General features: G+C 69.0%; 51 protein-coding genes (1 of these 51 only partly in view). 30 read left to right on the top strand and 21 right to left on the bottom strand.

The genetic code is table 11. The annotated features are described in order from the left end of the window. From tssM to PWS46_RS21610, 8 genes are all read left to right on the top strand, one after another. Window positions 1–877, top strand: partial view of a type VI secretion system membrane subunit TssM gene (tssM, locus tag PWS46_RS21645; protein ID WP_434623412.1) — the end only. It extends 2,633 nt beyond the left edge of the window; only the last 877 of its 3,510 coding nucleotides appear in the window; its start codon lies off the left edge, out of view; its stop codon occupies window positions 875–877. Further along, window positions 877–1,458, top strand: a complete 582-nt coding sequence (tagF, locus tag PWS46_RS21640; RefSeq protein ID WP_434623411.1) for a type VI secretion system-associated protein TagF — start codon at window positions 877–879, stop codon at window positions 1,456–1,458. Before tssM ends, tagF begins: the two co-directional genes overlap by 1 nt. After that, the gene (locus PWS46_RS21635) at window positions 1,458–3,521 is read left to right on the top strand and encodes a type VI secretion system Vgr family protein (protein ID WP_434623528.1); all 2,064 of its coding nucleotides are present in this window, start codon (window positions 1,458–1,460) and stop codon (window positions 3,519–3,521) included. Before tagF ends, PWS46_RS21635 begins: the two co-directional genes overlap by 1 nt. 34 nt (window positions 3,522–3,555) lie before the next feature. Continuing rightward, entirely contained in the window at window positions 3,556–4,179 is a 624-nt protein-coding gene (locus tag PWS46_RS21630; RefSeq protein ID WP_434623410.1) for a DUF4123 domain-containing protein, read from the top strand. 55 nt (window positions 4,180–4,234) lie between these two features. Next, window positions 4,235–5,887 (top strand): type VI secretion system-associated FHA domain protein TagH, encoded by a 1,653-nt coding sequence (tagH, locus tag PWS46_RS21625; protein ID WP_434623409.1) that lies wholly within the window; start codon window positions 4,235–4,237, stop codon window positions 5,885–5,887. A 54-nt stretch (window positions 5,888–5,941) separates the two neighbouring features. Then, entirely contained in the window at window positions 5,942–8,215 is a 2,274-nt protein-coding gene (locus PWS46_RS21620; RefSeq protein ID WP_434623408.1) for a protein kinase domain-containing protein, read from the top strand. 8 nt (window positions 8,216–8,223) lie between these two features. Then, window positions 8,224–9,852, top strand: coding sequence for an alpha/beta fold hydrolase (locus tag PWS46_RS21615; RefSeq protein WP_434623407.1), 1,629 nt, complete (start codon window positions 8,224–8,226; stop codon window positions 9,850–9,852). Between the two features lie 147 nt (window positions 9,853–9,999). Continuing rightward, window positions 10,000–10,392: a hypothetical protein gene (locus PWS46_RS21610; RefSeq protein WP_085086012.1), complete on the top strand. Its 393-nt coding sequence runs from the start codon at window positions 10,000–10,002 to the stop codon at window positions 10,390–10,392. A 6-nt stretch (window positions 10,393–10,398) separates the two neighbouring features. On the opposite strand, the gene PWS46_RS21605 is transcribed toward PWS46_RS21610, so the two are convergent. Beyond that, window positions 10,399–11,334: a LysR family transcriptional regulator gene (locus PWS46_RS21605; protein WP_434623406.1), complete on the bottom strand. Its 936-nt coding sequence runs from the start codon at window positions 11,332–11,334 to the stop codon at window positions 10,399–10,401. Window positions 11,335–11,476: 142 nt separating this feature from the next. Between PWS46_RS21605 and wrbA the strand changes: the two genes are divergently transcribed. Then, a complete protein-coding gene (gene wrbA / locus PWS46_RS21600; protein WP_434623405.1) occupies window positions 11,477–12,079 on the top strand; it encodes an NAD(P)H:quinone oxidoreductase in 603 nt (200 codons plus the stop codon). Between the two features lie 36 nt (window positions 12,080–12,115). Then, window positions 12,116–13,078, top strand: a complete 963-nt coding sequence (locus PWS46_RS21595) for a glutathione S-transferase family protein (RefSeq protein ID WP_434623404.1) — start codon at window positions 12,116–12,118, stop codon at window positions 13,076–13,078. A 22-nt stretch (window positions 13,079–13,100) separates the two neighbouring features. On the opposite strand, the gene PWS46_RS21590 is transcribed toward PWS46_RS21595, so the two are convergent. Then, window positions 13,101–13,475, bottom strand: coding sequence for a hypothetical protein (locus PWS46_RS21590; protein WP_434623403.1), 375 nt, complete (start codon window positions 13,473–13,475; stop codon window positions 13,101–13,103). A 225-nt stretch (window positions 13,476–13,700) separates the two neighbouring features. On the opposite strand from PWS46_RS21590, the gene PWS46_RS21585 reads away from it, so the two are divergent. Further along, the gene (locus PWS46_RS21585; protein WP_434623402.1) at window positions 13,701–15,695 is read left to right on the top strand and encodes a PP2C family protein-serine/threonine phosphatase; all 1,995 of its coding nucleotides are present in this window, start codon (window positions 13,701–13,703) and stop codon (window positions 15,693–15,695) included. Window positions 15,696–15,722: 27 nt separating this feature from the next. Here PWS46_RS21585 and PWS46_RS21580 read toward each other — a convergent pair whose 3' ends face one another. Next, the gene (locus PWS46_RS21580; RefSeq protein ID WP_434623401.1) at window positions 15,723–16,832 is read right to left on the bottom strand and encodes a DNA topoisomerase IB; all 1,110 of its coding nucleotides are present in this window, start codon (window positions 16,830–16,832) and stop codon (window positions 15,723–15,725) included. 129 nt (window positions 16,833–16,961) lie between these two features. On the opposite strand from PWS46_RS21580, the gene PWS46_RS21575 reads away from it, so the two are divergent. Beyond that, window positions 16,962–17,291 carry a hypothetical protein gene (locus PWS46_RS21575; protein ID WP_434623400.1) on the top strand — a complete coding sequence of 110 codons (330 nt, stop codon included), beginning with the start codon at window positions 16,962–16,964 and terminating at the stop codon, window positions 17,289–17,291. Between the two features lie 29 nt (window positions 17,292–17,320). Here PWS46_RS21575 and hemF read toward each other — a convergent pair whose 3' ends face one another. Next, window positions 17,321–18,196 carry an oxygen-dependent coproporphyrinogen oxidase gene (hemF, locus tag PWS46_RS21570; RefSeq protein ID WP_434623399.1) on the bottom strand — a complete coding sequence of 292 codons (876 nt, stop codon included), beginning with the start codon at window positions 18,194–18,196 and terminating at the stop codon, window positions 17,321–17,323. Beyond that, complete coding sequence (locus PWS46_RS21565; RefSeq protein ID WP_434623527.1) at window positions 18,193–18,675, bottom strand: tRNA (cytidine(34)-2'-O)-methyltransferase; 483 nt, start codon at window positions 18,673–18,675, stop codon at window positions 18,193–18,195. The genes hemF and PWS46_RS21565 overlap by 4 nt, the downstream gene beginning before the upstream one ends. A gap of 272 nt (window positions 18,676–18,947) precedes the next feature. Here PWS46_RS21565 and petA point away from each other — a divergent pair, with 272 nt between their 5' ends. From petA to PWS46_RS21545, 4 genes are all read left to right on the top strand, one after another. Further along, complete coding sequence (petA, locus tag PWS46_RS21560) at window positions 18,948–19,517, top strand: ubiquinol-cytochrome c reductase iron-sulfur subunit (protein WP_434623398.1); 570 nt, start codon at window positions 18,948–18,950, stop codon at window positions 19,515–19,517. A 28-nt stretch (window positions 19,518–19,545) separates the two neighbouring features. Further along, window positions 19,546–20,814, top strand: coding sequence for a cytochrome b (locus PWS46_RS21555; protein WP_434623397.1), 1,269 nt, complete (start codon window positions 19,546–19,548; stop codon window positions 20,812–20,814). Then, window positions 20,814–21,575: a cytochrome c1 gene (locus tag PWS46_RS21550; RefSeq protein WP_434623396.1), complete on the top strand. Its 762-nt coding sequence runs from the start codon at window positions 20,814–20,816 to the stop codon at window positions 21,573–21,575. Before PWS46_RS21555 ends, PWS46_RS21550 begins: the two co-directional genes overlap by 1 nt. A 112-nt stretch (window positions 21,576–21,687) precedes the next feature. Then, window positions 21,688–22,239: a DUF924 family protein gene (locus tag PWS46_RS21545; RefSeq protein WP_434623395.1), complete on the top strand. Its 552-nt coding sequence runs from the start codon at window positions 21,688–21,690 to the stop codon at window positions 22,237–22,239. A 7-nt stretch (window positions 22,240–22,246) separates the two neighbouring features. On the opposite strand, the gene PWS46_RS21540 is transcribed toward PWS46_RS21545, so the two are convergent. Further along, window positions 22,247–23,125: a response regulator gene (locus PWS46_RS21540; protein WP_434623394.1), complete on the bottom strand. Its 879-nt coding sequence runs from the start codon at window positions 23,123–23,125 to the stop codon at window positions 22,247–22,249. Between the two features lie 202 nt (window positions 23,126–23,327). Between PWS46_RS21540 and PWS46_RS21535 the strand changes: the two genes are divergently transcribed. Further along, on the top strand, window positions 23,328–24,758 hold the full coding sequence (locus PWS46_RS21535; RefSeq protein ID WP_434623393.1) for a diguanylate cyclase: 1,431 nt from the start codon (window positions 23,328–23,330) through the stop codon (window positions 24,756–24,758). Here the strand turns inward: PWS46_RS21535 and PWS46_RS21530 are convergent. Next, the gene (locus PWS46_RS21530; protein ID WP_434623392.1) at window positions 24,730–26,190 is read right to left on the bottom strand and encodes a helix-turn-helix domain-containing protein; all 1,461 of its coding nucleotides are present in this window, start codon (window positions 26,188–26,190) and stop codon (window positions 24,730–24,732) included. The two genes, PWS46_RS21535 and PWS46_RS21530, sit on opposite strands and share 29 nt — an antisense overlap. Before the next feature lie 231 nt (window positions 26,191–26,421). On the opposite strand from PWS46_RS21530, the gene PWS46_RS21525 reads away from it, so the two are divergent. The 13 genes from PWS46_RS21525 to xdhC all read left to right on the top strand — a co-directional run bounded on the left by PWS46_RS21525 (window position 26,422) and on the right by xdhC (window position 43,269). After that, the gene (locus PWS46_RS21525; RefSeq protein ID WP_085086043.1) at window positions 26,422–27,954 is read left to right on the top strand and encodes an acyl-CoA carboxylase subunit beta; all 1,533 of its coding nucleotides are present in this window, start codon (window positions 26,422–26,424) and stop codon (window positions 27,952–27,954) included. 11 nt (window positions 27,955–27,965) lie between these two features. After that, window positions 27,966–29,966, top strand: coding sequence for an acetyl-CoA carboxylase biotin carboxylase subunit (locus PWS46_RS21520; protein WP_434623391.1), 2,001 nt, complete (start codon window positions 27,966–27,968; stop codon window positions 29,964–29,966). Window positions 29,967–30,111: 145 nt separating this feature from the next. After that, entirely contained in the window at window positions 30,112–32,265 is a 2,154-nt protein-coding gene (gene scpA, locus PWS46_RS21515; protein ID WP_434623390.1) for a methylmalonyl-CoA mutase, read from the top strand. A 65-nt stretch (window positions 32,266–32,330) separates the two neighbouring features. Then, a complete protein-coding gene (locus tag PWS46_RS21510) occupies window positions 32,331–32,444 on the top strand; it encodes a type II toxin-antitoxin system CcdA family antitoxin (RefSeq protein WP_434623389.1) in 114 nt (37 codons plus the stop codon). 201 nt (window positions 32,445–32,645) lie between these two features. Further along, window positions 32,646–33,338: a DUF2161 domain-containing phosphodiesterase gene (locus PWS46_RS21505; RefSeq protein ID WP_434623388.1), complete on the top strand. Its 693-nt coding sequence runs from the start codon at window positions 32,646–32,648 to the stop codon at window positions 33,336–33,338. An 84-nt stretch (window positions 33,339–33,422) separates the two neighbouring features. After that, a complete protein-coding gene (locus PWS46_RS21500) occupies window positions 33,423–34,049 on the top strand; it encodes a MarC family protein (protein WP_434623387.1) in 627 nt (208 codons plus the stop codon). 193 nt (window positions 34,050–34,242) lie between these two features. After that, a complete protein-coding gene (locus PWS46_RS21495; RefSeq protein ID WP_434623386.1) occupies window positions 34,243–35,640 on the top strand; it encodes a cytochrome ubiquinol oxidase subunit I in 1,398 nt (465 codons plus the stop codon). A gap of 5 nt (window positions 35,641–35,645) precedes the next feature. Then, on the top strand, window positions 35,646–36,665 hold the full coding sequence (gene cydB, locus PWS46_RS21490; protein ID WP_434623385.1) for a cytochrome d ubiquinol oxidase subunit II: 1,020 nt from the start codon (window positions 35,646–35,648) through the stop codon (window positions 36,663–36,665). 57 nt (window positions 36,666–36,722) lie between these two features. Beyond that, window positions 36,723–37,394 carry a hypothetical protein gene (locus PWS46_RS21485; protein ID WP_434623384.1) on the top strand — a complete coding sequence of 224 codons (672 nt, stop codon included), beginning with the start codon at window positions 36,723–36,725 and terminating at the stop codon, window positions 37,392–37,394. 108 nt (window positions 37,395–37,502) lie between these two features. Continuing rightward, a complete protein-coding gene (locus tag PWS46_RS21480) occupies window positions 37,503–38,180 on the top strand; it encodes a hypothetical protein (RefSeq protein WP_434623383.1) in 678 nt (225 codons plus the stop codon). Between the two features lie 217 nt (window positions 38,181–38,397). Continuing rightward, the gene (xdhA, locus tag PWS46_RS21475) at window positions 38,398–39,870 is read left to right on the top strand and encodes a xanthine dehydrogenase small subunit (protein ID WP_434623382.1); all 1,473 of its coding nucleotides are present in this window, start codon (window positions 38,398–38,400) and stop codon (window positions 39,868–39,870) included. Beyond that, window positions 39,863–42,373 (top strand): xanthine dehydrogenase molybdopterin binding subunit, encoded by a 2,511-nt coding sequence (gene xdhB / locus PWS46_RS21470; protein ID WP_434623381.1) that lies wholly within the window; start codon window positions 39,863–39,865, stop codon window positions 42,371–42,373. The genes xdhA and xdhB overlap by 8 nt, the downstream gene beginning before the upstream one ends. Beyond that, window positions 42,370–43,269 (top strand): xanthine dehydrogenase accessory protein XdhC, encoded by a 900-nt coding sequence (xdhC, locus tag PWS46_RS21465; protein WP_434623380.1) that lies wholly within the window; start codon window positions 42,370–42,372, stop codon window positions 43,267–43,269. The genes xdhB and xdhC overlap by 4 nt, the downstream gene beginning before the upstream one ends. 49 nt (window positions 43,270–43,318) lie before the next feature. Here the strand turns inward: xdhC and PWS46_RS21460 are convergent, their stop codons facing one another. The 14 genes from PWS46_RS21460 to PWS46_RS21395 all read right to left on the bottom strand — a co-directional run bounded on the left by PWS46_RS21460 (window position 43,319) and on the right by PWS46_RS21395 (window position 56,527). After that, complete coding sequence (locus PWS46_RS21460) at window positions 43,319–44,158, bottom strand: F0F1 ATP synthase subunit gamma (RefSeq protein WP_434623379.1); 840 nt, start codon at window positions 44,156–44,158, stop codon at window positions 43,319–43,321. After that, on the bottom strand, window positions 44,155–45,696 hold the full coding sequence (locus PWS46_RS21455; protein WP_434623378.1) for a F0F1 ATP synthase subunit alpha: 1,542 nt from the start codon (window positions 45,694–45,696) through the stop codon (window positions 44,155–44,157). Before PWS46_RS21455 ends, PWS46_RS21460 begins: the two co-directional genes overlap by 4 nt. After that, window positions 45,659–46,432, bottom strand: a complete 774-nt coding sequence (locus PWS46_RS21450; protein ID WP_434623377.1) for a F0F1 ATP synthase subunit delta — start codon at window positions 46,430–46,432, stop codon at window positions 45,659–45,661. Before PWS46_RS21450 ends, PWS46_RS21455 begins: the two co-directional genes overlap by 38 nt. A 23-nt stretch (window positions 46,433–46,455) precedes the next feature. Continuing rightward, a complete protein-coding gene (locus PWS46_RS21445) occupies window positions 46,456–46,695 on the bottom strand; it encodes a F0F1 ATP synthase subunit C (RefSeq protein WP_012977203.1) in 240 nt (79 codons plus the stop codon). Between the two features lie 5 nt (window positions 46,696–46,700). Continuing rightward, window positions 46,701–47,375: a F0F1 ATP synthase subunit A gene (locus PWS46_RS21440; RefSeq protein ID WP_434623376.1), complete on the bottom strand. Its 675-nt coding sequence runs from the start codon at window positions 47,373–47,375 to the stop codon at window positions 46,701–46,703. Then, on the bottom strand, window positions 47,372–47,662 hold the full coding sequence (locus tag PWS46_RS21435) for an N-ATPase subunit AtpR (protein ID WP_434623375.1): 291 nt from the start codon (window positions 47,660–47,662) through the stop codon (window positions 47,372–47,374). The genes PWS46_RS21440 and PWS46_RS21435 overlap by 4 nt, the downstream gene beginning before the upstream one ends. A gap of 1 nt (window position 47,663) precedes the next feature. Beyond that, window positions 47,664–47,942, bottom strand: coding sequence for an AtpZ/AtpI family protein (locus PWS46_RS21430; RefSeq protein WP_434623374.1), 279 nt, complete (start codon window positions 47,940–47,942; stop codon window positions 47,664–47,666). Continuing rightward, window positions 47,939–48,388 (bottom strand): F0F1 ATP synthase subunit epsilon, encoded by a 450-nt coding sequence (locus PWS46_RS21425; RefSeq protein ID WP_434623373.1) that lies wholly within the window; start codon window positions 48,386–48,388, stop codon window positions 47,939–47,941. Before PWS46_RS21425 ends, PWS46_RS21430 begins: the two co-directional genes overlap by 4 nt. A 65-nt stretch (window positions 48,389–48,453) precedes the next feature. Continuing rightward, entirely contained in the window at window positions 48,454–49,917 is a 1,464-nt protein-coding gene (gene atpD / locus PWS46_RS21420; protein ID WP_434623372.1) for a F0F1 ATP synthase subunit beta, read from the bottom strand. Window positions 49,918–50,184: 267 nt separating this feature from the next. Beyond that, window positions 50,185–51,066: an OmpA/MotB family protein gene (locus tag PWS46_RS21415; protein WP_434623371.1), complete on the bottom strand. Its 882-nt coding sequence runs from the start codon at window positions 51,064–51,066 to the stop codon at window positions 50,185–50,187. Then, complete coding sequence (locus PWS46_RS21410) at window positions 51,053–51,892, bottom strand: motility protein A (RefSeq protein WP_434623370.1); 840 nt, start codon at window positions 51,890–51,892, stop codon at window positions 51,053–51,055. The genes PWS46_RS21415 and PWS46_RS21410 overlap by 14 nt, the downstream gene beginning before the upstream one ends. A 95-nt stretch (window positions 51,893–51,987) precedes the next feature. Next, window positions 51,988–53,235: a hypothetical protein gene (locus tag PWS46_RS21405; protein WP_434623369.1), complete on the bottom strand. Its 1,248-nt coding sequence runs from the start codon at window positions 53,233–53,235 to the stop codon at window positions 51,988–51,990. A gap of 98 nt (window positions 53,236–53,333) precedes the next feature. After that, window positions 53,334–54,830 (bottom strand): L-piperidine-6-carboxylate dehydrogenase, encoded by a 1,497-nt coding sequence (gene amaB, locus PWS46_RS21400; RefSeq protein WP_434623368.1) that lies wholly within the window; start codon window positions 54,828–54,830, stop codon window positions 53,334–53,336. Between the two features lie 38 nt (window positions 54,831–54,868). Further along, entirely contained in the window at window positions 54,869–56,527 is a 1,659-nt protein-coding gene (locus PWS46_RS21395; RefSeq protein WP_434623367.1) for a thiamine pyrophosphate-binding protein, read from the bottom strand. Between the last annotated feature and the right edge of the window lie 4 nt (window positions 56,528–56,531).

The following is a 56,531-nucleotide window of genomic DNA, read 5'->3' as shown; positions in this document are numbered from 1 at the left end:
GCGGCTGTCGCTCGGCTCCGGCGGCGGGCAGAAGCTGTTCGATCTGGCGGCCAACGGCGGCGGCGAGGTGTTCCAGAAGCTGGCCACCGACGTCGGCTATTTCCCGCAGCCGGTCCGCCGCTGGACCGAGGAGCTGGTGGAGCAGGGCACGGCGCGGACGCTGAGCGGCGCCCGCGCGCAGATCAACGCCGAATGGCAGAGCACGGTCGTGCCCTGGTGCCGCCGCGCGCTCGACAACCGCTATCCCTTCGTGAAGGGCGCCTCGGCCGATGTCGGCATGGACGATTTCGCCCGGATGTTCGCGCCCGGCGGGCTGATCGACGCCTTCTTCACCAACCGGCTGCGGCCGTTCGTCGACACGACGAAGGAGCCCTGGCGCTGGCAGCCGTCGGCCGCCGACCTCGGCATTCCGGCCGCGGTGCTGCCGTCCTTCCAGCATGCGGCGGCGATCCGCGACGCCTTCTTCCCCGATGGCGGCCGCGCGCCGTCGCTGCGCTTCGAACTGCGCCCGACCTATCTCGGCCCGGGGGTGGAGCAGGTCGACCTGGACATCGACGGCCAGCGCCTGACCTTCGCCCGCAACGCCACGCTGGCGCAGGGGCTGCAATGGCCGAAGCCGGGCGGGGCGGGCGACCTGCGCGTGACCTTCACCGGCCAGCCGACCGAACCGCCGGAGATGACCCAGCGCAGCGGCAGCTGGGCCTGGTTCCGCACGCTGGACGCCAACCGCGGCCGCAAGGGGGCGGTGCCCGACCGCATCCCGCTGAGCTTCGGCGCCGCCGGCAAGTCGGCCGGGTTCGACGTGCGCATGACCAGCGCCGTCAATCCCTTCTCGATCCGCGACCTCAAGGACTTCCGATGCCCGGACAGTCTTTGATGGGCCAGTCTTTGATGGCCGGCTGTTTCGGCAAGCTGCCGGCGCGCGGCGACTTCCTGCTGCGCGGTCTGCCGCGGAGCTTTGCCGACCCCTGGCACGAATGGCTGCTCGACGGGTTGCAGGCCAGCCGGGCGGCGCTGGGCGAGGGGTGGATGGACCGCTACCTCAACGCGCCGATCTGGCGTTTCGTGTTGGAGGCCGGCGTGTGCGGGCCGCAGGCGGCGGCCGGCGTGATGATGTCCAGCGTCGACAAGGCCGGGCGGCATTTCCCGCTGACCCTGGTGGCGCTGCTCGCGCCCGGCCAATCCGCCGACGGCGCCGAAGCCGACGGCCCATGGTTCGAGGCGGCGGAGGAACTGGCGCTGTCCGCCCTGACCCACACGCTGGATGTCGAGGCCTTCGTCGGCTCGGTCGGCGCCCTGTCGGTGCCGCAACCCTCCGGCGCCTCATCGTCCGCCGGCGCCCGCTGGTGGACGCTGGGCGGCGAGGGTGTGGCGGAGCAGGGCTTCACCGGCGCCGGCCTGCCGCCCGCGGCCCGCTTCGCCGATTTCCTGACCGGCCGGGCCGGGGAGGGCGCGTGATGCAGTTCGTCCAGGATGACCGCCTGCTGTCGCTGGAAACCCCGGCCGGTCCCGACGTGCTGCTGGTGGAGCGGGTCCAGGGGCGGGAGTCTCTGTCCTGTCCCTTCCTGTACCGCATCGATGCGCTTGGGCCCATCGAACCGCTGGCGCCGGACGTCATCGTCGGCAACAGCGTCAACATCGGCTTCCGCCAGCTGGACGGCGAACGGCATTACGTCAACGGCATCGCGCGGTCGCTCGGCGTCGGCGTGCCGGTTGGGCGCGACCAGCGCTATTACACGATCGAGGTGGTGCCCTGGCTGTCGCTGCTGTCCTACACCAGCGATTGCCGCATCTTCCACAGCCTGGGCAGCGGCGGCCCGATGGCGGTGCCGAAGATCGTCGAGACGATCTTCCATGAATTCGGCTTTTCCAACTTCGAGTTCCGTAGCCTGACCGGCAGCTACCAGCCGCGCGAATATTGCGTCCAGTACAACGAGACCTATTTCGACTTCGTCAGCCGGCTTCTGGAAGAAGAGGGTATCTATTATTACTTCGCGCATGAGCGCTATCGCCACAAGCTGATCCTGTCGGACAGCGCTGCCGGCTACGCCAAGCTGTCGCCTGCCACGCTGCGCTTCAATCCCAGCGGCCAATATGCCGACCAGATCGAGCGGTGGGAGCGGGTCTATTCCATCGCGTCCGGGCGCTGGGCCACCAAGGACTATGATTTCCAGGCGCCGCGCACGCCGCTCGACAGCGACGAGGCGTCGGTCGCCAAGGTGCCGGTGTCCACCAAATACGAGCTGTTCGAATATCCCGGCCGCTTCGCCACGCGCGATGCCGGCTCGACGCTCGCGCGACGCCGGATGGAGACCGAGGAGCGCGGGCTGGAGGGGGTGCGCGGCGTTGGCGCCTGCCGCACCCTGCATCCCGGCATGACCTTCGCCCTGACCGACCACCCGACGGCGTCCGAGAACAACCAGCCGGTCGTGGTGTCCGAACTGGAGTTCGACGCCTGCAACGAAGGCTTCCTGCCCGGCGACAAGCGCAAGGCCTCCTACGGCAACAGCTTCTATGCCCTGCCGGCGAAATCGGTGGTGCGGCCGGTACGGTCGACGCCGAAGCCGTCGGTGCGCGGCATCCAGACCGCCTTCGTCGTCGGGCCGGCGGGGGAGGAGATCTACACCGACAAGTTCGGCCGCATCATGGTGCAGTTCCATTGGGACCGCCGCGGCCGGTCGGACGAGAAAAGCAGCTGCTGGATCCGGGTGGCGCAGAGCTGGGCCGGGCACCAGTGGGGCATGCAGACGGTGCCGCGCGTCGGCATGGAGGTGCTGGTCGATTTCGTCGATGGCGATCCCGACCGGCCGATGGTGATCGGCGTGGTCAACAACGCCGATGCGCTGCCGACCTATGCCCTGCCCGAGCACAAGACGCGGTCGGGCATCAAGACGCGCAGTTCGCCCGGCGGGCGCGGCTTCAACGAGATCCGGTTCGAGGACAAGGCGGGCAAGGAGCAGGTCTTCCTCCACGCCCAGCGCGACTACGACCTGCGCATCGGCCATGACAGCCGCACCTCGGTGGCCTCGGGCCAGCATGTGAACGTCGCCGGGGGCCTGTGGGAATGGGTGGGCAAGAACCACCACGCCACGGTGGACGGCGACCATGTGGAATCCATCGGCGGCGGCGTGTCGCGCAGCATCGGCGTCGATCTGCACGACAAGGTCGGCACCAACTATGCCGTCCATGCCGGGACCAACCTGTGCCTGGAGGCCGGGGCCTCGCTGACCCTCAAGGTCGGCGGCAGCTTCATCACGCTGAACGCCGCCGGCATCTCGATGAACGGCACCATGGTGCTGATCAACAGCGGTGGTGCCGCCAACGGGCTGAGCGCGGCGCCGGCGAAGCCCGACAAGCCGTCGCCCGCCGACAAGGACAAGGGCGGGTCGATCAAGGCGCCGCCCAAGGCGAAGCTGCCGCGCGCGGCGCAAAGTCACAGCCCGAAGGCCGCGGCGCAGGCCATGGTGATGCGCAACGCCGCCGCGTCCAACACGCCGTTTTGCGAGATCTGCCAGAAATGATGCCAGAAACGACCCACCGGACATGATTCAGGCGATGACAGGCCCATCCCCCCGCCGCACCCCGCAGGAGGTGGTCGCCCGGCTCGCGCATCATCTGTGGCCGCAGGGCGCGGCTGTGGACGGGCCGGATGGCGAACGGCGCGCGCTCTACATGATCGTCGACGCCGCGCGCGACCCCGGCCTCTACCCCGGCCTGCTGGCGCGGGAGGAGGAGGCGGAGATGCGCGCCCTCTACCAGGGCGAGACCGCGAGCGAGATGGCCGAGGTGGCCCCCTATCTGGTCCGGCTGGATCGCGGCGGCGCCGTCGCCGACTGGCTGGTGGGGGAGGGCTGGGGCCGTGGCTGGGGCATCCTGGTGCAGGCCGGCGGCGACATCGACATGGTGCGGCGGCATTTCCGCAAGCTGACCATCGTCAACGACGCGAAGGGGGCGGCCTACCTGTTCCGCTTCTACGATCCGGCGGTGCTGCGCAGCTTCCTGCCGATCAGCGACGCCGTCCAGCGCGACGCATTGTTCGGGCCCGGCATCCGGTTCATGATGGAGGACGCGGGCGCCCAGGCGCTGGTCCTGTTCGAACTGGTGGACGGCGATCTGCGCCGCGCCGAAGTGCCCCTCGGTGCGCCCGCGGGGACCGGCGGCGCCCCCCCCGTCCGCTGATGCCCGAACCAAGGGAGACCACAGCGGTCGAGTTGCCAGCGGAGGAGATGGTGGAATGCTGAGGCTGAGGATCGTGTCGGACCATCGCGCGTCGCTGGGCGGCAATGCCGAGAAGACGCTGCATGGCGGCAGCCTCACCGTCGGGCGGGGGGTGGAGAACGGCTGGATCCTGCCCGATCCCGACCTGCTGCTGTCGCGCCAGCATTGCGTGTTCGAAGCGGCCGGGTCCGGCTTCCGGGTGACCGACACCAGCACCAACGGCGTCTTCCTCAACGGATCGGAGGAGCCGATCGGCCGCAATGCGTCGGCGGTGCTGTCGTCGGGCGACCGCATCCGCATCGGCCGCTTCATCATCGAGGCGATGGTGGAATCGCTGAGCGCCCCCAGCTTCACCGAAATCACCGGGGCCTTCTCGCTTGGCGCCAGAAGCGGGGAGACCGACCCGTTCGCTCCGGCACCGGCGTGGGACGCTCCCGCCCGGCATGCCCCGGCCCGGAATGCCGCTGAGCAGGACCCGTTCGACGAACTGTTCGACGATCCGAATGCGCGCCCCTTCGAAGACCGGCCGCTGCGTTCGGAAGCCGAGCCGTTCGATGCCTGGACCTCCTCCAGCAGCGGGGCGGCGGCGCGGGAACGGGCGGACGACTGGCATTTCGGCACCGTCGACGACCATTCCGATCCGCTGAACCAGGCGTTGTCGGTCGGCGTCTCCTTCCCGGCTCCGGTCTCGGCGCCATTCTCTAACGAGCCGCAACGGTCGTCCGGCGGCGGCATCCCCGACGATTGGGACGACGAGCCCTTCGGCGCGCCGCAGCAGGCGGCCCCCGCCATTCCGGACCCGTCGTTTTTCCCGCCGCCGAAAGCGGCCCAGCCGCTGCCGGACGACTGGAACATCGACGAGACGCTGCCCGATCAGGCTGCGCCGGACCTGCCGTCCAAATCCGCCGCCCCGGTTCTCCCGCCGGAACAGGACCCGCTGCCGGCCCCGCTGCCGGACGCGGATCCGCTGGAGGACGATACCGACCTCGCCCCCCGTCCGGTCGCGGCAATCCCGGTTCCGGCACCAAGGCCGAAGCCGGCCCCGACCCCGGCCCCAGCCCCCGATGCCGGTGCGGCGGTCGCCGCCTTCTACGAGGGGTTCGGCGCACCGCTGCCGCCGGACGGGCTGCCGGATGCCACCGCGATGATGCGAAGCCTGGGCGAGGCGTTGCGCGCCAGCCTGGGGGCGCTGCATGCCAGCTTGCGGGCCCGGTCGCGCTTCAAGGACGAGTTCCATCTGGAGCAGACCAGCTTCCGCCCCGCCGGCGAGAACCCGCTGAAGCGGTGCGAGACCCTGGACGAGGCGGTGTCGGTGCTGGCCAACCCGCGCCTGCGCGGCTTCCTGCCGATGGGCGATGCGGTGCGCGAAGCGGCAAGCGACGTGCAGGTCCATCACCTTGCCTATGCCGCGGCGCTGCAGACCGCGTTGAAGCAGGTGGTCGCCAAATTCGATCCCGGCGCGCTCAGCCAGCGGCTGGAGACGCGGCTGCTCGACAGCCTCGTTCCGGCCGCGCGCAAGGCCCGCTACTGGGACCAGTACGAGGTCCTTTACAAGGATCTGGTGGTCGAACTGGAGGAGGATTTCGACCGCGTCGTCGGCGATGCCATCGCCCGCGAATACGATCGCTTCATCCGCCGCGACGGCACCGGCGGCGACAAGCCGGACTGAACCCGCCCGACTCCCGCCGCCGCATCAACCCCCTGACCGGACCACGCCCTTTCCATGGCCCAGACCCCCGACGACAGCCACGAGCCCACCGCCATCCTGCCCGCCGACGGCGCGGGGGCGGATACGGGCACGCAGACAGGAGCGGATCCCCAGGCCACCCGTCTGACGGCGCCGCCATCCACCCCGGTGGCCACCCCGGTGCCGTCCTCCACCGCTTCCGGGGTGGAGCCCTCAGGCGTCCGGGCCGCTCCGGAACCGATCGGGCCGGGCACGCTGCTGAGCCACACCTATCGGGTGGAAGGGCTGATCGCCCGCGGCGGCATGGGGGAGGTGCACCGCGCCCGCCATGTCGACATGGACACCTGGCATGCGGTGAAGGTGATCCGGCCGGAACTGGCGCAGGACGCCAAGATGGTCGAACTGCTGCGGCGCGAGGCGGCGGCGCTGCGGGAGATCCGGCACGAGGCGGTGGTGTCCTACGACGGCGTCTTCCGCGATGAATTCGGCCGGCTTCTTCTGTCGATGGAGTTTCTCGACGGTCCGTCGCTGCACGAGGTGCTGCAGGCCGGTCCGCTGGATACGGCTTCGGTCGCCGTGCTGCTCGACCGCATCGCCTCCGGTCTGGCGGCGGCGCACCAGCGCGGCATCATCCACCGCGACATGTCGACCGACAACGTCATCCTGCCCGGCCGCGACATCGCCAACGCCAAGATCATCGATTTCGGCATCGCCAAGCAGACCGCAGCCGGGGCGGGGACCGTCATCGGCGACGGCTTCGCCGGCAAATACGGCTTCGCCTCGCCCGAGCAGTTCGGGCTGTTCGGCGGGCAGGTCGGGCCGCAGTCCGACATCTACAGCGCCGGTCTGGTGCTGGCCGCGGCGGCGCTGGGGCATCCGCTCGACATGGGCCGCACGCCGCAGGCGATGATCGAGCGGCGCATGTCGGTCCCCGACCTGTCGGCGCTGGACGAGCCGTTGCGCGGCGTTCTCTGTTCGATGCTTGAGCCGGATCCGCAGAACCGGGCCGGGACGATGGCGGAGCTGGTCGGCGCCCTGACCCGCCGCGCCGCCGACATCACGCCCTTCGAACACACCTCCCTTCCGGCCTCGACGCCGGAAAAGGAGACGAAGACGGTGGTGACACCGACGGTGGCGGTCAACGCCCCCAAGGAAACCAAGGCGGAAGCGAAGAAGGCGCCGGTCGGCCTGATCGCCGGCGGGGTCGGCGGTCTGGTGGCGGCCGGTGTCGCCGGATTCCTGCTGTTCGGGCAATCGCAGCCGCCCACGCCCGTGAATCAGGCTGCCGCCCCGACCGGGCCGGTTCCGACCATCCCGGCTCCGCCGGTCACCACTGCGTCGGTTCCGCCGCCCTCGACGGGCATGACGACGGCGCCGCTCGGCACCGCCACCCCAGCCCCGGTGCCCCAACCCGCACCTCCGCCCGCGGCCAAGGAGGCGGTGAAGCTGGATTCCGTGCCGCCCGAACCCGTCCAGCCGAAGGCCGAGCCGGCCGCTCCGCCGCTGCCGGTCACCCCGGCGGTCCAGACCGTCACGCCTCCGACCCCGACGCAACCTCAGCCGCAGCCCCAGCCGCAGCCGAAGGTCGAGCAGGCGGCCCTTCCCGTCGCTCCCCCAGTCCCGCGCCTGACGCCGGCCGAGGCGCGCAAGGCGGTGGAGACGACCGCCGGCGGCTTCGCCTGCGCCGGTGTCAGGACGGCCGAGGCCGGGAACGGGTTGCGGGTCGGCGGCTATGTCGGCACCGAGGAGGATGCCCGGATCCTGAAGGCGGCGATCACTGCCCTGCCGGCCGGCATCGACGTCGATGCGCAGGTCGCGGTGCGGCCCTGGCCGCTGTGCGAGGCGCTGGGCGTCGCCGGACTGCCGGCGCGGGCCGAGGGGCAAGGGACCGCTGCGCTGGGGCTGGGTTTCAACCGGCCGTCGATGGTCTATCGCAAGGGGGACAAGCTGGAGGTCACGGTGACCGCCGGGACCTCGGGCTACCTGACCGTCGATTACATCGACATGGAAGGCAACGCGATCCACATGGTGCCGATGCGGCTGCGCCGCGACGACCGGCTGGAGGCCGGCCGGCCGGTGACTCTGGGCGTCGCGAAGTCGGCGAGCGAGCGCGTCTATACCATCGCCCCGCCCTATGGCCCGGCGATGATCCTGGCGCTGGTGACCCGCGAACCGCTGTTCCCCGCCGACCGCGAGGAGGTGGAACCGGCCGGCCCCTATCTGGCGAGCCTGCGCGGTGCGCTGGCGAAGGCGGAGGCCAAGGGCGGCGTGGTCGCCCAGTCGGCCTTCTTCGCCACCGTCGCCGAATAGCGCGGCCGATGGGAAGCGGCGGTCGGCGTCTCGCCCTCATCGGCGGTCTTCTGGCGCTCTGCGCGGTCGTCGGCGGGCTGCTCGGACTCGGCATCGACCGGCTTGCCGGCCCATCCCCGTCTCCCGCCCCGGTCGTGGCGGTGGAGCCGCCGCTCGCCATCCCCGTTCCCGTCCCGGCGCCTCTTCCCGCGGCGGTCGCTCCGGTCCAGCCGGTTCTCCCGGCGCTGGCGGAGGCCCGCTGCCCGGACGGTCCGCTGCCGGCAGGGCCGGCGCCGCGCTGCCGGTCATTCCGCGTGCCGTCCGACTGGCAAAGGCCGGACAGCCTGCCGCTCGACCTGTTCGTGACGATTCTGCCGGCGCTGAACGGCGCGCCGGCCGCCGATCCCGTGGTGCTGCTCAGCGGCGGGCCGGGGCAGGGCGGCAGCGACGATCTGCGCGGTACCGCCGCGATCCTGGCGCCGATGCGGGCCGGCCGCGATGTCATCCTGGTCGATCAGCGCGGCACTGGGCAGTCGAAGCCCTCGTTGCGCTGTCCGGGGCTGGACCCGCTGCGCTACTGGTTCGGCGGCGTGACGGCGGAGGATGCTACCGGTTGCCTGGAGCCCTTGCGTCGCGCCGGCTACCGGCTGGAGGATTTCGACAGCGGCCAGAGCGCGGCCGACCTGCCGGCCCTGCGCCGCGCCCTGGGGGTGGAGCGCTGGAACGTGGTCGCGACCTCATACGGCGGGGTGCTGGCGCAGGCGCTGTTGCGGATCGACGGGGCGGCGGTGCGCAGCCTCGTGCTGAACTCCCCGGCCACAGCGGACGCGACGTGGCTCGATCTCGACCGGCTGACCGCCATCCGGCAGGCCCACCGCCGCATGATGGAGGATTGCGCCGCCCAGCCCGACTGCGCCCGCGCCTTCCCCCGGCTGGGGCAGGCGGTCGAACGGCTGGCGGCGGCGCTGGATCGGCGACCGCTGGAGCTGCGGCTGCGCCATCCCGTCACCGGGCGGGAGACCGACCTGCGGTTGGACTGGCCGATGCTGGCGGGCGTTCTGGCGCTGCGGCTGGGCAGCGGCGACGGGATGGTGGCGGTGCCGGCCCTGCTCGACCGTCTCGACCGCATCGTCGGCGCCGGGGCGGCGGGGCGGGTGGACGACCCGGCCATCCTGTCCCTGGTGATGCCGCCGCCGATCTGGACCGTGCTGGACAGTCTGGCCTATGGCCTGAACCTGACCGTCGGCTGCCGCGAGAACCGTCCGCACATCGACGCCGCCGCCGCCCGCCGCGCCGCCGCCGACCTGCGCCCCTATGTGGTGGCCGAGGCGGTGGAGACCGATTACGACGCCGCCTGTCCGGCGCTGGGGCTGCGGCCGGTGGATGCGTCCTTCTACCGGCCGGCCACGTCCGATGTGCCGGCGCTGATCCTGACCGGCGCCTACGACACCTTCACCGCCCCGGCGCGGGCCGAGGCGATGGGGCGGAGCCTGCCGCGGGCGACGCTGCTGTCCTTCCGCGGTCTCGGCCATGACGTGCTGGGCGCCAGCCAGTGCGGCCGCAACGCCGCCGCCCGCTTCGTCGAGACGCTGGCCGTGGGCGATGCCGGCGCCTGCGTCGAACGGCTGCTGCCGCCGACCTTCGCCACCCGGCCCTAAACATCCAAGCGGCGTCTTAACGATTCCACCGCCGGCCGATCTGGCGTCCATTGCCAGACGCCGGCGCAAACACTATGATTCGTTCGGTGTAAACCGGGTGTCCGCAGGGACGGGACCCGTACCGCTTGAGACGATCGGAAGACCCGTATGGACGCTCACGACCTTTCGCTGGACGACAACCGCACGATCCAGGCCATCGGCATCCTCGCCGACGTGCTGGACGGGGTGGAGGGGCCGGGCGGTCTCGACACGGTGCTGGTGTCCAAGGCGCTGCGTCAGGTGATCGCCACCAAATCGCAGCCGGCCTTCGAATTCGCCTCCCGCGCCTTCAACACGCTGGAGCCGTCGGTTCGCCGCCAGGTGGCGGAAACCGCGGACGAGGCGGCGCATCATGCGGTCGAGTTGCGCGGCCGGGTCGGCGGCTTCCTGTCCACCGCCCCGAAGAAACCGGTTCCGCAAGGCCCGGTGGTCGGCCAGCAGCCGAACTTCATCACCGCGCTGAACCTGCGCTCCCGCCGCCGGCCGAACCAGCCGTCCTAAGCCGCCTCAGCCCTCCTCCTGAGGCAGCGTGTCGAGAAGTGCGCAGTCCCAATAGGGGCGCGGCCCGAAGCGCTGGACCAGGAAATCCACGAAGACCCGCACCTTCGGCGACAGGTGGCGGTTCTGCGGATAGACCGCGTTGACGCTGACCTCCGTCGGAACATGGCGATGCAGCACGCTGACCAGTTCGCCGCGCGTCAATGCCTGTCCGCAGAGGAAGGTCGGCGACATGATGAAGCCGACTCCGGCTGACGCTGCTTCGCGCAGCAGGTCGCCGTTGTTGCTGCGGATCGGCCCTGAAACGCGGACGCTGCGCGTTTCCCCGTCGACGATGAAGGGCCAGAGGTCGGGGGTCGGGACGTTGGTGTAGATCAGGCAATTGTGGTTGGCCAGATCGTCCGGCGTTTCCGGCACGCCATGCTTCTGCAGATAGGCCGGGCTGGCGCACAGCGCCATCCGCGCCGGGGCCAGCCGCCGGGCGATCAGCGAACTGTCGCGCAGCTTGCCGATGCGCACCGCCAGATCATAGCCCTCGTCGATCAGGTCGACCGTGCGGTCGTTCAGGTCCATGTCGATCTCGATGGCCGGATAGCGCTCCAGGAACTCCGCCACCGCCGGGGCCAGATGCAGGATGCCGAAGCTGACCGGCGCGTTCAGCCGCAGCCGGCCGCGCGGAGCGGCATGCAGGTCGGCGACTGCCTGCTCCGCCTCCTCCAGATCGGCGAGGATGCGGGTACAGCGCTCGTAATAGGCCTGCCCCACCTCGGTCAGGCTGAGCTTGCGGGTGGTGCGGTTCAGCAGCCGGGCGCCGAGCCGGTTCTCCAACTCGCCGATGCGGCGGGAGACCACCGACTTCGACAAATTGAGCCGGTCGGCGGCGGCAGTGAAGCTCTTGGTGTCCACCACCTTGATGAAGGCGAGCATGTCGTCGAGGCGATCCATGGCATTGTTCTACACCCGGAAACAATGAGGTGCCAAGATCCGGGATTACCGGAAACGCCATTGCGCCCTATCTCTGATGTCACCGCCGGGCCGGCACCGGCCGCGGCGACCCGATTGCGCAACAAAACAGGGAGTGACGGCGATGGCGAAGGTTCTGGTCCTCTATTACAGCAGCTGGGGTCACGTGTCGGAGATGGCGCAGGCGGTGGCCGACGGCGCCCGCTCCGTCGCCGGGACAGAGGTGGCGGTGAAGCGCGTGCCGGAACTGGTGCCGGAAGCCGTCCGCCAGTCCGCCCACTACAAGGACGAGAGCGACATCCCCGTCGCCACGGTGGACGAATTGGCGCAGTACGACGCCATCATCATCGGCACGCCGACCCGCTACGGCAACATGGCCTCGCAGATGAAGAATTTCCTCGACCAGACCGGCGGACTGTGGGCCAAGGGCGCCCTGGTCGGCAAGGTCGGCGCGGCCTTCACCTCGACCGCCACCCAGCATGGCGGGCAAGAGAGCACCATCCTCAGCACCCACACCGTGCTGCTGCATCTGGGGCTGGTGATCGTCGGGCTGCCCTATTCCTTCCAGGGCCAGATGGGCGTTTCGGAAGTGATGGGCAACTCGCCCTACGGTGCCAGCACCATCGCCGGCGGCGACGGCTCCCGCCGGCCGAGCGCGGTCGAACTGGATGGCGCCCGCTATCAGGGCCGCCATGTCGCCGAGATCGCGACCAAGCTGCACGGTTGATGAACCGTCTCAGACGCTGAAGAAGAGGAGGGAGCCGTGGGCCTGCTGATCGACGGACAGTGGCACGACCAGTGGTACGACACCAAAAAGACCGGCGGCGCGTTCGTCCGGACGGAGGCGCAGTTCCGCGACCGGGTGTCGGCCGACGGCTCTACTCCATTTCCGGCGGAGGCCGGGCGCTATCACCTGATGGTGTCGCTGGCCTGCCCCTGGGCGCACCGCACCCTGATCTTCCGCAAGCTGAAGCGGCTGGATGACGTCATCGGCGTCAGTGTGGTCGATCCGCTGATGCTGTCGGAGGGCTGGACCTTCGCCGAACCGGAGCCGGTCACCGGCGCCCGCCGCCTGTACGAGGTCTATCTGAAGGCCAATCCCGGCTACAGCGGCCGGGTGACGGTTCCGGTTTTGTGGGACAGGAAGACCGGCAGCATCGTGAACAACGAGTCGGCGGAGATCATCCGCATGCTCAACCGCGAGTTCGACGCCTTCACCGACGTGCGCACCGACTTCTGCCCGCCGAATCTCGTCGAGGAGATCGACCGCGTCAACGCCTTCGTCTACGACGCCATCAACAACGGTGTCTACAAGGCCGGTTTCGCCACCTCCCAGGACAAGTACGAGGCCGCCTTCGACACGCTGTTCGCCGCGCTGGACGACCTCGACGCCAAGCTGGCGACCCGGCGCTGGCTGGCCGGCAACCGTCTGACCGAGGCGGATTGGCGGCTGTTCACCACGCTGGTGCGTTTCGATGCCGTCTATGTCGGGCATTTCAAGTGCAACAAGCGGCGGATCGCCGACTATCCGCACCTGTCGGGCTATCTGCGCGACCTCTATCAGGTGCCGGGCGTGGCGGAGACGGTGAACTTCGACCACATCAAGCGCCACTACTATGGCAGCCACGCCACCATCAACCCGACCGGCATCGTGCCGAAGGGGCCGGAACTGGACCTCGACGCGCCCCACGGCCGTGGCGATCTGGGGCCCGATCCGATGTCGTGATCCGCTTTTCCGGATGGGGCCGTCAGGGCTTGTGGCAGCGGGCCATGTCTTCCGGGTTGCCCATCGCTTCGCACTGGAAGCCGTTGGAGAATTTGAAGCGCAGCGGGCCGGTCTTGCGGACGCTGACCACCGGCTTCTTGCCCGCATCCTGAAATTCCACCCAGGCGGAGCTGTCGAAGCGAGTCTGCAGCCCGTTGCTCAACTGCACGCGGCCCTGACGGTCCTTGATGATCTGGACTCCGGTATTGAACAGCAGGTTGGGGCCGTCGGCCTTCGCCGACAGGCCGTTGGTGCAGTTCACCCCCTCCGGCTTGACCGCGACGCATTCGAAAGGATGCGGCTGGCCGGCGGTGAGGACCATGGCATAGACGGCGATTTCCAGGACATTCATCGGCATGGGCGTGCACCAGCGGGAAGGCGGCGGGTCCCATCCGTCTTACCGACCATCTGGTTACGAAAGAGATAATGTCGCGCCTGCGGTCGAATCTTGCGCCTGAACACGGGACGGAGCCCCCATCCGAATCCCTGGGCCGACCGGCGCCTGGACTTGCGCGCCCGGGACCGGTAGAAGCGGTGGCAAAGGCCAAGTGCTTCTTCAGCCACAGGGGGCGGGCGCAATCCCATGACGTTCCAACAGCGTTTGATCCTGCTGGTCACCGGTCTGGTGCTGCTGGCGATTGCGGCCGTCACCACGACGATGGCCCTGACGACGCGCGCCGCCCTGACCGAGCGGATCGAGGCGGAGGCGCGGCTGACCGCCGGCCTGCTCGCGCGCGGGGCCGCCCAATCCCGCGACATCCCGCAGGAGGTCGACGCCCTGCTGTCCGAGAGGTTGCTGTCGGAAGCAACGCTGACCGCCCATCTGGTGGCGATGGCGGAAGCGGCGAAGCAGTCGCCGCGCGCCATCAATGACCGGCTGAAGCAGATCGCGGAAGCCGGCGGCCCGGACGAGATGTGGATCACCGACAACCGCGGCCGGGCCTATCTGCACAATCTCGCCGGTCCCGACCCGGTCTTCGGCCAGGATGCCAAGGGCGGGCCGCGCCACGGCGCCTATGCCGGCCTGCTGAACCGCTCCCCCGCGTCGGTGGTGTCGGAACCGGCGATGGAGAACGGACGGCTGATGAAGTTCGCCGGCGTGACCGGCGTCGACAAGCCGCGCATCGTCCAGGTCGGCGCCGACGTGCGGCGCCTTGCCGACATCGTGCGCAACTCCGGCACCGACGGCCTGATCGACGGGCTGCTCGCCACCCGCACGGTGGAGGGGGCATGGCTTCTCGACCGCGACGGGCGGGTGCTGGCCCGCGGGGCGGTGATGGGCGACGGGGCTGGCGGCCCGCTGTCGCAGGACGATACCGCGGCGGCGAAGGCGGTGGTGCCGGGCGGCGATGTGGCGATCCGCGTGTCGGGCAACAGCATGCTGGCACTGGCGCCGATCCGCTATGCCGGCCCCACGTCCGCCGCCGGTTCGCCCGCGGGCGTGCCGACGGTCGCGGTGGTTCGGGTTCCCTATACGGAACCGGGGGCGATGCTGAGCCGCCAGTTGAAGATCGGCGGTCTGGTCGGCGTCCTCGTGCTGGCGCTGGGCGTCTATGCCAGCCTGCGCTTCGCCCGCGACCAGATGGCGCCGGTGGAGCGGCTGAGCGAGGCGGTCAAGGCGGTGGAGGCCGGCCGTTTCAACCCCTTCACCCTGAACGAGGCCGCCGACCGCGACGACGAGTTCGGCCGGCTGTCGCGCGTCTTCCGCCGCATGGCGATGCAGGCGAACGCCCGCGAGGAAACGCTCGACGCCCAGCTGGTCATGCGTGAGGCGGAGCTGGAGACCAAGACGGAAAAGCTGGCCGCCGCCGAACAGTTGATCGAGGAGGAACAGCGCGCCGCCCGCGACGTGCAGTCCAACCTGTTGCCCCGCCAGCTGCCGGTCGGCCGCGACAGCCAGTTCTACGGCATGCTGCTGGCCGGCCACACCGTCAGCGGCGACTTCTATGACGTGATCGAACTGGACGAGCGGCACAGCATGCTGGTCACCGCCGGGGTGTCGGGCGGCGGCGTGCCGGCGGCCTTCCTGATGCTGATGGTGCGCGGCGCCATCCGCGAGGCCGCCCGCCCCGGCATCGGCCCGGCGGCGATCCTGACTCATGCGAACGAACGGCTGTGCGGCGAAAGCCCCTTCAACGGCTTCGCCACCGCCTTCGTCGCCGTCTATGACCGGGTCGCCGGCACGCTGGTCCATGCCGCCGCCGGCCATCGCGGCGCCTGCCGCATCACCGCCGACGGCGGTGTGGAGTTCCTGACCGCCACCGGCGGCCCGGCGCTCGGCGTCCGCCAGGGCGTGCCTTATGCGGAAGCGGCGGCGGTGCTGAACCAGGACGAGACGCTGTTCCTGTGCACCGAGGGCGTGCTGCGTTCCGTCGACGGCCAGCGCGAGCCTTTCGGTGAGGAGCGGCTCGCCGCCGCCCTGGCCCACAGCCGCGGCATGTCGGCCCGCGACCGCACCGAACTGGTTTTGCGCAGCGTGCAATCCCATGTGGGGGCGGACGGCCTGATCGCCGGCGATCTGGTGTGCCTGGTCATGCGCCGCCTGCTGCCGGTGACGGAGGTCGCGGAGGCGGTTTGATGGTGCAGGCTATGAATGCCGCCGCCCCTACCGCTTCTCCCGCGCCCGCGCCGCCGTCTCCCGCTCCAGCCTTTCGCGCAGGAAGGCCAGCACCGCGGCCTCCTCACCACTCAGCCCCGCCAGCTCGTCGCGCAGTTCCGCCTCCACCTCGCGCTTCAGCGACTCCAGCAGGGCGCCTTCCAGATAGGCGTCCAGCACCTCGGGGTGGACGTAGCTCTTGCGGCAGACGCTGGGGGTGTTGCCCAGCCGGGTGGCGACCTGCTCGATGGCGCGGGTGACGTTGCGCTTGGCGGCGCTGGCGTTGTCGAAGCTCTCGAACTCGCGCAACGCCATCGCGGCCAACACGGTGCCGGCCCAGGTGCGGAAGTCCTTGGCGGTGAAATCGGCGCCGGTGGCCTCGCGCAGATAGGCGTTGACGTCGCCGGAGGTCACCGCGTGGCGCTGGCCGTCGCGGTCGAGATACTGGAACAGCTCGTCGCCCGGCACGTCGCGGCAGGCGGCGACGACGCGCGCCAGCCGGCGGTCGCGCAGCGCGACGTTCCATTCCTTGCCCGACTTGCCCTTGAAGGAGAAGCGGACCTCCGCCCCGTCGATCTCGGTGTGGCCGTCGCGCAGGGTGGTCAGGCCATAGCTCTTGTTCTCGCGGGCATAGCTCTCGTTGCCGACGCGGATCAGCGTGGTCTCCAGCAGCCGGACCACGGCGGCCAGCACCTTCTCCCGCGGCAGACCGCGGCGGCCGAGGTCGGCGTTCACCCGCTCGCGCAGAGGCGGCAGGGCGCGGCAGAAATCCAGCATGCGGCCGAACTTGGTGCCCTCGCGCAGCTCGGTCCAGCGGCGGTGGTAGCGGTACTGCTTGCGCCCCTTGGCGTCGCGGCCGGTCGCCTGAAGATGGCCGTCGGGATCGGGGCAGATCCAGACGTCGCGGTAGGCTGGCGGGATCGCCAGCTTGCGGATGCGCGCCAGCGTGTCCTCCTCCGTCACCTGCGCCCCGTCGGGCCGGAGAAAGCGGAAGCCCTTGCCGCAGCGCCGACGCCGGATGCCGGGCATCTCGTCGGAGCTGTAGGTCAGCCCGGCGCAGGCGGCTTCCTGCTCGGGCGAGGATGTGTCCGCGTCGGACGGGGGGATGGTGCTGTCCATAGCGCCTTCAACGGCCGGCGCGGTATTTGGTTGCCGCCACCCCCTTTGGAGAGGGTTTCTTCGCAGTTGCAAAAATCCTATCCTGGCGCAGCCAGACCCCGGCCAGAAAAACGAACGGAGCGCTTGAGCATGGACCGCAAGCCGGACGAGACGACGCTGACCGCCCATCTGCCGAACCTGGAAATCCAGATCCGCCACCGCGAGGCTGGTGAGGATGGGGCGGAGGTGATCGCCATCCAGTTTCGCGCCACCCCGTCCTTCGACGCGGTCGCAAAGCTGCTCGCCCCCAGTCTGATGGCCCCGCTGCTGCTGGCCGGCCCTGTCGGCGGGAAGCCGGGCGCCGACCCGATGGCGGCGGCGGCGGGCATGGCCGAGCTGTGGATGGCGCCGATGCGGCTGTGGGGCGAGATGGTGCGGCAGGCCTGGGCGCCCTGGCTGCAGATGGGCCAACGCCGTTAGGTCCGGGTCGCCCGGTCCGGGCCGTCAGGTCACGGCCACTTGACCTCGGGCGGCAGGCTCATCAGGATCGCCTCGGTGTTGCCGCCGGTCTTCAGGCCGAAGGTGGTGCCGCGGTCGTAGAGCAGGTTGAACTCCACATACCGGCCGCGGCGGACCAGCTGGTTCTCGCGCTGCTCGGCGGTCCAGGGCCGGTTCATGTGGCGGCGGACCAGGGCCGCGTAGGTGTCGAGGAAGGCGGTGCCGACATCGCGGGTGAAGGCGAAGTCGGCCTCCCAGTCGCCCGACTCGAGATTGTCGAAGAAGATGCCGCCGACGCCGCGCGCCTCGTCCCGGTGGGGCAGGTAGAAATAGCGGTCGCACCACTCCTTGTAGCGCGGGTAATAGTCCGGGTCGTGGCGGTCGCAGGCGGCGCGCAGGCCGGCATGGAAGTCGGCGGTGTCCCGGTCGTCCGGAATCATCGGCGTCAGGTCGGCGCCGCCGCCGAACCAGCCCTTGGTCGTCACGATGTGTCGGGTGTTCATGTGCGTCGCCGGCACCAGCGGCGAGCGCATGTGCGCCACCAGACTGATTCCCGCCGCCCAGAACTCGCCGGTTTCGGCCGCGCCGGGGATGTTGGCGCGGAATTCCGGGCTGAAGGTGCCGTGGACGGTCGAGATGTTGACCCCGACCTTCTCGAACACCCGGCCCTTCATCACCGACATGGTGCCGCCGCCGCCTTCGCCTCCTCCATGGTCGGGGCGGGCCCAGCTCTTGCGCTCGAACCGGCCGGCGGGCAGGTCGGCGTGGGTGCCGGTCAGCTCGTCCTCCAGCGTTTCGAAGGCGGCGCAGATGCGGTCGCGCAGCTCCTGGAACCAGGCGGCGGCGCGGGCCTTGCGGTCTTCGATGATGCTGGGGTCGGCTGTCATGGCGTGTCCGGCTGTGCGGGTGAAGGCTGCAGACCTGCTGCGGCGGTCTGCCGCAAGGCCTCACCCAACACCATCGCCGCGCTGACCGCAACGTTCAAGGAGCGGGCGGGCGGCACCATCGGAATCACCAGACGGGCGTCGGCGGCGTCATGCACCTCGTCCGGCACGCCGGCGCTCTCGCGGCCGACCAGGATGCGGTCGCCGGGGGCGAAGCGGAAGTCGGTGTAGGGGATCGCCGCCCGCGTGGTCAGCAGCACCAGCCGCCCGGCTTGCGGCGCCGCACGGTACGCGGACCACGAGCTGTGCCGGACCCAGTCGAGATGGTCGAGATAATCCATCCCGGCGCGTCGCAACCGGCGGTCATCCAGCACGAAGCCGCAGGGCTCGATCAGGTCGAGCGCCACACCGAGCCCCGCTGCGAGTCGCATCAGGGTGCCCGCGTTCTGCGGAATGTCGGGTTCGAACAGCACAAGGCGCAACGCGGGCCTTGCTTCGAAGTGTTTGTTTTGCATACAAATGTTCTTGCCCTTCGCACACGCGACAAATTGTCCCCCGGCCAAGGACTTTTCAAGATGTCGACGCGACGGTATACCGCAGGTCTGAAGCTGGAGATACCCACTCCGGACGGACGCGGCATGCCTGAGGGTTTTCCTTCCGGCGGGCGGGCTAACCGCGTCTTGCAGTATTACGGTCCATCGGTCGTCCGGCGCGGGCAAAGGGCGTCGGGCATGCCTTGAGGAGAAACAGGCTTATGGCTCAGACCACGCATCCGCCCGGGACGGGTGGCCACGCGGCCTCCGGCGGCGAGGGGGGTTCCCGCCGCGATTTTCTGTATCTTGCCACCGGTGCGGTCGGCGTCGTCGGCGCGGCTTCGGCCGCCTGGCCCTTCATCGACAGCCTGAACCCGGCGGCCGACACCCTGGCGCTCGCCTCCATCGACGTCGATCTGGCCCCCGTGGCCGTCGGCCAGGCGATCACGGTCACCTGGCGCGGAAAGCCTGTCTTTGTCCGCCACCGCACCGCCGAAGAGATCGAGTCCGCCAAGGACGTCAATCTGAACGACCTGCGCGACCCGGTTGCCGATTCCGCCCGTGTGAAGAAGCCGGAATGGCTGATCGTCATCGGCATCTGCACGCATCTGGGCTGTGTGCCGCTCGGACAGAAGGTCACCGATCCGCGCGGCGACTATGGCGGGTGGTTCTGCCCCTGCCACGGCTCGCACTACGACACCGCTGGGCGCATCCGCAAGGGCCCGGCCCCCGCCAACCTTGTCCTTCCGACGTACGCCTTCACCGGCGATACCAAGATCCGGCTCGGTTAAGCGGCCCAACGGTTCTGGAGACCCCGAGATGGCTCAGGTTCAAGCCACCAAGTTCAAGAATCCGGTCGTGAACTGGATCGACAGCCGCCTGCCGATCTTCACGATGCTGGATCACGAGTACAACCATTACCCGATGCCGCGGAACGTCAACTATCTGTGGGCGTTCGGTGCGATTGCCGGCATCATGCTGGTCATCATGATCGCCACGGGCCTGTTCCTGGCGATGCAGTACTCGTCGCACACCTCGCTGGCCTTCAATTCGGTCGAGCGCATCATGCGCGACGTGAATTACGGCTGGCTGCTTCGCTATGTCCACGCCAACGGCGCGTCGATGTTCTTCATCGCCGTCTACATCCACATGTTCCGCGGCATGTATTACGGCTCCTACAAGGCGCCGCGCGAGATCCTGTGGATCCTGGGCGTCATCATCTTCCTCGTCATGATGGGCACCGCCTTCATGGGCTACGTGCTGCCCTGGGGCCAGATGAGCTTCTGGGGCGCCACCGTCATCACGAACCTGTTCTCGGCCTTCCCGATCGTCGGCGATCCGATCGTCACGCTGCTGTGGGGCGGTTTCTCGGTCGACAACCCGACGCTGAACCGCTTCTTCGCGCTGCATTTCCTGCTGCCCTTCGTCCTGCTGGGTCTGGTGATCCTGCACACGGCGGCGCTGCACGTCTGCGGTTCGAACAACCCGCTCGGCATCGAGCCGAAGGGCCCGCAGGACACCGTGCCGTTCAACCCCTACGTGACGCTCAAGGACGGCTTCGCCGTGGTGATCTTCCTGATCATCTACGCGGTGTTCGTGTTCTTCATGCCGAACTACATGGGCCATCCGGACAACTACATTCCGGCCAACCCGCTGGTGACCCCGGCGCACATCGTGCCGGAATGGTACTTCCTGCCCTTCTACGCCATGCTGCGCGCGATCCCGGACAAGCTGGGCGGCGTGCTGGCGATGTTCGGTTCGATCGCGCTGCTGGCCTTCCTGCCGTGGCTCGACCGTTCCAAGGTCCGCAGCTGCAAGTTCCGCCCGGTCTACCGCCAGTTCTTCTGGATCCTGGCGATCGACGCCCTGATCCTGGGCTATGCCGGTTCGCAGCCGGCCGAAGGCTCCTGGCTGCTGATCGCGCGCATCGGCACCGCCTACTACTTCTTCCACTTCCTGATCCTGCTGCCGTTGCTGGGCAAGCTGGAGCGTACGCCCCCGCTTCCCACCAGCATCTCCGAGTCCGTTCTGAAGGGCGGGGGTGGCATCGCCGCCGGCGCCCATGCCAAGCCGATGGAGAAGGCCTGATGCGCGCGTTGAAGACTGCAATCCTCTCGGCGGCGCTGGCACTCGGCATCGCCGGGGCCGCGCAGGCCTCCGAGGGCGTGCACATCCCCAAGCAGAGCTGGCCGCATTCCGGCATCTTCGGCACCATCGACAAGGCGGCGGCGCAGCGCGGCTTCCAGATCTACAAGGAAGTCTGCTCGGCCTGCCACTCGATGCATCTGGTGCCGATCCGCACGCTGGCCGGCATCGGCTTCAAGGAAGACGAGCTGAAGGCGCTCGCCGCCGGCTATGAGGTGCAGGCCGGCCCGAACGACGCCGGCGAGATGTTCATGCGTCCGGCCACCCCGGCCGACCATTTCCCGTCGCCGTTCCCCAACGACCAGGCCGCCCGCGTGGCGAACAACGGCGCGCTGCCGCCGGACCTGTCGCTGATGGCGAAGGCCCGCGTCGGTGGCGAGGATTACATCTACGCCTTCCTGACCGGCTTCGAGGAGCCGCCGCCCGGCGTCCATATCATGGACGGCATGAACTACAACAAGGTGTTCCCGGGCCATCAGGTCGGCATGCCGAACATCCTGCAGCCCGACGGCGTCACCTACGCCGACGGCACCAAGGCCACGGTGGAGCAGGAGGCGCACGACGTGGCGACCTTCCTGACCTTCGTCGCCGAACCGCACCTGGATGCCCGCAAGCAGATGGGCGTCAAGGTCATCCTGTTCCTGCTGGTGCTGGCCGGCCTGATGTATGCCGCCAAGCGCAAGCTGTGGAGCACGCTGCACTGAGCCCGACGGTTCGGTGAGGCGATTTGAGACCTGGACAGGGCGCCCCGTTGGGCGCCCTGTTCCATTTGGGGGTACAGGTCTTCGGGCGACAGACGCGGGGGTGGAGAAGACAATGGTGGACAGTCTGATCGACGAGATCGTCGATTTCTGGTTCGACGAGGCGATGAAGCCCTACTGGTTCCGCAAATCGGCCAGCTTCGACCGTGCGGTCGCCGATACGCTTGGGCCGCACTACGAGGCGGCGGCGCGCGGCGCGTACGATCATTGGATGGAGGATGTCGACGGCTGCATCGCGCTGTGCGTGCTGCTGGATCAGGTGCCGCGCAACATGTTCCGCGACGCCCCGCGCGCATTCGCCACCGACGACAAGGCGCGGGCGGTCAGCGACCATGCAGTCGCCAACGGCTTCGATCTGGAATGCACGACCGACGAGCGGATTTTCCTCTACCTGCCCTTCGAGCATCACGAGGACATGGGCAGCCAGGACCGCTCCGTCGCCCTGTTCACCGAGCGGGTCGGCGACGAGACGACGGTGCGCTATGCCCGGCGGCACCGCGAGATCATCCAGCGGTTCGGCCGCTTCCCCCACCGCAATGCGATTCTCGGCCGTCCAAGCACGCCGGAAGAGGAGGCCTTCCTGAAGGAACCGGGCTCGTCCTTTTAAAGTCTCCTCAGACCGGCTGCGGCGCCAGCCACCGTTCCAGGGCGCCCAGCAGATCGGCACGCCGGACCGGTTTGGTCAGATAGTCGTTCATCCCGGCGGACAGGCAGCGGATGCGGTCTTCCGGCTGGGCGTTGGCGGTGACCGCGATGATCGGAATGCGGCCCCGTTCGTCGCCCAGCCGGCGGATGGTGGTGGTCGCCGTCACTCCGTCCATGTCGGGCATGGCGACGTCCATCAGCACCGCCTCTGGCGGAACCGGCGCCTGGGCGACGGCCTCCACCGCTTCCGCGCCGCCATTGGCGGTTTCGACCGAGAATCCGGCCTTCGCGAGCAGCCCGGCGACCACCATCCGGTTGGTGGCGCTGTCGTCCACCACCAGCAGCCGGCCGCCGCGCGCGCGCGCCCAACTCATCAACCGTTCGGCGTCGGTGGTGCGGGAGGGCAGGGCGACCGGCATGTCCAGCACCGCCCGCCGCATCCCGTCGGCATGGTGTTCCACCGTCATCTGGGCGCCCAGCGCCGCCAGCAGGCGGCGGGCGAGTTCCTGGCAGAAGCCGGTCTCGCCATGGCTGTCGAAGCGTCCGCTCAGCTCTGTCCGCAGGGTCACACGCTCCTCCCCCGCAGGCAGGGCCGACAGGCGGATGTCCAGCCGGCCGGGGCCGGAGCTGGCGATGGCGCTGGCAGCCAGCGCATTGCACAGCGCACCCGCTGTTTCCGCATCGCCCACCAGCCGCGGCGGCATGCCGTTCAGCACGCTCACGTCCAGAGTGACGCCGCGTCCCTGGGCCAGGGCCGCAGTCGATACCGACAGCATGCGGGCCAATGCCTCGGGAGCGAAGGCTGTCCCCCGCCGGTTGGGGGCGTGATGCAGATTGTCACCGTCCATGACCCGCCATTGGCAAAATGCGAAGCAGCTTGCAGCGATCGGGTCGGAAAACGACCGAGGTCAGCGCTCCGGCCGATCTTGCGATCAATTCTCAGCAAGTTGCGGGCCAGCGGCGCATCATTTCTCAAGCTCTGCTCCACGAAGCGCGTTATCCTGCCGCGATATACCTGGGTAGGCAGGCCGACGCCGGAGAAATGGCTCTATGGCAGAATCGATGTCCGGGCGACCATTGGGCCGGCTGCGGCACCTTCTCGCGGCACTTGCGGTTCCGGTACAACTGCTGGCCGGTGCGGCGGCACATGCCGGTGAGGCGATCCCCTATTGCACCGATCCGGATTGGCCGCCCTACGAATCGATCACCGCCGACGGAAAGCACCAGGGAATCGCCGCAGACCTGCTGGCCCTGGTTTCGGAGCGCTCCGGGGTGGACCTGCGTGTCCTGCCGACCCGTGATTGGGAGGAAAGCATCGCGGCGGCGCGCGATGGGCGTTGCCGCTTCCTCAGCTTTCTGAACCGGACGCCGACGCGCGAGGAGTGGCTGGCCTTCACGGAACCGCTGTTCGTCGATCCCAATGTGCTGGTGACGCGGGAGGATCACGACTATGTCGCCGAACTCGCCGGCGTCAGCGGCGAGACGATGGTGCTTCCCAAGGGTACGTCGATCGAAGAGAGGGTGCGGCGCGATTTCCCCAACCTGCGCATCGTCCTGGTCGACAGCGAGGCCGACGCATTTGCCATGGTGTCCCGTGGCAAGGCCGACATGACGCTGCGATCGCTGACGGTCGCCGTCTATACCATCAAGACGGCCGGCTGGTTCAACCTGAAGGTTGCGGGCCATCTGCCGGGCTATGAGAATCTGCTGCGGATCGGCGTGCGCCGGGACGAGCCGGACCTGCTGGCGGCCCTCGACCGCGGGGTCCGGACGATCTCGGCCGCTGAGCGGACCGCCATTGCCAACCGCCATGTCGCCATTCAGGTCCAGTCGCCGCTCGACCGCTGGACATTGGCGAAACTGCTGGTGATTCCGGCGGTGGTCGTTCTGACGAGCCTGTTCTGGATCGTCAAGCTGATGCGGGTGAACGAGCGGCTGCGGGTGCAGTCGCGCACCGACGTATTGACCGGCCTTGCCAACCGCAGCCACTTGAACGAAATCTGCCGTTCGGAAATGGAGCGGGCCGTGCGCTACGGCAGGCCGATGTCGATCATCCTCATCGATCTGGACCATTTCAAGCAGGTCAACGACCGCTACGGCCATGTCTTCGGCGATCAGGTTCTGGTCGAATTCGCGGGACTGGCCCGCGACACGCTGAGGTCGACCGATACGGTCGGCCGGTGGGGTGGCGAGGAATTCCTGATTCTCTGCCCTGAGACCAGCCTGGACGCAGCCTTTGTGCTTGCGGAGCGGTTGCGGCGAACCATGCGCGCGTACTGCTTTCCCAATGGCCACCGGCAGACCGGCAGTTTCGGCGTCGCGGGTTTTAGGGACGGCGACAGCATCGACCGCCTGCTGATCCGGGCCGACAATGCGCTTTACCGGGCCAAGGACGAAGGTCGCGACCGTGTCGTTCTCGAAGATGGCGATGCGGCCCTGGGCGGTGCGGAGATCAGCCGGACCGTGTGTCCGGCGGATTGAACAGGTAGGGCACGAAGCTGCGGTGATGCTCGTTCACCCGCAATTCGCTGCCGATCGGCGGGAAGGCGCGCTGCTGGCAGTCGGTGCGCTCGCACAGGCGGCAGTTCACGCCGATCGGCACCGCCGCCTTCATGTCGGCGATGTCGATGCCCGCCGCATAGACCAGTTCGGGCGCGTGGCTGGCCTCGCAGCCCAGCCCGACGGCGAACTGTCGGGACGGCTTCAGATAGGCGCCGCCGCGCTTGGTCACCGTGCGGGCGATGCTGATATAGGCGGTGCGGTCGGGCATCTGGGCGAACTGCACCAGGATCTTGCCGGGCTGGGCGAAGGCCTCGTGCACGTTCCACAGCGGGCAGGCGCCGCCGAAGCGGGCGAAATGGAAGCGTGTGGCGGAATGCCGCTTGGTGATGTTGCCTGCCATGTCGACCCGGACGAAATAGAAGGGCAGGCCGCGCGCCCCCGGCCGCTGCAGGGTGGACAGCCGGTGGCAGACCTGCTCGAAACTGGCGGAGAAGCGGCTTTGCAGTTGCTCCACATCGTGGCGCAATGCGCGGGCTTGCGCGGCGAAGGCCCTGTAGGGCAGAACCAGCGCGCCGGCGAAGTAATTGGCGAGCCCGACCCGGCAGATCGACCGCGCGTCCTCGCTGGAGAATTTCGCCTGATCCACCAGCTCGTCGATCTGCTCGCCGAATTCCAGCAGGGCGATCTGGTTCGCCATGTGGAAGGCGCGGCTGGAACTGGTCAGCAGGGCCGACAGCCGCAGCGTCCCGGTGGTGGCGTCATAGCTGCGCATCGCGGTTTCGCCCGCCTCGTCGGCGACGATCTTCACCCGCACGTCGTGGCGGCGCTTCAGATAGGCCGCAAGTTCGTTCAGCAGCGAGCCGGAATGGATCTTCTCAGCATCCCACAGCCGTTCCGCCGCCTCGTCCAGCGGGCCGATGTAATTGTTGCAGTAGTGGAAATAGTCCCTCACCTCTTCGTACGGAAATTGTGGTCCGGCGAAGCTGTCGCCCTCCTGGCTGCTGGGTTCGCGGTTGGACAGGCTGTCTGCCAGCGACTGCACCCGCTCATGAAGCTTCTGATAGGCCTGATGCAGGCTGAGCACCCGGCGGGCCAGTTCCGGACTGGAGCCGACGACGCTGCGCAATTCGCCCGCGGTCAGCGGCGCGCCGGCGAACAGCGGGTCGGCCAGCGCCTCGCGCAGGTCGGAGACCAGCCGGCTGTCCTCATCCTCCAGGAAGGCGGACAACTCCAGCTCGAAGGTGGCGGCGATCCGCATCAGCACCGGCAGGGTCAGCGGGCGCTGGTTGTTCTCCAACTGGTTGAGATAGCTGGGCGAAAGCTCCAGAGTCTTGGCCAGGGAGGCCTGGGTCAGGCCGCGCTGTTCGCGCAGGCGGCGCAGCTTGTAGCCAAGGAATAGCTTCTTTTGCATGCGTATAAATTCCCGCCCTGGCGACGGCCTTGGAAACCGGCCGTTCTTCGCAATCTTAGCAACGGCAAAGCCGCATTTGCAAAGGGCTTCGCAACTTCGCACGTTTTTGCGAAGAGGCTGTTTGAAGCGCTGCGAAGTTTGTGAATAATCCGCGGCGTTCCGGTGAATGATTGCGTCGCTTGCCGCCGGAGCGGGGACCGTCACTGCGACGCCAAGGATTGGAAACGCCCGATGCAAGACATTCTGGCCAAGTTGGAGTCCAAGCGCGCCGCGGCGCGGCTGGGCGGCGGTGAGAAGCGCATCGCCGGCCAGCACGCCAAAGGCAAGCTGACCGCGCGCGAGCGGATCGACCTGTTCCTCGACGAAGGATCGTTCGAGGAGTTCGACATGTTCGTCGAACATCGCTGCATCGACTTCGGCATGGAAAACCAGAAGGTTCCGGGCGACGGCGTGGTGACCGGCCACGGCACCGTCAACGGCCGCCTCGTCTTCGTCTTCAGCCAGGACTTCACGGTCTTCGGCGGCGCGCTGTCGGAAGCGCATGCCGAGAAGATCTGCAAGATCATGGACCAAGCGCTGAAGGTCGGCGCGCCGGTCATCGGCCTGAACGATTCGGGCGGCGCCCGCATTCAGGAAGGCGTCGCCTCGCTGGGCGGCTATGCCGAGGTGTTCCAGCGCAACGTCGATGCCTCGGGCGTCATCCCGCAGATTTCCCTCATCATGGGGCCGTGCGCCGGCGGTGCGGTGTACTCGCCGGCTATGACCGACTTCATCTTCATGGTGAAGGACAGCTCCTACATGTTCGTCACCGGCCCCGACGTGGTGAAGACCGTTACCCACGAGGTCGTGACTGCGGAAGAGCTGGGCGGCGCCGTCACCCACTCCACCAAGTCTGGCGTGGCCGATCTGGCTTTCGAGAACGATGTCGAGGCGCTGCTGCAGCTGCGCCGCTTCGTCGATTTCCTGCCGTCGTCAAACCGCGAGAAGGCACCGGTCCGTCCCTGCGCCGATCCGTTGGACCGCGAGGACTTCTCGCTCGACACGCTGGTGCCGGAGAACCCGAACAAGCCCTACGACATGAAGGAGCTGATCCTCAAGATCGTGGACGAGGGCGATTTCTTCGAGCTGCAGCCGGAATACGCCAAGAACATCATCATCGGCTTTGCCCGCATGAACGGCTCCACGGTCGGCATCGTCGCCAACCAGCCGATGGTGCTCGCCGGCTGCCTCGACATCGACAGCTCCAAGAAGGCCGCCCGCTTCGTGCGCTTCTGCGACGCCTTCGAAATCCCGATCCTGACCCTGGTCGACGTCCCCGGCTTCATGCCCGGCACGTCGCAGGAATATGGCGGCATCATCAAGCACGGCGCCAAGCTGCTGTACGCGTACGCCGAGGCCACGGTGCCGAAGGTGACCGTCATCACCCGCAAGGCGTACGGCGGCGCATACGACGTGATGTCGTCCAAGCATCTGCGCGGCGACGTCAACTATGCGTGGCCGTCGGCCGAAATCGCGGTGATGGGCGCCAAGGGCGCGGTGGAGATCATCTTCCGCAGCGACATCGGCGACGCCGAGAAGATCGAGGCGCGTACGGAAGAGTACAAGCAGAAGTTCGCCAATCCCTTCGTCGCCGCGTCGCGCGGTTACATCGACGACGTCATCATGCCGCACGGAACCCGCCGCCGCATCACGAAGGCGCTGTCCATGCTGAAGAACAAGCAGCTCCAGAACCCCTGGCGCAAGCACGACAACATTCCGCTGTGAGGGCCGGCAGCATGTTCGAGAAGATCCTCATCGCCAATCGTGGCGAGATCGCCTGCCGCGTCATTCGCACGGCACGCCGCATGGGCATCAAGACCGTCGCGGTCTATTCCGACGCCGACAAGAACGCCCTGCATGTCGAGATGGCCGACGAGGCCGTCCATATCGGCGCCGCCCCGTCGGCCCAGAGCTATCTGCTGGTCGACCGCATCGTCGAGGCCTGCAAGAAGACCGGCGCCCAGGCCGTTCATCCCGGCTACGGCTTCCTGTCGGAGAAGCGAGAGTTCCAGGAGGCGCTGGCGGCTGCCGGCATCGCCTTCATCGGTCCGGACGCCCACGCCATCCAGGCGATGGGCGACAAGATCGAGTCCAAGAAGCTGGCCAAGGAAGCCGGCGTGTCGACCGTCCCCGGCTATCTCGGCGTCATCGCCGATGACAGCGAGGCGGTGACCATCGCCCGCGACATCGGCTATCCGGTGATGATCAAGGCGTCGGCCGGCGGCGGCGGCAAGGGCATGCGCGTGGCCTGGAACGACGAGGAGGCGCGCGAAGGCTTCCGCTCGGCCCAGAACGAGGCGCGCTCCAGCTTCGCCGACGACCGCGTCTTCGTCGAAAAGTACATCCAGCAGCCGCGCCACATCGAAATCCAGGTTCTGGCCGACGGGCAGGGCACCTGCCTGTATCTCGGCGAGCGTGAATGCTCGATCCAGCGCCGCCACCAGAAGGTGATCGAGGAGGCGCCGTCGCCGTTCCTCGACGCCGCCACCCGCAAGGCGATGGGCGAGCAGGCGGTGGCTCTGGCCAACGCGGTGCAGTACAAGTCGGCCGGCACGGTGGAGTTCATCGTCGACGCCGAGCGCAACTTCTACTTCCTGGAGATGAACACCCGCCTTCAGGTGGAGCATCCGGTCACCGAGTTGATCACCGGCCTCGACCTTGTCGAGCAAATGATCCGCGTCGCCTATGGTGAGAAGCTGACGATCACCCAGGACGACGTGAAGCTGACCGGCTGGGCGGTCGAGGCGCGTGTCTATGCCGAGGATCCCTTCCGCAACTTCCTGCCTTCCACCGGCCGCCTGACCCATTACCAGCCGCCGGCCGCCGATCCGCATGTCCGCGTCGACACCGGCGTGTTCGAGGGCGGCGAGATCTCGATGTACTACGATCCGATGATCGCCAAGCTCTGCACCTGGGGATCGACGCGCGACGCGGCGATCGCCGGCATGCGCGAGGCGCTGGACCAGTATTACATCCGCGGCGTCAGCCACAACATCCCGTTCCTGGCCTCGCTGATGGCGAACCAGCGCTTCGTCGATGGGCGGCTGACCACCAACTTCATCGCCGAGGAATATCCGAACGGCTTCCACGCCTCCGACCTGCCGCCGGAAGACCCGGCCGTGCTGATCGCGGTGGCGGCGGTGATCCACCGCAGCCTGAACGACCGCGATATCCAGATCTCCGGCAAGATGCCCGGCAGCAAGGTGACGGTGCGCGACGACTGGGTGGTGGTGCTGGACGGCACCCAGCATCCGGTCCATCTGCACCCGGCCGACGGCAGCCCGCAGCGGATCGGCTATACCGTCGACATCGACGGCAAGCACCACACGGTGTGGAGCGACTGGCAGATCGGCGAGCCGCTGTTCCGCGGCACGGTGAACGGCCAGCACGTCTGCGTCCAGGTCGACCGCGTCGGCGTCGGCTATCGCCTGCACCACAGCGGGTCGCAGGCCATCGTCAAGGTTCTGACCCCGAAGGCGGCCAAGCTGGACGCGCTGATGCCGGTCAAGGCGCCGCCGGACATGTCGAAGTTCCTGCTGTCGCCGATGCCGGGCCTGCTGGTGTCGCTGGCGGTGTCGGAAGGCCAGGAGGTCAAGGCCGGCGAGGTGCTGGCCGTGGTCGAGGCCATGAAGATGGAAAACATTCTGCGCGCCGCGCAGGACGGGACGGTCGCGAAAATCCACGCAGCCCCGGGCAGCAGCCTGGCGGTCGATCAGAAGATCGTGGAATTCGCGTAACCGTATAATAAGAAGAACAGTACCGAGAGGAAGCGTACCTCCTTGCCCCTCTTCCAACGGTCCATGTGACCGTTGGAAGAGGGTGCATCGGGAGGAAACGCACTGATACCCTACCAGCGCCATAAGAAGCCATCAGGAGGCGTCGATGACCGAGTTCCCGAAGAAGACCCTTGCCGATTGGGACAAGCTGGCCGCCAAGGATCTCGGCGCCGACGGCGACCTTTCCAAGCTGGTTTGGAAGACCCCGGAAGGTCTGGACGTCAAGGCGCTCTACACCGCCGCGGACCTCGAAGGGATGGAGCTGGACACGCTGCCCGGCTTCCCGCCCTTCACCCGCGGCCCGCGCGCCACGATGTACGCGGTTAAGCCCTGGACCATCCGGCAATATGCCGGCTTCTCCACGGCGGAGGAGTCGAACGCCTTCTACAAGGCCAACCTCAAGGCCGGCCAGATGGGCCTGTCGGTGGCCTTCGACCTCGCCACCCACCGCGGCTATGACAGCGACCATCCCCGCGTCGTCGGCGACGTCGGCAAGGCCGGCGTGGCCATCGACAGCGTCGAGGACATGAAGGTGCTCTTCGCCGACATCCCGCTCGACAAGATGTCGGTGTCGATGACAATGAACGGCGCGGTGCTGCCGATCCTGGCCGGCTACATCGTCGCGGCGGAGGAGCAGGGCGTTTCCCAGGACAAGCTGAGCGGGACCATCCAGAACGACATCCTCAAGGAGTTCATGGTCCGCAACACCTACATCTACCCGCCCGAACCCTCGATGCGGATCATCGCCGACATCATCGAGTACACCTCCCAGCACATGCCGAAGTTCAACTCGATCTCGATCTCCGGCTACCACATGCAGGAGGCAGGCGCCACGGCGGTGCAGGAGCTGGCCTTCACCATCGCCGATGGCCTCGAATATGTGCGGGCGGCGATGTCCAAGGGGCTGCCGGTCGACAAGTTCGCGCCGCGACTGTCCTTCTTCTTCTCCATCGGCATGAATTTCTTCATGGAGATCGCCAAGCTGCGCGCCGCGCGCCTGCTGTGGTCCTCGCTGATGCAGGAGAAGTTCCAGCCGAAGGATGCCCGCTCGCTGGCGCTGCGCACCCACTGCCAGACCTCCGGCGTCTCGCTGACCGAGCAGGACCCCTACAACAACGTCATTCGCACCACCATCGAGGCGATGGCCGCGGTGCTGGGCGGCACCCAGTCGCTGCACACCAACGCCTTCGACGAGGCGCTGGGCCTGCCGACGAAGTTCTCGGCCCGCATCGCCCGCAACACCCAGCTGATCATCGCCGAGGAAGCCGGCGTCACCAAGGTGGTCGATCCGCTCGGCGGCTCCTACTACATCGAGCATCTGACCCACAGCCTCGCCAACGCCGCGCTTGAACTGATCGGCCGCGTCGAGGAGATGGGCGGCATGACCAAGGCGGTCGAGAGCGGCATGCCCAAGCTGCTGATCGAGGAGGCCGCCGCCCGCCGTCAGGCCGCCATCGACCGTGGCGAGGAGGTGATCGTCGGCGTCAACAAGTACCGTCCGGAGAACCCCGAGGGGGTGGACGTGCTGGACATCGACAACACCGCCGTCCGCGAGGCGCAGATCGCCCGGCTGAAGCAGATCCGCGCCAGCCGCGACGAGGCCAAGTGCCAGGAGGCGTTGGCAGCATTGACCAAGGCCGCCGCCGAGAAGACCGGCAACCTGCTGGCCCTGTCGGTCGAGGCCACCCGCGCCCGCGCCACCGTCGGCGAGATCTCCGACGCGCTGGAGAAGGCCTTCACCCGCCATGTCGCCGTCATCCGCTCGGTGTCGGGCGTCTACGGCTCCGCCTATGAGGGCGACGAGGGCTTCAAGCGCATTCAGGAGGAGGTGGCGTCCTTCGCCGCCGACGAAGGCCGCCGGCCGCGCATCCTGGTGGTGAAGATGGGCCAGGACGGCCACGACCGCGGCGCCAAGGTGATCGCCACCAGCTTCGCCGACATCGGCTTCGACGTCGACATCGGCCCGCTGTTCCAGACCCCCGACGAGGCGGCGCGGCAGGCGGTGGAGAACGACGTCCACGTCATCGGCGTGTCGTCCCAGGCCGCCGGCCACAAGACGCTGGTGCCGCAACTGATCGAGGAATTGCGCAAACAGGGCGCCGGCGACATCCTGGTGGTGTGCGGCGGCGTGATCCCGCCGCAGGACTACGACTTCCTCTACAAGGCGGGCGCCGCGGCGATCTACGGTCCGGGCACCAACATCCCGAAGGCGGCGTCCGACATCCTGGGCATCCTGCGCAAGCAGAAGGCGGCGGCGTGATGTCGTCCGAAGATCGGTATGGCTCTTCGGCTTCGGAGACTTGCGCATCCCGCAAGCGAGCGCGTATGACCGAAGCCGAGAAGCAACGCTGGGCTGAGGAAAACCGTGAAGCCTTCAAGGCTTACGATGAGTGGGTCGATAAGTACGGCCTTTTCGGTGACGGTAAGCGCCTGTTCTAATCTCCCTCTCCCCCCCGGGGAGAGGGTCGGGGTGAGGGGGATCCGCTGCCAGGATCCTTCTAGCATCGCGCAGCCCCTCACCCGGCTGCTGCGCAGCCACCCTCTCCCGCAAGCGGGCGAGGGTCCGCCCCCCTCACCCGACCGGCGGTGCCGGCCGACCTCTCCCCGGGGGGGAGAGGCGGATTCGCAGGGCTGCGACTTTTGACCGTCACCGCCGAAACCGAGCTCTACGCACCCGTGAAGGCGTTCCTCGAAGCCCAGGGCTATGACGTGAAGGCGGAGATCCATGGCTGCGATCTCGTCGCCACGCGCGGCGCCGAGCCGCCGGTGATCGTCGAATTGAAGAAGCGCTTCACGCTCGACCTCGTGCTGCAGGGGGTGGACCGGCTGGCGATCAGCGACAGCGTCTATCTGGCCGTGCCGCAACCGGGACGCAAGGCCACCGGGCCGTCTCCGCTGGACAGTGACGTGAAGAAGCTCTGCCGTCGGCTGGGTCTCGGGCTGCTGATGGTCGATCCGGGGCTGGCGGAGAGCCACCACGTCACCGTGCTGCTCGACCCCGTCCCCTATACCCCGCGCAAGGACAAGAAGCGCGCCAACCGCCTGCTGGGCGAGCACGCCCGCCGGGTCGGCGATCCCAACCGGGGCGGCTCCACCCGCGTCGCCATCGTCACCGCCTATCGCCAGGACGCTCTGCGCATCGCCCGCATGCTGCGCGACGGGCCGCTGACCGTCGCAGCCCTGCGCAAGGCGGGAGCGCCGAAGGATGTCGGGGCGATGCTCCTGCGCAATGTCTATGGCTGGTTCGAGCGTGTCGGGCGCGGCACCTATGCGCTGACCCCGGCCGGCGTGCAGGGGGTGGAGGCGTTCGCCCACGCACTGGCCGAGAATTGAAATCCGGCCGAGGGGTGACACCCCGCGCCGCCAAGCCTATGATTGGTTCACCCAATCCACAGTTCCATCAGGCTGGAGCCCGCTTTGTCGGACTACATCAGCAATCTCGTCGTCTTTTTCGTCGTCGTCGATCCGCCGGGGCTGGTGCCGCTGTTCATCGCGCTGACCCGCGGCTTCGACGACCGTCACAAACGCATCATCGCGCTGCGCGGCAATGCCATCGCCTTCGTGGTGCTGGTCTTCTTCGCCTATTTCGGCAAGGTCGTGCTGCAGACCCTGTCGATCGAGATGCCGGCCTTCCGCATCGCCGGCGGGGCGCTGCTGTTCTGGATCGCCTTCGAGATGCTGTTCGCCAAGCGCTCCGAGCGCAAGGAACGCGACACCGGCGAGGCGATGACCGACGAGGACGCGCACGACATCGCCGTCTTCCCGCTGGCGGTGCCGTTGATCGCCGGGCCGGGCGCCATCACCTCCATCCTGCTGCTGATGGACCGTGTCGGCACCACCGTGGGCGGCCAGATCAGCGTCCTGGGCGCGGCGGCGACGGTGATCGGCGGGGTGACGCTGATCCTGCTGGGCGCCGACCGGGTCGGCCGGCTGCTGGGCCGGACGGTGATCCACACGGTCAGCCGAGTTCTGGGCATCGTACTTGCCGCATTGGCCGCGCAGACGGTGATTTCCGGCATCACCGCGGTTTATCCACCCCACTGACCAAACCGTCCAAAGGGGCAGTGCGCGCCGCAAAGCGCATCCTTGCTACCGCTTTACGCGGTCCGGCTTAAGCCCGAAAGACTAGTCCCCTTTCCGGTCCAATCACGCACCCTACATGGGGTCTTGCCACAGCCGCGCCGGGTTCCGCCCGGCGTAAGGCTTTCCACGCGCCCAAACAAAAGAGGCGGCGGCCATGGACCTCGATCCATTGATCCTGTCGCGAATCCAGTTCGCGTTCACGATCTCCTTCCACATCCTGTTCCCCAGCTTCACCGTGGGACTTGCCTGCTGGATCGCGCTGTTGGAGGCGCTGTGGGTGGGCACCGGCAAGGGCATCTATCGCAGCCTGTCGGAGTTCTGGACGCGGATCTTCGCGCTGTCCTTCGGCCTGGGCGTGGTGTCGGGCATCGTCATGTCCTATCAGTTCGGCACCAACTGGAGCCGCTGGTCCGACACCGTGGGCAACGTGCTGGGCCCGCTGATCCAGTACGAGGTGGTGACCGCCTTCTTCCTGGAGGCCGCCTTCCTCGGCATCCTGCTGTTCGGGCGCGACCGCGTGCCGCGCGGCATCCATCTGATGGCGGCCTGTCTGGTGGCGCTGGGCACGCTGCTGTCGTCCTTCTGGATTCTGTCTGCCAACAGCTGGATGCACACCCCTGCGGGGTTCGAGATCCGGGACGGCCGTTACTTCGTCACCGACTGGTGGCAGGTGGTGTTCAACCCGTCCTTCCCCTATCGCCTCGCCCATATGGTGACGGCGATGTTCCTGACCACCAGCTTCGTCGTCGCCGGGATCAGTGCCTTCTACCTGCTGAAGCGCCGGCATCTCGACCATGCGAAGCTTGGGCTCGGCATGGCGCTGGCCCTCATCACCGTTCTGGCGCCCCTGCAGATCTTCCTCGGCGACGAGCATGGGCTGAACACGCTGAAATACCAGCCGGCCAAGATCGCCGCGATGGAAGGCAATTGGGAGGGTGGCCCGCGCGCGCCACTGGTGCTGTTCGCCATTCCCGACGTGGAGAAGGAGACCAATCATCTGGAGGTCGGCATTCCCGCCCTGTCCAGCCTGATCCTGACCCACGACTTCAACGGCACGGTTCCCGGTCTGAAGCAATTCCCGGCCGACGAGCGGCCCGATCCGCGCATCATCTTCTGGACCTTCCGCCTGATGGTCGGCATCGGCCTGCTGATGCTGGCGGTGGCGGCGGTTCATCTGGTGCTGCGCTTCCGCGGCCGGCTGTTCACCACCGACTGGTTCCTGCGCGTGCTGGTCGGCTGCATGCCCATCGGCTTCGTCGCCATCCTGGCCGGCTGGTTCACCACCGAGATCGGGCGCCAGCCCTGGGCCGTCTACGGCCATCTCCGCACGGCCGACGCCGTCACGCCCTCGCTGACGACGGAGGCGGCGCTGATCTCGCTGCTGTCCTTCGTCGTCGCCTACACGCTCATCTACGGCGCCGGCACCTATTACCTGATCCGCCTGCTGCGCACCGGCCCGACGCACATCCACGACGCCCCCCAGCCTCCGGAGGCGCAGAGCCCGAAACGGCCGCTGTCGGCCGCCGACCAGTCCATCGAAGCCGCGGAGTAAGCCCCATGCAGGAAATAGCGGAAGGAAGCCTGCTGACCCTGATCTGGGTCGGGATCGTCGGCTTCGCGGTGTTCATGTATGTGCTGATGGACGGCTTCGACCTCGGCATCGGCATCCTCTATCCCTTCGCCCCGACGGAGGAGGACCGCGACACCATGATGAACACGGTGGCGCCGGTCTGGGACTTCAACGAGACCTGGCTGGTGCTGGGCGGAGCGGGGCTGTTCGCGGCCTTTCCCATCGCCTATGCCGTGGTTCTGCCGGCGATGTATCTGCCGCTGCTGGTCATGCTGATCGCGCTGATCTTCCGCGGCGTCGCCTTCGAGTTCCGCTTCAAGGCGCGGGCGGGGCGCCATTGGTGGAACCGCTCCTTCTTTCTCGGTTCGCTGCTGGCGACCTTCGCCCAGGGCGTCGTGCTGGGGGCCTTCATCCAGGGGATTCCGGTCTACGGGCGGCAGTTCGTCGGCGGCATGCTGCACTGGCTGTCGCCCTTCAGCCTGTTCTGCGGGGTGGCGCTGGTTGTGGGCTATGCGCTCTTGGGGGCGACATGGCTGATCTGGCGGACCATCGGGCCGTTGCAGGACTGGTGCTTCCGCATGGCGCGGATGCTGATGCTGGTGGTGCTGGCCGGCGTGGCGGTGGTCAGCCTGTGGACACCCTTCCTGCTGCCGCAGATCGCCGAGCGCTGGTTCTCCATGCCCAACCTGATCCTCCTGTCGCCGGTGCCCATCGTCACGGCGGTGCTGGCCGTCGCCCTGTGGCGGGCCATCGACAGAAGCCGGGACGTGGCGCCCTTCGTGCTGTCGATGGCGCTGTTCGCGCTGTCCTATCTCGGCCTCGCCATCAGCCTGTGGCCGAACCTGATCCCGCCGGGCGTCACCGTGTGGGAGGCGGCGGCCCCGCCGGAGACGCAGGTGTTCCTGCTGGTCGGCATGGCCTTCCTGATCCCGGCGATCCTCGGCTACACCGCCTATTCCTACTGGATCTTCCGCGGAAAGGTGACGGGCGCCTTCGGTTACCATTGAGCGGACGGGGCGCCCCGGCCTAAAAGGGGCTCCGTCGTCAGGGAGGAGGGCTCGGCCATGGACATCGACATCAGCTTTGCGGAGGCCATGCTGCGCCGCGGCGCCGGCCTGCTGGAAGCGGAAGCGGAGGCCGCGGGCACCGATCCCTTCGCCGTGCTGGCCCGGCTGCTGGCCGCCGCCGCGGCAACCGACGCCCCGCTGGTGGTGCTGAGCGAAGGCGGCAGCCACCCCGCTTTGTTCGACGAGGCCAACCGCCGCGCCGTGGAGCCGCTGACCGCCCGCCTCGCCGGCCTCGCCGCCACCCGGCAGGGCGAGCGCGCTACGATGTACGAGTTCGACGGCACCGGCCCGCTGACCGGCAACCGCATCGTCGCCGCCCTGCTGCGGCCGGAGGACCGGCCCGACCTGCTGCATGTCTACATCGCCGTCGGCCGCCTGCGTGGGGGCGAGGCGCAGATCACCGTGCCGCCGGCCCTGCTGCGTTTCGACGCCGCGGCGCTGGGGCAGACGCTGGGGTTGCTGGGCGACGCCGTATCGCGCAGCGCGAACGCCGCCACCGCGGCGCTGGCCCACGCCGCCGCCATCCTGCCGATGGAGGGCCATGAGGAAGGCGGCATGCCGGCGGCCCTGCTGGACCTCTATTGGCATGCGCTGACGCTGGCGTCGGTGCGCACCGCCGGCGGCGCCGGCGAGGGGCTGGCCGGGATGACGCCGGAGGGGAATGCGTAGGGGCGGCGAGGGCGGTCCCCGCTCCCGCTTTTGCACAAAATCCACCAACCAAGGAACAAAATCCCATAACCTCTCCGCAAATGTCCTTTCACCTTGCGGAGCGACGCCATGGCCCTCGACAGCCGTACCCTTCAGAACGACCATTTCCCCCTCTGGGCCGAAGAGCCGCCGGTGCCCTCCGAAGGCTCGCTGGTCCCCGGATCGCAGTTTCATGAGGAGCAATGGGTCATGGCTGCCGGCATGCTGGCGCGCGGCAGCAGCTTCCTCTATGTCGCCCGCGCCATGGGCTGCAGCCGCACCACCCTGTGGCGGGCCTATTACGGCTCCAAGGATTTCCGTCACAGGGTTTGGTGGGAGCGGCAGGCCCTGAGCCGCGAGGCCGACCTGCGCCTCTCCTCGCTGCGCAGTCTGGTCGTCGAGCAGATCGAGCGGCTGGTCTCCTCCGGCGATCCGTCGACCGTGCGCTGGCTGGCCGACCGGCTCGGTATCCTCGACGGGCTTGCCGCCCAACCGGCTCAACAGCCGCAAACCCGGCAGCCGTCGGAAGACCCATCCGCCGACCCGTCCGCCGACATCGCCCCCGAACTCGACGACGACAGCATCCCCGGCGCCTTCCGGGAACGCACCGCGCCCGATCCCCGCGCCGTTGCCGCGATCCTCGCCCGCCCGGAAGCGGCGGGGCCGAAGGGGGTCTATCCCTGGACCCTCAACCCCGACGACCCCTATCCCACCCTCGGTTCGGCGCTGGAACGTCAGGGCGGAAAGGCTGCCTTCCGCCGTCTGTGAGGTGGGCGGACCGTCAGACAGGATGGAACATCCGCCGCAAACTGTTTCACGCTGTTCCACCTCCCCGCCGGACGCGATTCATCACAGCTCAGGAGGTCCGCGCCCCGCCGCTCTTTTGCAAATCGTTTGAAACTCTTTCCCCTGCTGCCGATCTGGTGACAGAGTCGACGTCGGTGAAATACTGCGTCACATCGTCACCAGTTCATCGGGAGCAGCCATGCGCCAGCGCCTCCGCTTCTACCTCGGCGACGAGCTTCGGGAGATCGACGCGGTCGATCCCACCCTGACGGTGCTCGACTGGCTGCGGCTGTCGGAACGGCGTGTCGGCACCAAGGAAGGCTGTGCCGAGGGCGATTGCGGCGCCTGCACCGTGGTGGTCGGCCGGCTCGACGGCGAAACCCTGCGCTACGAGGCGGTGAACGCCTGCATCCGCTTCCTCGCCACGCTGGACGGCTGCCGGCTGTTGACGGTGGAGCATCTGAAGGGGCCGGACGGTACGCTGCATCCGGTGCAGCAGGCGATGGTCGATTGCCACGGCTCGCAGTGCGGCTTCTGCACGCCCGGCTTCGTCATGTCGCTGCTGGCGCTCTATCTGAACGAGGAGCGGCCCGATGGCCAGCGGATCGACGACGCGCTTGCCGGCAACCTGTGCCGCTGCACCGGCTACGAGCCGATCGTCCGCGCCGCCCACGCCATGTACGGCATCGGCGACCGCGCCACCGACCGCTTCGCCGACCGCGTGGCGATGGCGGAGAAGCTGAAGGCCTTGCGCGACGAGGAAATCCTCAGCGTCGGGGCCGGCGGGCGGCGGTTCCTGGCGCCGGCCACCGTGCCGCAACTGGCGCAGCTTCTGCTCGACAACCCGGGCGCCACCATCGTGGCCGGCGCCACCGATGTCGGGCTGTGGGTGACCAAGTTCCAGCGCGTGCTGGCGACCGTGATTTACACCGGCCGGGTCCGCTCCTTGCGGCGGATCGAGGATCGCGGCGACGCGCTGGTGATCGGCGCCGGCGTCACCTACAGCGACGCGGCGGACCGGATCGCCGCGCTCTATCCCGATTTCGGCGAGCTGATCCGCCGCATCGGGGCGGAGCAGGTGCGCAACATGGGCAGCATCGGCGGCAACATCGCCAACGGCTCCCCCATCGGCGACACGCCGCCGGCCCTGATCGCCTGTGGCGCCACCCTGCGGCTGCGGCGCGGCGACGACACCCGCGAACTGCCGCTGGAGGATTTCTTCATCGAATACGGCAAGCAGGACCGCCGCGAGGGCGAGTTCGTCGAGGCGGTGATCCTGCCCAAGCCGGCGGTGGGGGAGCGGTTCCGTGCCTACAAGATCGCCAAGCGCTTCGACCAGGACATCTCCGCCGTCTGCGGCGCCTTCCGCCTGACGCTGGACGGCGAGGGGCGGGTGGCCGACATCCGCATCGCCTTCGGCGGCATGGCCGGCACGCCGAAACGGGCGGCCGGGGCGGAAGCGGTGCTGCTGGGCCGCCATTGGACCGAGGACAGCGTTCGCCAGGCCATGGAGGCGCTGGCGGACGATTACGCGCCGCTGTCGGACTGGCGGGCCAGCGCGGCCTATCGCTCCACCGTGGCCGCGAATTTGCTGATGAAGCTGTATGTCGAGACCAGCGACCCGGCGGCGGAGACCCGTCTGGTCGGCGACCGGAGGCTAGCCCATGCCTGATTCAATGGCGCCTGACGTCACGACCCCCATCGCACCCGTCAGCACCCCGGAGCGCATCCAGGGTGCCGTCCACGACCCGCGCCGGCACGAGAGCGCGCACAAGCATGTCAGCGGCGAGGCGGTCTATCTCGACGACATCGCCGAGCCGGCCGGGCTGCTGCACGTTTATCTGGGCCTCAGCAGCCGGGCGCATGCGAGCATCCGCTCCATCGACCTGTCTCCGGTCAGGCAGGCGCCGGGCGTGGTGGCGGTCTTCACCGCCGAGGACGTGCCGGGGGTGAACGACATCGGCTGCATGGGCAAGCATGACGAGCCGCTCTTCGCCTCCACTCTGGTCGAGCATGTCGGCCAGCCGATCTTCGCCGTCGCCGCCGAAACCCGCGATCAGGCCCGCCGCGCCGCGAAACTGGCGGTGATCGAGTATGAGGATTTGCCTGCCGTCCTGACCATCGCCGACGCCCGCGACGGCGAGCGGACGCTGGTCACCGCGCCGATGACGCTGCGGGTCGGCGACGCCGACACGGCGCTGGCTGAAGCTGCAAACCGGGTGGAGGGCAGGCTCGCCATCGGCGGGCAGGAGCATTTCTATCTGGAAAGCCAGATCGCCATGGCGGTGCCGGGCGAGGACCAGGAGGTGCTGATCCATGTCTCCACCCAGCACCCGACGGAAGTGCAGCACATCGTCGCCCATGTGCTGGACCTGCCCAGCGCCGCGGTGACGGTGGAGGTGCGGCGGATGGGCGGCGGCTTCGGCGGCAAGGAGACGCAGTCGAACCTGTTCGCCGCCTGCACCGCGCTGGTCGCCAAGCGCACCGGCCGCGCCGCCAAGCTGCGCCCCGACCGCGACGACGATTTCCAGATCACCGGCAAGCGCCATGACTTCGAGATCGATTACCGCGTCGGCTTTGACGGCAGCGGGCTGATCCGGGGCGTCGACATGCTGTTCGCGGCCAAGGCCGGCTATGCCGCCGACCTGTCGGGGCCGGTGACCGACCGCGCGCTTTTCCATGCCGACAACGGCTATTTCTATCCGGCGGCGCGGCTGGAATCGCTGCCGCTGAAGACCAACACGGTGTCCAACACCGCCTTCCGCGGCTTCGGCGGCCCGCAGGGCATGGTCGCGGCCGAACGGCTGATCGACGAGATCGCCTTCGCCCTGGGCAAGGACCCGCTGGAGATCCGCAAGCGGAACTTCTACGGCACCGACCCCGAGAAGGACGACCGCAACCTGACTCCCTACCATCAGACCGTCACCGACAACATCCTGCCCGAACTGGTGGCGCAGCTGGAGGAAAGCAGCGGATATTGGCAGCGGCGGGAGGAAATCCGCGCCTTCAACGCCGGCAGCCGCATTCTGCGCAAGGGGCTGGCGCTGACGCCGGTGAAGTTCGGCATCTCCTTCACCGCCAGCCATTACAATCAGGCCGGCGCCCTGGTCCATGTCTACACCGACGGCAGCATCCAGCTGAACCATGGCGGGATCGAGATGGGGCAGGGGCTCTACACCAAGGTCGCCCAGGTGGTGGCGGAGGAGTTCCAGGTCGACATCGCCACCATCCGCCCGACCGCCACCAACACCGGCAAGGTGCCCAACACCTCGGCCACCGCGGCGTCGTCCGGCTCCGACCTGAACGGCAAGGCGGCGCAGGCGGCGGCCCGCACCATCAGGGAGCGGCTGGTCGCCTTCGCCGCGTCCCATTGGGGCGTGGCGCCCGACGCGGTGCGGTTCCAGCGCAACCGGGTGCTGGTCGGCGACCGCGACATGAGCTTCGCCGATCTGGTGCGCGCGGCCTATATGGCGCGGGTGCAGCTGTCGGCCACGGGTTTCTACAAGACGCCGAAGATCCATTGGGACCGCGCGGCCGGGCGCGGCACGCCCTTCTATTACTTCGCCTATGGCGCCGCCTGCGCCGAGGTGACGGTGGACACGCTGACGGGCGAGTATGTCGTCGACCGGGTGGACATCCTGCATGATTGCGGCCGCTCGCTGAATCCGGCCATCGACCGGGGGCAGATCGAGGGCGGATTCGTCCAGGGCATGGGCTGGCTGACCATGGAGGAGCTGTGGTGGGACGCGCAGGGCCGCCTGCGCACCCACGCGCCCAGCACCTACAAGATCCCGGCCTGCTCCGACCGTCCGCGCATCTTCAACGTCGCGCTGCTGGAGAATGCGCCGAACCGCGAGGACACCATCTTCCGCTCCAAGGCGGTGGGTGAGCCGCCCTTCATGCTGGGCATGTCGGTGCTCCACGCTCTGTCCGACGCGGTGGCGAGCGTGGCTGGGCATCGATTCTGCCCGAGGCTGGATGCGCCGGCCACGCCGGAGCGGGTGCTGGGCTGCATCGCGGCCTTGCGGGAGCGGGCGGCGGCTTCCCCCCACCCCAACCCTCCCCCGCTGGGCGGGGGAGGGGGACAGGACCTTTGCGGGAGTGCGGCGGAGTTCCCTCCCCCGCCCAGCGGGGGAGGGTCAGGGAGGGGGCAAGCAGACCCCTCCCGACAATGACATCCCTCTCCAGCACACTCTCCACTTGGTTGTCCCAGGGCGCCCCCGCCATCCTCGTCACCGTCGGCGAGGCGCGCGGCTCCACCCCGCGCGAGGTGGGCGCCGGCATGCTGGTCGGGCGGGAGGTATGCGCCGGCACTGTCGGTGGCGGTCGACTGGAATGGACCGCCATCGCCGCCGCGCGGCGCATGCTGGAGGACGGCAGTGAGGCCGAGACGCTGGACCTTCCGCTGGGGCCGGCGACCGGGCAGTGCTGCGGTGGCCATGTCGTGCTGCGGCTGGAGTGGGCCGGTGCCGGGACGCTCGCCGCCTTGCAGGAGCGGGAGCGCCGGGCGATGGAGGCGCGTCCGACCCTGCTGCTGTTCGGAGCCGGCCATGTCGGGCGCGCCATGGCGGCGGCCTTCTCCCCGCTGCCGCTGCGCCTGCTGTGGATCGACGGCCGGGCGCAGGAGTTTCCCGAAACGATCCCGGCGGGGGTGGAGCGCATCCTGACCGACAGCCCGCTCGACCCGCTGGCGAACGCGCCGGCCGGGGCCGGCTATCTGGTGCTGACCCACAGCCACGCGCTGGATTTCGAAATCGCCGAGGCGGCCCTGCGCCGGGGCGATGCCGCCTATGTCGGCATGATCGGCTCGGCGACCAAGCGGGCGAAGTTCGAGCGCTGGTTCCGGGCGCGCGGGCGGGACGTGGAGGCGCTCGACGGGCTGACCTGTCCCATCGGCGCCGATCTCGTCGGCGACAAGCGTCCCGAGGTGATCGCGGCCCTCGTCGCGGCGGAACTGCTGGTGGCCTTCGCGAAGCTCTCCCAAATCTCCCTCTCCCCCCGGGGAGAGGGTCGGGGTGAGGGGGATGCATGGCGAGGATCCTTTCGGCTGCGCCGAACCCCCTCATCCTAACCTTCTCCCCAGGGGGGAGAAGGGACTTTGGCGGGAAAGGGCACCCCTCTCACCCCATCGCCTCGGCCCCCGACACCAGCTCGATCAGTTCATTCGTGACCTGTTCCTGGCGAAGATGGCGCGCCGTGGCGGTCAGCTCGTCGAGCGTGGTTTCGATGTTGTGGCGGGCAGTCATCATGGTGGTCAGGCGGGCGGCATTCTCCGCGGCGAAGCTTTCCATCGCGGCATCGGCCAGCAGGGCGAAGACATACTCGTCCACCAGCCGGGCGATCAACTCGCGCGGCGGCATGTTGATCAGCGGCGGCACCGGCCGGGCACCGTCGCGCGGCAGGCCGAGCGGCAGCAGCGGGCGGCGCACCACTTCCGGCGGCGCGCCGGCGTTGGTGCGGCCATAGAGCAGTTCCACCCGGCCCAGCCGTCCGTCCGCCGCGGCGCGATAGAGTGCGTCGGCGATGCGCCGGGCGGTCGCGGTGACGGCGTCGGTGTTGGTCGCCATCGCCGCGCTCCAGGCCGGCGGCCGGCCGCGCTCGTCCAGCAGGGCCGCGCCGCGCTGTCCCACCACCCACAACGCACAGCCGGGCGGGGCGGTCAGCGCCATCTCGACCAGCCGTTCGGCGAAGGCGCCGACGAAACCGTGTTCCGGGGTGAACAGCACCCAGGCGGTATGGCCGCGCCCGTTCACCGGCCACTGCGCCGGGGCGTCGTCCAGAAGTGTGGCGGCCTGGGCCAGCGCCCCGGCGATCACCTCGGCATAGGCACGGGTACCGGACAGCGTACCGAGCGCCTGCTGCAGCCGCATGGCGGCGAGTGAGCGCATGACGTCGGTCACCGCCCCCAGATCCTGCACGCTGGCCTTCCGCGCCTCAACCTCCGTCAGCCGCTCGGTCATGGCGTAACTCCGGGCGTCTCTCCGCCAAGGCCCGCTGCCGCCTGGGCGATCAGGTCGCGCAATGCCGTCTTGGTCGCGTCGTCAAGCTTTTCGCCGATCTTCGGCGGGCGGGCATCGGCCAGGGTGGCGAGTGCCGCCTGGAAGCGCGGAATCGCCTCCAGCGGGAGGCCGTCCAGCGTGCCGTCGGCCAGCGCCAGCAACTGCGCCGCCTGGACCGCCAGCGGCCGGGGCGACAGATGGCGCTGTGCCAGCAGGGCCCGCATGCGCTGGCCATGCGCCACCGCCTTGCGCGTCCGCTCGTCCACCAGTCCGCCGAAGCGGGTGAAGACCTCCAGTTCCAGGAACTGGGCGTAATCGAGCCGCAACGGTTCGGCCAGCGTGCGCAGCACCGGCGGCTGCGCCTTGCCGCCGACGCGCGACACGCTGCGGCCGATATCCACCGCCGGCTTCTGCCCCTCGTAGAACAGCTTGGCGTCGAGGCAGACCTGCCCGTCGGTGATGGAGATCAGGTTGGTCGGGATGTAGGCCGACAGGTTGCCGCTCTGGGTCTCGGCGATGGGCAAGGCGGTCAGCGACCCGCCGCCCTTGGCCGCGGTCAGCTTGGCCGCCCGTTCCAGCAGGCGGCTGTGCAGATAGAAGACGTCGCCCGGATAGGCCTCCCGTCCCGGCGGGCGGCGCAGCAGGAGGGAGATTTGGCGGTGGACCGCCGCATGCTTGGTCAGGTCGTCGACGATGACCAGGGCATGCCGGCCGCTGTCGCGGAAATATTCGGCCATGGTGAAGCCGGCATAGGGCGCCAGCCATTGCAGGCCGGGGGCGGAATCGGCGGCGGCGATGACGAACAGGGTGCGCGCCGCCGCGCCGCCCTGGCGCACCGCCTCGATCGCCGCCCGCACGCCCGACGCCTTCTGGCCGATGGCGACATAGACGCAATACACGTCGCCGTCCGTCTGGTTGAGGATGGCGTCCACCGCGATGGCGGTCTTGCCGGTGGCGCGGTCGCCGATCAGCAGCTCGCGCTGGCCGCGGCCGAGCGGGAACATGGCGTCAATGACCACGGTGCCGGTCAGCAGCGGTTCGGACACCGCCGCGCGCTCGGCGATGGTGGGGGCGGGACGCTCCACCGGTTCCCACCCTTCGGCCTCCACCGGCGGGCCGTCGTCGAGTGGGTTGCCGAGCGGGTCGACCACCCGGCCCATCAGCTTGTCGCCGACCGGGACGCGCAGCACGGTCCCAGTGCCGTGGACGGTGCCGCCGGCCGTCACCTGCGTGGCATCGCCCAGCAAAACGCAGCCGATCTGCTCGTCCAGATCCATGGCGAGCCCGACGCCGCCGCCGGGGAACAGCAAAAGCTCGTCCACCCGGACGTCGGGCAGGCCGGAGACATGGGCGATGCCGTCGCCGACCGATTCCACCCGCCCGACCGATTCCAGCCGCGCAGCCGTATCCAGCCCGTCCAGCCGGCGCAGCGCGCCCGGCATCCAGGCGTCTAGCGCGTCCTCAAGCGAGGGCGTCGGCATCGCTTCTTGCGGAGTCATGACGGGTCATCTCCTCCTTCGCCTCGGCCAGCGTCTGTTTCCAGCTGCGGCGGACGACGCTGTGGGCAAAGTGCAGTTCCACTCCGGCGATCAGCGACGGGTCCTCGACCGGTTCCAGCGCGACCGGCCGGCCGAGCGCCGCCGCCAGCCGGTCGCGCGCGTGGGCGGTGTCGTCTTCGGACAGTGGACCGGCGGCGGCAAGGCGCACCGGCACCGGATCGCTCCCGTCGGCGAGCGTTTGGCGCTGGGGACCGCTCAGGGACTCCACCGCAGCGCAGGCCTCGTCCAGCAGTGGACGGGTCAGGGTGCCGGACGGGGCGTCGCGCAGAAGCCGGGTCGCCAGTTGCGTTCCGAGATCGGCGGCATGGCGCTGCAGCGCATCCAGCGCCTGCGCCCGTTCGTCGGCCAGTCGGCTGCGGGCCTCCTCCAGCGCGTGGTCGGCCTCGGCCCGCGCCTTGTCCAGCAAGGCGGCGCGTTCGGCCTCGGCTTCGGCGCGGGCGGCGGCGATCAGGCGGTCGCGTTCGGCGGGCAGGGCGGTGCGCTGCGCCTCCAGGGTTTGACGCGCCGTTTCGGCGGCCTGGCGCGCGGCCTCGGCCTCGGTGCGGACGCGCTCGGTTGCGGCCTGCCGCTCGGCGATCACCGCCAGGATCGGGCGGTAGAGGAAGCGGCGCAGCAGCCAGACCAGGATCAAAAAATTGACCGCCTGGAGCAGAAGCGTCCAACCGTCGATGTGCATGACGGACCTCGGGGTTGCGGCGCTCAGGCGAACGGGTTGGCGAACAGCAGAAGCAGCGCCACGACGAGGCAGTAGATCGCCATGGTCTCGATCATCGCCAGACCGACGAACAGGGTGCGCGACAGGGTGTTGGCGGCTTCCGGCTGGCGGGCGATGGCCTCCATCGCGGCGGCGACGGCGCGGCCTTCGGCCAGCGCCGGGCCGATGGCGCCGACCGACACGGCCAGTGCGGCGCCCAGGATGCTGATGGCATGGACGTCCATGATTCCTACCCTTTCTCGATTGTTCCGACGGCGCCGCCGATGAAGACCGCGGCAAGAATGGTGAAGATGTACGCCTGGACGAGACCCAGCAGCAGTTCCAGCGCCATCAGCGGCACCGGTACGAACAGGCCCGCCAGCGACAGCACGATGGCGATGACGAACTCCCCGCTCATCACGTTTCCGAACAGGCGGATCGACAGCGAGAAGGCGCGCGTCAGTTCCGACAGGATGTTCAGCGGCAGCAGCAGCGGGGTGGGGTGGGCGAAGCCCTTCAGATAGGCCCACAGGCCGCGGCGGCGGATGCCCAGCGCCTGCGAGGACAGCAGCACGACCAGCGCCAGCGCCATCGCCGTCTCCAGGAAGGCGGTCGGCGCCTTCATCCCCGGCACCAGCCCCGACAGGTTGGCGACCGCCAGATAGAGGAACAGCGTGCCCAGCAGCGGCAGGAAGGGGGTGGCATCGGTCTGCATCGTCTCGGCGATCTGCCGGCGCAGCGTCTCCACCACCAGTTCCAGCACGGTCTGGACCGGGCCGGGCCGCTCCACCCGCAGCCGCCGGGTCGCCAGCGCGGAGCCCAGCGTCATCACCACCATCAGTCCCCAGGTGGCGACGACGGGCAGCGTGATCGGGACCGGACCCAGCAGGAAGACCACCGGCGTCGTCAGCGGTGATTCGGTCATGGCGTCCCCTCCTGCGACCGCCTTTCCCGACGGACCACGATGCTGCGGGCCAGTTGGAAGCCGGCAAGCATCGCCAGCAGCGCCTCCGCCCCGCCCCAAACGGCGGCGATGGTGAATCCGGCAGTGGCGCCGGCCAGCCGCAGCAGATAGAGCGGCACCGCCCGGCGCACCCCGCCCAGCGCGTAGAGCCGCGCCGTCGCCGCCAGACCGCGGAAGAACAGGACGCCGAGTGCCAGACCGGCCAGAGCCCCGGCAATGATGGGGAGGAGATAAGGCGCGGTCGTCATGTCAGCGTTCCTGTTCGATGCGGTTCCAGGCGAGCCATCCGCCGAGCACCACGCCCGCGAACAGCAGCGCCGCCGTCCAGAAGATGCCGCCGCCGAAGCGCTCGTCGAGCCAGCGTCCGGCGAACAGGCCGGCCAGCGTCGGCACGATCACCAGCCAGCCCAGCGCCCCGATCAGGGCGAGATTGCGACCCATCGGCCGTTCGCCCTCGCGCAGCCAATGCTCCCGCCGTTCGCGTTGGCGGCGGACGCTGCCGGGAAGCGGATCCTGCTCATCGGTCATGGTGCTTCCTCCCCGCCGTCGGGGGTGGGGGCGAAGGGACCCGTCGGACGGCGATCCGGGCGCAGATAAGCCAGGATGTGGCGGATCGCGGCCAGATGCATGCGGCGGGCGCCGGACCGCGCCTCCCCCTCCTCCTCCACATTGCGGCGGAAGCGGGCCAGGACGTCGCGTTCCAGCGCGCGGAGGTCGTCGCCCGGCACCGCCTCGCGCGTCGCCACCGCGATCCGCGCACCGTCGCGGATGGTCAGCACCCCGCCGCGCACGGCGCAATGTCCCTCCCGCCCATCGGCACCGCGCCAGCTTATGACGGAAATCGCCAAGGCGGTCAGCAGGTCGGCATGGCCGGGCCAGATGCCGAAGGCGCCGCTGGCATCCTCCGCCCGCAGATGGCGGAGACCGGTGAGCTGGGCTGCGACGGAGGTCGGCGTGGTGATGATGAGCGACAACTCTCGCGTCCGCTTGAATCCCCTCTCCCCCCGGGGGGGAGAGGGGGATATCCCCGGATTCTCGTTCATCCTGCCCTCCCGGCGCTGTCGCGCTCGCGGACCTGATCCAGGGTGCCGGTCATGAAGAAGGCGCTTTCGGCCCAGTCGTCGCAGTCGCCGTCCAGGATGGCGCGGCAGCCCTTCAGTGTCTCTTCCAGCGGCACGCTGACGCCGGCATGGCCGGTGAAGGCCTCCGTCACCATGAAGGGCTGGGTCAGGAACCGCTGCAGGCGGCGGGCGCGGCGCACGGCCAGGCGGTCGGCGGCGCTCAGCTCCTCCATGCCCAAGAGCGCGATCACGTCCTGCAATTCGCGGTAATGGGCGATGGTCTTGCGCACGTCCTCCGCCAGCCGGTAATGCGCCTCCCCCACCACCAGCGGGTCGAGCAGGCTGGAGGTGGAACTCAGCGGGTCGACCGCCGGATACAGCCCCTCCGCCGCCATGGCGCGCGACAGCACGATGGAGCTGTCGAGATGGCTGAACAGCTCCGCCACCGCCGGATCGGTGAAGTCGTCGGCCGGGACATAGACCGCCTGGATTGCCGTCACCACCGCGCCGGGGGTGGAGGCCACCCGCTCCTCAAGCTCGGCGATCTCGCTGGCGAGCGTGGGCTGGTAGCCGACGCGCGACGGCAGGCGGCCCAGCAGGCCCGACACCTCGGCGCCGGCCTGGACGAAGCGGAAGACGTTGTCCATCAGCAGCAGCACGTCGCGCCGCTCCTCGTCGCGGAAATGCTCGGCGATGGTCAGCGCGGTCAGGCCGACGCGCCAGCGCGCGCCCGGCGGCTCGTTCATCTGGCCGAAGACCAGCGCGGTGCGGTCGAGCACGCCGGAGCGCTTCATCTCCTCCCACAATTCCTGCCCCTCGCGGGAGCGTTCGCCGATGCCGGCGAAGACGGAGATGCCGGTGTGGCGCTCCACCATCTTGCGGATCAACTCCATCACCAGCACGGTCTTGCCGACCCCGGCGCCGCCGAACATGGCGGCCTTGCCGCCACGGGCCATCGGGGCCAGCAGGTCGATGACCTTGATGCCGGTTTCCAACAGGTCGCGGCGCGGACTGCGGCGGGCGAGCGGCGGCGGGGCGCGGTGGATCGGCGCGCGCGGGGTGTCGGGCGGCAGTTCCGCCCCGTCGTCGCGCGCCAGTCCCATGACGTCGAGCAGCCGGCCCAGCACCGCGTCGCCCACCGGGGCGGTCAGCGGGCTGCCGGTGGAGCGTGCCGGCGTGCCGCGTCGCAGTCCGGAGGTGCCCTGCAGGGCGATTGCGCGCGCGGTGCGGGCGTCGAGATGGCTCTGCACCTCCGCCACCAGCCGTTCCGGGCCGTCCCACAGGATTTCCACCGCATCGAACAGCGGCGGCAGCGCCGCTTCGGGAAAGCGGAGGTCGATGACCGAGCCGCGGACGGCGACCACCTGCCCGGTGGCCGGACTCGTGGCGGCGGGGGCGGCAGGTTGGTCGGCGGACGATTGCGCGGAAGGCTGTGCGGACATGGTCACTCCAGCCGGTTGGGCGGGACGGGAACCGTGCGGAATGGTGGCGGCCACGGCAGTGCCGCGGGAAGAGGCCTCCCCGACCTTCCCCCGGCTGGCGGGGGAAGGGGCGCCGGGATGCCCCTGATTGGATGTTTCCACTGGGGAAACATCCGCCGGGGGCGGCGCCATCGGGGTGGAGGACAATACGTCAACCAGATCGACCACCAGATCTCAGCATAGTCCCCTTCGCCGCCTCGCTGCATTGCGTCAAATCAAACCCTGCCCCTATGGAATCGCTCTGACGGGGGCTTGGCCGGCCGGCAGGCCGTCGGCCCGGATGCTGATGGCGACGCGGCGGTTGCGGGCCAGCGATGCCGGGTCGCTGCCGGCGGACAGCGGCCGGGTGTCGGCATAGCCCACCGCCGACAGCCGGTCCGGGGGCAGGCCCAGCTCGATCAGGCGGCGGACCACGCTGGCCGCCCGGCCGCCCGACAGTTCCCAGTTGGAGGGGAAACGGCGGTTGCCGATCGGCGTGGAGTCGCTGTGCCCCTCCACCACCACCTCGCCGCGGGTCGCCGCCAGCGTCGGGGCCAGCCGGCGCAGCAGCCCGTCGCCGCCCGGTGTCAGGTCGGCCTGTCCGGGGGCGAAGAGGATGCCGTCGCCGATGACGATGCCGACCCGGTTCTGCCGCACGTCGACCGCCACGCTGGGCGGCACGCCCAGCTTCGCCAGGGCTTCGCGCCACCGTGCCGCGACCAGATCGGGGGCGGTCACCGCCACCTCGTCGTCGTCCAGGCGCGGGCGCGGGTCGGAGGGCTGGGTCGGCTCCGGCAGAGCGGGGTGGGGAACCACGGCCGGTTCGGGCTCGTCGAACAGGGGCGGGAGCGTCGCGGTGGTTTGGAGCGCGACGACGGGCGTTTCCGGCTGCGGCGTGGTCGGCAGCTGGTCCTTCAGCGTCGTGATCGCCAGCAGCATGACGAACACCGACAGCAGCAGCGTGACGAGGTCGGAGTAGCTGAGAAGCCATATCTCCTGGTCCTCATCAGCCGCTGCGGGCAGCAGGCCGCCGTTCGTTCCGAAATTGGTCGCCCAGGTGGGGGTGGCGAGGTCCTGCGCATCGTCCGGCGCCAGATCCCGGTCCCGCACCCCGTCGTCAGGAGGTGCCATGGAGTTCGTCCCCGCGCTCGCGCACGAACTCGGCGAGCGCCTCGGCGATGACCGTCGGCGAGCGGCCGAGCCGCACCAGGATGATGCCCTCCAGCAGCACGTTCAGCATCGCGACGCGCCGCGCGGTGCGCTGTTCCAGCTTGATGGCGATCGGTTTGAAGACGAGGTTGGCCAGCACCACGCCGTACAGCGTCGCCACCAGGGCCACCGACATGTGCTCGCCCACCTGCGAGATCGTCGCGGTGCCGAGCTGCGCCATCATGCCGATCAGCCCGACCAGCGTCGCCAGCAGCCCGAAGGCGGGCGCCAGACCGGCCAGGGTGCGGTACAGGCGCGACTGCACCGATTCCCGCTCGATCAGCTTCTGGATGCGCCAGTTCATCACATGGAGGATGTCGTTGACCGGCGTGCCGTCGGCGATCAGCTGCAACCCCAACCGCAGAAAGGGGCTGCCGGCCTTGGTCCCTTGCTCCTCCGCCCGCTGGATCTGACCGCGCTGGTAGAGGCGGGCGAAGGCCACCAGTTCCGCGATGTCGGGGGCGATGGACTCGTCGTCGCGGAAGATCGCGCGGAGCGAGGCCAGGGCAGTGCGAAGCTCGCTGGCCCGGAACGCCATCAAGGCGGCGACGGCGATGCCGCCGGCGATGATGACGGCACCGGTCGGGTTCCACAGCGCCTCCATCCCATGGCCGATGCCGATGTAGGACAGCAGTCCGAAGGCCCCGGCAAGCCCGAAAACGGTGGCGTTCAGCAGGCGGGGAGAGCGGGAGGTCGCCGGAGCGGGGACCGGCTTCGCGGATGATTGGCTGGGCGTTTGGACGGACATCCGACGCCTTCGTTGTTCGTTAGCATTTTAACTATTAGGAACCCGTAATGACCGGCTGTCAATCGCAGGGCGCGGATGCCTGCGCTGTGCGGCCGTCAGCCGCGCCCCAGCAGCCGGCCGAGCAGGCCAGGGTGCGGTGGGGGTGTGGGCTCCGCCGTTTCCGCGAGGGCCGGGGCGGCTTCTTCCTGTTCTTCGAGCTCCTCGGCGCCGGGGCGGGGCCGGGTCTCGGACAGGCGGTGGGGAGCCGCGGCGGCGGCATCGGCGGCGCGGCCCTGGAAAAGAGTGACTCCGGCGGCGCGCCCGGTGTCGAGCGCCATGGGCTCGTCGCAGCGCCACAGCACCAGCCGCCCGGCACCGAAGCGGGCGACCGCTGCGGAGAGTTTGTCGGCGGCCCCGGTGGCTCCGTGGATCCATTGAATCTTGATGAGGACGGGCTCCAGCCCGGCCGTATCGAGACTGTCGAGTGCCGCCAGCGGCACATGGTCCAGCGCCACGGCGAAGCCGGCGTCGCCAAGCCGTGCCGCCGCCTCGACCACCTGGGAGGGGGCGAGGGTGAGTTCCCAGCAGGGAAGCTCGGCGATGATCCGCCCGCGCATCTCCGTCGGGATGGCGCGGGCCAACTCTTCGAAGTTGTCGTCCAGTGCCGTCGCGGTGTGCAGATCGACGGTGAAGCGGCGGGGATCCTGGGCGCGGTCGCGGGCGATATGGCGCAACAGCCCGCGGTCGAGCCGCACCGCCACCTCGTGCCGCAGCCAGGAATCGCGCCGCAGCGATAGCGAGAGGCGGGATTCCAATTCCTCCAGAGACACCGCCAGTTCGGTGGCGACCACTAAGGCACGGTCGCCGTCGAAGGACCAGATCGGCTGCTCGCGGACGATGCTGTCGACATCGGCGCCGTGCAGCACCCGCTCCACCTCCAACAGATGGGCCAGCGCGGCGGTGGGGGCGCGTTCCGCCGCCTCGCGCAGGGCGCCGGTGGCGTCGTTGGGGAACAGGTCGGCGAACAGCCGCTCCATTTCCGTCGCCACGTCGTAGCGGGTGGCGTGGAACGTGCCGAAGCCGTGGGACAGCAGCATGCGGCCCAGCGCCTTCGCCCCGGCGTCGAGCAACGGGCCGGCATCGGCTGGCGCCAGGATCAGCAGGCGGGGACCGGCCAGCCGGAATACCTCGCGCGGCTGGCTGCCCAGCCAGCTTTGCAGATAATGGTCGAGAGTCATGGCGAAGCGGGGATCGCCGCCATGTTCGATCCCGCGCAGGTCGGACAGCAGGGCCGCCAGCGGTTCCGGCGCCGCCCGCAGGGCCTGCAGGCGTGCCAGAACCGTATGACCTGCCGCGTCCGCCATCGCTTCCCTCGGATTCACCTTTACTGCCGGAGTGTCGCGCCGGTCGAAGAGGGTCGCAAGGGGCGATGACGCCGCGGAGGCCGAGCCCCGGTCGTCGATCAGCCCATTATCTCGAACTTGATGCCCTGGGCCAGCGGCAGCGCGGAGGAGTAGTTCACCGTCGCGGTCTGGCGGCGCATGTAGGCCTTCCACGAATCCGACCCGGACTCGCGGCCGCCGCCGGTCTCCTTCTCGCCGCCGAAGGCGCCGCCGATCTCCGCACCGCTGGGGCCGATGTTGACGTTGGCGATGCCGCAGTCGGACCCGGCGGCCGACAGGAAGCGCTCCGTCTCACGGATGTCGGTGGAGAAGATGCAGGAGGACAGCCCCTGCGGCACCGCGTTCTGCAGCGCGATGGCCTCCTCCAGCGTGTCGTAGGTCAGGACATAGAGGATCGGCGCGAAGGTCTCGTGACGCACCACCTCGGTCTGGGCCGGCATCTCGACGATGGCCGGGGTGACGTAATAGGCGTTGGGGAAGCGGTCGGTCAGCGTGCGCTCGCCGCCGGTCACCATGCCGCCCTCGGCCTTCGCCGACTCCAGTGCGCGCTGCATCGCCTTGAAGGCGTCGGCATCCACCAGCGGACCCATCAGCACGCCGGTTTCCAGCGGGCTGCCGATGGAAACCGAGGCATAGGCCGCCTTCAGACGCGGCAGCAGCTGGTCCTTGACCGAGCGGTGGACGATCAGCCGGCGCAGCGTGGTGCAGCGCTGGCCGCAGGTGCCGACGGCGGAGAACAGGATGGCGCGCAGGGCCATGTCGAGGTCGGCCGACGGCGCCACGATCATGGCGTTGTTGCCGCCCAGTTCCAGGATCGAGCGGCCGAAGCGCTCCGCCACCACCTTGGCGACCTCGCGGCCCATGCGGGTCGAGCCGGTGGCCGAGACGATGGGGAAGCCCGGATGGGCGACCAGCGCCTCGCCGATCTCACGGCCGCCCTGCACCACCTGGGACAGGTTGGCCGGCGCGTCGCCGAAGCGGGCGACGGCGCGGTCGAAGATGACCTGACAGGCGGCGGCAGTCAGCGGGGTTTTCTCCGACGGCTTCCAGACGACCGGGTCGCCGCAGACCAGCGCCAGCGCCGCGTTCCACGACCACACCGCCACCGGGAAGTTGAAGGCGGAAATCACGAGGCAGGGGCCGGCCGGGTGCCAGGTCTCGCGCATGGAATGTCCCGGACGCTCCGACGCGATGGTCAGGCCGTAGAGCTGGCGCGACAGGCCGACGGCGAAGTCGCAGATGTCGATCATCTCCTGCACTTCGCCCAGGCCTTCCTGGTAGATCTTGCCGGCTTCCAGCGAAACCAGCCGGCCGAGATCCTCCTTGGCGGCGCGCAGCTCCTCGCCCAGCAGGCGGACCAGCTCGCCGCGGCGCGGAGCTGGCACGGAGCGCCACGCCTCGAAGGCGCGGGCGGCGTTGGCGACGATGTCCGACACCTGCGACGGCGCGGTCTCCGCCACCGTGGCAAGCGTGGCGCCGTCCACCGGCGACCGGGCGGTGAGACCGGCTTCGCTGGAGGTCAGGCCGAAACGGGAGAGGATGTCGCTGTGCTGCACCGGAGTGGCTCCTTGGGTCAAAAAGCGAGGCGTATAAATCACTTCCCCTTCCCCGCCGCGCGGATCTCGGAAAGCGTCCGGGTCGGGGTCAGGGCTTCGGGGTCGAGCTTGATGTGGATGATCGCCGGCAGGCCGGACGCGCGGGCGCGCTCGAAGGCCGGGGCGAACTGGTCGGTGGTCTCCACCGTCTCGCCATGACCGCCATAGGCGCGGGCGAAGGCGGCGAAGTCGGGATTCTGCAATCGGGTGCCGGAAACGCGGCCGGGATACTCGCGCTCCTGATGCATGCGGATGGTGCCGTACATGCCGTTGTCGACGACCAGCACGATCACGGCGGCCCCTTCCTGAACGGCGGTGCCGAACTCCAGCCCGGTCATCTGGAAGCAGCCGTCGCCGGCGAAGCACAGCACGTCGCGGGTGCGGTGCTGCAGCTTGGCGGCGATGGCGGCGGGCAGGCCGTAGCCCATCGAACCGCAGACCGGCGCCGCCTGGGTGCCGAAGCGGCGGAAGCGGTGGAAGCGGTGGATCCAGGTGGCGTAGTTGCCGGCGCCGTTGGTGAAGATGGCGTCATGCTCCAGCCGTTCGTCCAGCCAGGCCATGATGCGTCCCATCTGCACGTCGCCGGGGATGGTGTCGGGCGGGGTGCTCCAGGCGTCATAGGCGGCGTGCGCGGCCTCGGCGCAGGCCTTCCATTCCGGCTTCGCGGTCAGGCTCAGTTCCGCAACGGCGTCGAGGAAGCCGGCCGGCGTGGCGACCATGCCCAGCGCCGGGCGATAGACGCGGCCGATCTCCTCGGCGCCCGGGTGGATGTGCACCACGGCTTTTCCCGGATCGGGAATCCCAAGCAGTTCGTAGGCTTGCGACGGCACTTCGGAGAAGCGGTCGCCCAACAGGATCAGCAGGTCGCTGTCCCTGACCAGCGCCGCCAGCTTCGGGTTGATGCCCAGCCCGATGTCGCCGGCATAGAGCGGGTGGCAATGGTCGAACAGCATCTGTCGGCGGAAGGTCACCGCCACCGGCAGCGACAGCTTCTCGGCGAAGCCTTGCAGCGCCGCGACCGACTCCGCCGTCCAGCGGGAGCCGCCGACCACCAGAAGCGGACGCTCCGCCTTGGCCAGCAGCGCGCCGAAGGAGGCCAGCTGCGCCGGCGTGGGGGCGCTCTCCACCGGTTCCGCCAACGGGGCGACAGCGACGTCGGCGGTCTCGGTCAGCGTGTCTTCCGGCAGGGCCAGCACCACCGGACCAGGGCGGCCGGCCATCGCGGTGTGGAAGGCGCGGGAAATCATCTCCGGCACGCGGTCGGCGCTGTCGATCTCGGCGACCCACTTGCACATGCCGCCGAACAGCTTGCCGTAATCGACCTCCTGGAAGGCGTCGCGGCCGCGCATGCCGCGCTCGATCTGGCCGACCAGAACGACCAGCGGCGTCTCGTCCTGCTGCGCGACATGGATGCCCGACGCGGCGTTGGTGGCGCCGGGGCCGCGGGTGACGAGGCAGACGCCGGGGCGGCCGGTCAGCTTGGCCTGCGCCTCCGCCATCATCGCGGCACCGCCTTCATGGCGGGCGACGACCATCTCGATCGGGCTGTCGTGCAGGGCGTCCAGCACGGCGAGATAGCTCTCGCCCGGCACGCCGAACACCCGCCGCACGCCCTGCGCCTCCAGCGCTTCGACGACCAACTGACCACCGGTCTTCATCGCG

It is taken from the genome of Azospirillum sp. B2RO_4, from assembly GCF_051124815.1.
In the GTDB taxonomy this organism is placed as follows: Bacteria; Pseudomonadota; Alphaproteobacteria; order Azospirillales; family Azospirillaceae; genus Azospirillum.
Note: the sequence above shows the minus strand (reverse complement) of the source record. Positions and strands in the feature narration are given on the sequence as shown.

What these genes read in the sequence shown, in the direction of transcription:
- PWS46_RS21415 (WP_434623371.1), bottom strand. Translation starts at nt 51,066, where the DNA reads ATGGCACCTCCTGACGACGGGGTGCGGGACCGGGATCTGGCGCCGGAC.
- PWS46_RS21605 (WP_434623406.1), bottom strand. Translation starts at nt 11,334, where the DNA reads ATGGATCGCCTCGACGACATGCTCGCCTTCATCAAGGTGGTGGACACC.
- petA (WP_434623398.1), top strand. Translation starts at nt 18,948, where the DNA reads ATGGCTCAGACCACGCATCCGCCCGGGACGGGTGGCCACGCGGCCTCC.
- PWS46_RS21620 (WP_434623408.1), top strand. Translation starts at nt 5,942, where the DNA reads ATGGCCCAGACCCCCGACGACAGCCACGAGCCCACCGCCATCCTGCCC.
- tagF (WP_434623411.1), top strand. Translation starts at nt 877, where the DNA reads ATGGGCCAGTCTTTGATGGCCGGCTGTTTCGGCAAGCTGCCGGCGCGC.
- xdhC (WP_434623380.1), top strand. Translation starts at nt 42,370, where the DNA reads ATGACATCCCTCTCCAGCACACTCTCCACTTGGTTGTCCCAGGGCGCC.
- PWS46_RS21550 (WP_434623396.1), top strand. Translation starts at nt 20,814, where the DNA reads ATGCGCGCGTTGAAGACTGCAATCCTCTCGGCGGCGCTGGCACTCGGC.
- wrbA (WP_434623405.1), top strand. Translation starts at nt 11,477, where the DNA reads ATGGCGAAGGTTCTGGTCCTCTATTACAGCAGCTGGGGTCACGTGTCG.
- PWS46_RS21495 (WP_434623386.1), top strand. Translation starts at nt 34,243, where the DNA reads ATGGACCTCGATCCATTGATCCTGTCGCGAATCCAGTTCGCGTTCACG.
- PWS46_RS21395 (WP_434623367.1), bottom strand. Translation starts at nt 56,527, where the DNA reads ATGAAGACCGGTGGTCAGTTGGTCGTCGAAGCGCTGGAGGCGCAGGGC.
- tagH (WP_434623409.1), top strand. Translation starts at nt 4,235, where the DNA reads ATGCTGAGGCTGAGGATCGTGTCGGACCATCGCGCGTCGCTGGGCGGC.
- scpA (WP_434623390.1), top strand. Translation starts at nt 30,112, where the DNA reads ATGACCGAGTTCCCGAAGAAGACCCTTGCCGATTGGGACAAGCTGGCC.
- PWS46_RS21525 (WP_085086043.1), top strand. Translation starts at nt 26,422, where the DNA reads ATGCAAGACATTCTGGCCAAGTTGGAGTCCAAGCGCGCCGCGGCGCGG.
- PWS46_RS21535 (WP_434623393.1), top strand. Translation starts at nt 23,328, where the DNA reads ATGGCAGAATCGATGTCCGGGCGACCATTGGGCCGGCTGCGGCACCTT.
- PWS46_RS21440 (WP_434623376.1), bottom strand. Translation starts at nt 47,375, where the DNA reads ATGACCGAATCACCGCTGACGACGCCGGTGGTCTTCCTGCTGGGTCCG.
- PWS46_RS21455 (WP_434623378.1), bottom strand. Translation starts at nt 45,696, where the DNA reads ATGACTCCGCAAGAAGCGATGCCGACGCCCTCGCTTGAGGACGCGCTA.
- PWS46_RS21480 (WP_434623383.1), top strand. Translation starts at nt 37,503, where the DNA reads ATGGCCCTCGACAGCCGTACCCTTCAGAACGACCATTTCCCCCTCTGG.
- xdhA (WP_434623382.1), top strand. Translation starts at nt 38,398, where the DNA reads ATGCGCCAGCGCCTCCGCTTCTACCTCGGCGACGAGCTTCGGGAGATC.
- PWS46_RS21410 (WP_434623370.1), bottom strand. Translation starts at nt 51,892, where the DNA reads ATGTCCGTCCAAACGCCCAGCCAATCATCCGCGAAGCCGGTCCCCGCT.
- PWS46_RS21450 (WP_434623377.1), bottom strand. Translation starts at nt 46,432, where the DNA reads ATGCACATCGACGGTTGGACGCTTCTGCTCCAGGCGGTCAATTTTTTG.
- PWS46_RS21610 (WP_085086012.1), top strand. Translation starts at nt 10,000, where the DNA reads ATGGACGCTCACGACCTTTCGCTGGACGACAACCGCACGATCCAGGCC.
- PWS46_RS21435 (WP_434623375.1), bottom strand. Translation starts at nt 47,662, where the DNA reads ATGACGACCGCGCCTTATCTCCTCCCCATCATTGCCGGGGCTCTGGCC.
- PWS46_RS21520 (WP_434623391.1), top strand. Translation starts at nt 27,966, where the DNA reads ATGTTCGAGAAGATCCTCATCGCCAATCGTGGCGAGATCGCCTGCCGC.
- xdhB (WP_434623381.1), top strand. Translation starts at nt 39,863, where the DNA reads ATGCCTGATTCAATGGCGCCTGACGTCACGACCCCCATCGCACCCGTC.
- PWS46_RS21460 (WP_434623379.1), bottom strand. Translation starts at nt 44,158, where the DNA reads ATGACCGAGCGGCTGACGGAGGTTGAGGCGCGGAAGGCCAGCGTGCAG.
- PWS46_RS21615 (WP_434623407.1), top strand. Translation starts at nt 8,224, where the DNA reads ATGGGAAGCGGCGGTCGGCGTCTCGCCCTCATCGGCGGTCTTCTGGCG.
- PWS46_RS21555 (WP_434623397.1), top strand. Translation starts at nt 19,546, where the DNA reads ATGGCTCAGGTTCAAGCCACCAAGTTCAAGAATCCGGTCGTGAACTGG.
- atpD (WP_434623372.1), bottom strand. Translation starts at nt 49,917, where the DNA reads ATGTCCGCACAGCCTTCCGCGCAATCGTCCGCCGACCAACCTGCCGCC.
- PWS46_RS21485 (WP_434623384.1), top strand. Translation starts at nt 36,723, where the DNA reads ATGGACATCGACATCAGCTTTGCGGAGGCCATGCTGCGCCGCGGCGCC.
- PWS46_RS21540 (WP_434623394.1), bottom strand. Translation starts at nt 23,125, where the DNA reads ATGGACGGTGACAATCTGCATCACGCCCCCAACCGGCGGGGGACAGCC.
- cydB (WP_434623385.1), top strand. Translation starts at nt 35,646, where the DNA reads ATGCAGGAAATAGCGGAAGGAAGCCTGCTGACCCTGATCTGGGTCGGG.
- PWS46_RS21445 (WP_012977203.1), bottom strand. Translation starts at nt 46,695, where the DNA reads ATGGACGTCCATGCCATCAGCATCCTGGGCGCCGCACTGGCCGTGTCG.
- PWS46_RS21430 (WP_434623374.1), bottom strand. Translation starts at nt 47,942, where the DNA reads ATGACCGATGAGCAGGATCCGCTTCCCGGCAGCGTCCGCCGCCAACGC.
- PWS46_RS21510 (WP_434623389.1), top strand. Translation starts at nt 32,331, where the DNA reads ATGACCGAAGCCGAGAAGCAACGCTGGGCTGAGGAAAACCGTGAAGCC.
- PWS46_RS21545 (WP_434623395.1), top strand. Translation starts at nt 21,688, where the DNA reads ATGGTGGACAGTCTGATCGACGAGATCGTCGATTTCTGGTTCGACGAG.
- PWS46_RS21575 (WP_434623400.1), top strand. Translation starts at nt 16,962, where the DNA reads ATGGACCGCAAGCCGGACGAGACGACGCTGACCGCCCATCTGCCGAAC.
- PWS46_RS21630 (WP_434623410.1), top strand. Translation starts at nt 3,556, where the DNA reads ATGACAGGCCCATCCCCCCGCCGCACCCCGCAGGAGGTGGTCGCCCGG.
- PWS46_RS21585 (WP_434623402.1), top strand. Translation starts at nt 13,701, where the DNA reads ATGACGTTCCAACAGCGTTTGATCCTGCTGGTCACCGGTCTGGTGCTG.
- PWS46_RS21580 (WP_434623401.1), bottom strand. Translation starts at nt 16,832, where the DNA reads ATGGACAGCACCATCCCCCCGTCCGACGCGGACACATCCTCGCCCGAG.
- PWS46_RS21635 (WP_434623528.1), top strand. Translation starts at nt 1,458, where the DNA reads ATGCAGTTCGTCCAGGATGACCGCCTGCTGTCGCTGGAAACCCCGGCC.
- hemF (WP_434623399.1), bottom strand. Translation starts at nt 18,196, where the DNA reads ATGACAGCCGACCCCAGCATCATCGAAGACCGCAAGGCCCGCGCCGCC.
- PWS46_RS21405 (WP_434623369.1), bottom strand. Translation starts at nt 53,235, where the DNA reads ATGGCGGACGCGGCAGGTCATACGGTTCTGGCACGCCTGCAGGCCCTG.
- PWS46_RS21590 (WP_434623403.1), bottom strand. Translation starts at nt 13,475, where the DNA reads ATGCCGATGAATGTCCTGGAAATCGCCGTCTATGCCATGGTCCTCACC.
- PWS46_RS21530 (WP_434623392.1), bottom strand. Translation starts at nt 26,190, where the DNA reads ATGCAAAAGAAGCTATTCCTTGGCTACAAGCTGCGCCGCCTGCGCGAA.